Consider the following 41,161-nt stretch of genomic DNA (forward strand, 5'->3'; position numbering starts at 1 on the left):
ATTCAGAAATCAATTTAGAGGAGTGAGAAAAGTAGATTTCTTCCTGTTTAGGTTAACTAAGTTATTTGCCTAATCCCCAAGTTTTGTTCTTGATCCCTTTATATCGACTTTTTAAATATTTCTGAAAAACAAAGGCATAAAAAAACTCCATTATTTCTAATGGAGTTAGTCTTGTGGGCGATGAGGGGTTCGAACCCCCGACCCCCTCGGTGTAAACGAGGTGCTCTGAACCAGCTGAGCTAATCGCCCTTATACAATTTAGTAACTTTCGTTTCCGTCATTGCGTGTGCAAATATACACTTAGAATCCATATCTGCAAACACTTTTTTAAAATAAATTATTAAAATTTTCGATAAATCTTCTTTGTTACTCTTTAACAGCATTTTAAATAAAAGATGAAACTGAATGATTTTTTTGTATTGACTTCGTATAGTCTTACATTTGTCCCATAAATAATAAATAATGGCAAGATTCAAAGAAAACGATTTACCAAAATCAAAAATTACCGCAACTTCTCTCAGTAAAGCAATCATTATATTTAAGTATGCTGGAAATCATAAATGGAAATTTTATGTAGGTTTGGTTTTCCTTTTATTTACTGGCGCAACTGCTTTGGCTTTTCCTAAATTAATGGGAATGCTTATCGATTGCGTAAAAAACAAAGATAATTCTCAGGCTAATTATATTGCTTTGGGTTTGCTTGTTATTTTATTTATGCAATCTATTTTTTCTTTTTTTAGATTGTATTTATTCGTCAATTTTACGGAACATACATTAGCGAATCTTAGATTAGCTTTGTATAGCAATTTGGTAAAACTACCAATGTCCTTCTTTTCACAAAAACGGGTTGGAGAATTAAATAGCCGAATCAGTTCTGATATCACCCAAATACAAGATACCTTAACCTCTACAATTGCCGAATTTTTAAGACAATTTATTCTAATTATTGGTGGTGTATTGTTATTGGCAAATGAAAGTATCAAATTAACATTGCTGATGCTATCTGTGGTTCCACTTGTTGCTGTGGCAGCTGTTATTTTTGGTAGATTTATCCGTAAGTATTCCAAAAGTGTTCAGGATAAAGTAGCCGAAAGTCAAGTAATTGTTGAAGAAACCATGCAAGGAATTTCGATAGTTAAGGCTTTTGCCAATGAATGGTATGAAATTGCACGATACAATGGCAAAATTAAAGAAGTGGTTAAAATAGCGATCAAAGGCGGAAAATACAGAGGATACTTTGCTTCATTTATTATCTTCTGTCTTTTTGGAGCTATTGTTGCCGTAGTTTGGTTTGGTGTTCGATTGAGCATTAGTGGCGAAATGAGTGTCGGACAATTAATCTCTTTTGTCCTGTATTCTACGTTTGTAGGAGCTTCTTTTGGAGGAATTGCAGAACTTTATGCGCAAATTCAAAAAGCAATTGGAGCAACTGAACGCGTTTTTGAATTATTAGACGAAACTCCTGAAAAAATTAATTCAACTCAAAATGAAACAGCACAAAAAATAAAAGGAAACGTTACTTTCAAAAATGTAGCCTTTAGCTATCACTCCAGAAAAGAAATTAAAGTATTAAAAGACGTTAGTTTCACGGCTAATTTTGGACAAAAAATAGCGATTGTGGGACCAAGCGGAACGGGAAAATCAACTATCGCTTCGCTCCTATTGCGTTTTTATAACGTTGATAACGGAGAAATATTAATTGACGGAAAAAATATTTATGATTATGATTTAGAAAATCTTCGGGGAAATATGAGTATCGTACCCCAAGATGTTATATTATTTGGTGGAACCATTAAAGAAAATATTGCCTACGGAAAACCCAATGCTACTGAAGAAGAAATTATTTTGGCAGCACGACAAGCTAATGCTTTAACTTTCATCGAAAGTTTTCCTGAAAAATTTGAAACCATTGTGGGTGAAAGAGGAATTAAATTGTCTGGTGGACAAAGACAACGCATTGCAATTGCTAGAGCGTTATTAAAAAATCCAAGTATTTTAATTTTAGATGAAGCCACATCATCATTAGACAGTGAAAGCGAAAAACAGGTTCAGCAAGCTTTAGAAATTTTGATGCAAGGAAGAACCAGTATCATTATAGCGCATCGTTTGTCAACCATTCGAAGTGCTGATCAAATTTTAGTTTTAGATAATGGTAAAATTACAGAGCAAGGCACGCATCAGGAATTAATTGCCTTAGAAAATGGAATCTATAAAAATTTAAGTAATCTGCAGTTTAGTAATTCTTAATTTTCCCCCCAACCCTCTCCATACGAGAGAATGGTAATAGATATTTATACAAAAAGCTCCAATTGTTAAATTGGAGCTTTTTGTATAAAAGAGATTTAAGAACTACTTCCCTTTTCTTCTTTTTCTTTCTTCTTTTATCATCTCTAATTCACGGCTCGTTTGACCCGCTACTGAAGTATTTTCTTCAGCGCGACGAATCAAGTAGGGCATCACATCTTTTACAGGACCAAACGGCAAATATTTGGCTACATTGTAACCATTGGTAGCTAAATTGTAACTAATATTATCACTCATACCATATAATTGGCCAAACCATATTCGGTCATCATTGGTTTTAATGCCTTTTTCCTGCATCAATTCCATCAGTTTGTAGGTGCTCAATTCATTGTGCGTTCCTGCAAAAATGGACATGATATCCAGATGATCTGCCATATAACGTACGGTAATGTCATAATTTTCATCTGTAGCTGCTTTTGTCTTACAAATTGGCGATGGATACCCATTTTCCACTGCCCGTGCAATTTCCTTTTCCATGTAAGCGCCACGAACTAATTTCATACCAATAAAAAAGCCTTCATCTTTAGCTTGTTCGTGCAATTTTTTCAAATAATCCAACCGATCCCAGCGGTACATTTGCAACGTATTGAAAACAATTGATTTTTCTTTATTGTATTTACGCATCATATCAGTAACCAAATCATCAGCGGCATCTTGCATCCAACTTTCTTCTCCATCGATGAGCAAGGCCACATTTTTAGAATGAGCATCTTTGCAAACTAAATCAAAACGCTCCACCACTCTATTCCATTCGGCTTGTTCTTCAGAAGTCAGCGTTTGTTTGTCTCCTATTTTTTCATATAATTCAAAACGTCCAAAACCAGTTGGCTTAAAAACGGCAAAAGGAATTGCTTTGCGCTCTTTGGCAAAATCAATCGTTTTTAAAGTCATTTCAAGAGCCGCATCAAATTGATCTTCTTCTTCTTTTCCTTCTACTGAATAATCTAAAACAGAGGAAACCCCTTTTGTAAACATTTTATCCACTACAGAAAGGCAATCGACTTCATTAATTCCACCACAAAAATGATCAAAAACAGTAGCGCGAATTAAACCCTCAACCGGAAGGTTCGCTTTTAATGCAAAATTTGTAACTGCGGTTCCAATGCGGACTAGCGGCTGATTCGCAATCATTTTGAAAAGAAAATAAGCTCTATCAAGTTCTGTATCACTTTTTAATGAAAAGGCAACTTGTGTATTATTGAATATTTTTTCCATTATTTGTTAAATTTTTCTACAAATATAGACAGAGTTTTGAATATTATTTAGCAAAAATTGCCTTATTTTGCGGTTCCAATAAACACATAAAAATGCAGTCAATTCAAGCCAACAGTTATCCAATTCATTTCAACGAAAAAGGATATGAAGCGTTAAACCTTCATTTAAAAGAAAACAAATATTCCAATCTATTTATTATTGTAGACAGCAATACTAATGAATTTTGTTTACCAAAATTGCTTCCTTTTTTAGCAACTGACCTTACTATTGAAATTATCGAATTTGAATCAGGGGAAGAAAATAAGAATATCGAAACCTGTGTCCAAATTTGGAATGTATTAACGGAACTTGGTGCTGATAGAAAAAGTCTTGTGCTCAATCTAGGCGGTGGTGTTGTCACTGATTTAGGTGGTTTTGTAGCATCAACTTTTAAACGTGGGGTTGATTTTATCCACATTCCCACCACTTTATTATCCATGGTGGATGCTTCTGTAGGTGGTAAAAATGGAGTTGATTTAGGCAATTTAAAAAACCAAATTGGCGTAATCAATGTTCCTAAAATGGTACTCATAGATACGCAATATCTTGAAACGGTGCCACAACATGAAATGCGTTCCGGTCTCGCTGAAATGCTGAAACACGGTTTAATTTATGACAAGCACTATTGGGAACAGTTTTTAGATTTAAAAGCCATCGATTTTGCAGATTTTGATACCTTAATTTACCGTTCCGTTGAAATAAAAAATGAAATTGTATTACAAGATCCAACAGAAAAAAATATTCGTAAGTCATTGAATTTTGGTCATACTTTAGGTCATGCCATTGAGAGTTATTTTTTGGAAAATGAAAATAAAACTACGTTGTTACACGGCGAAGCCATTGCTGTGGGGATGATATTAGAAAGTTTCATCTCATTGCATAAAAAACTGATCAATAAAAACGAATATGCTGAGATAAAATCCTGTATCAAGTCCATCTTTGACGACATCATTTTTGAAGAAAAAGATATAGAGCCTATTTTAGAATTGCTGATACACGACAAAAAAAATGAGTATGGAAACATACAGTTTGCATTGATTGAAGGTATCGGAAAAATAAAAATCAATCAATCGGTTGAAAATGAATTAATTCTTAAGGCGTTTCTAGATTATAAATCTTAATTATTTTTTATAAAAAGGATTGCATTACGTATATAATATTTTTTACATTTGCACCAATGAAAAAAAGTCAAAACAAACAAAATTATAGTTCGAATAAAACCCAAAAAAAGATGTCTTTTCTAAAGATATTAAAACGGTTTTATTCTATTAAAGGCAACTTTAGTTTTGATGTTTTCCAATATTTAAAAGCAGACCACGAAAAGCTTCAGATCATTTATGCAAATATTCGGGTTTGAATTATCGGTTACTTTATTTTTACAATATTTTAATCTATAATTACGACATCCAATGAACACAAAATATTCTGATTTAATAAATCAAACGTATTATTTCCCTCAAGAAGAGTTTACTTTAAACAAAGATAACCTGCAGTTTCACAATATCGATTTGATGAAATTGGTGGAACAATATGGCACTCCTTTAAAATTTACCTATTTACCTCAAATTTCAAATAACATCAACAAAGCCAAAAGCTGGTTTCGTAAGTCGATGGAAAAAAATAAATATGAGGCAAAATACTATTACTGCTACTGTACAAAGAGTTCTCATTTTGAGTATATCATGAACGAGGCGTTCAAAAATAATATTCACATTGAAACTTCCTCTGCCTTTGATATTAATATTGTTGAAAATTTATTGGCAAACGGAAAAATCAATAAAAGTACCTATGTGATTTGTAATGGTTTCAAAAGGGACCAATACATTGATAATATTGCACGTCTTATCAATAATGGTCATAAAAATACGATTCCGATTATTGACAATTTCGAAGAGTTAGATTTACTACAAGGACAGATAAAAAATAAATTCAAAATTGGAATTCGTATTGCTGCCGAAGAAGAGCCAAAATTTGAATTTTATACCTCACGATTAGGAATTGGATACAAAAATATTGTTCCCTTCTACAAAAGAGAGATCAAAGAAAATAAAAAATTGGAACTGAAAATGTTACACTTTTTTATCAATACCGGTATCAATGACAATGCCTATTATTGGAATGAATTAGTAAAATGTATCAAAGTATACGTGGCATTAAAGAAAGAATGTCCCACTCTTGATGGATTAAATATTGGTGGTGGTTTTCCAATAAAAAACTCGCTTGCATTTGAGTATGATTATCAATATATGATTGATGAAATTATCAATCAGATAAAAATTGCTTGTGATGAAGCTGAAGTAGATGTACCAAATATTTTTACTGAATTCGGTTCTTTTACAGTGGGAGAAAGCGGCGGTGCTATTTATCAAGTTTTATATCAAAAACAACAAAATGATAGAGAGAAATGGAACATGATTGACTCCTCTTTTATCACCACTTTACCAGATACTTGGGCTATTAACAAACGTTTCATTATGTTAGCAGTCAATCGCTGGAATGAAACCTATGAAAGAGTACTGCTGGGCGGAATGACCTGTGATAGCGATGATTATTACAACTCCGAGCAAAACATGAATGCTATTTACTTGCCAAAATACAATAAGGAAAAACCACTGTATATTGGTTTTTTTAACACCGGTGCTTATCAGGAAACTATAGGTGGATACGGAGGATTACACCATTGTTTGATTCCACAACCCAAACATATATTAATAGACAGAGACGAAAACGGAATTTTAGCCACTGAAGTTTTCTCAGAACAACAAACCTCAGAGGACGTTTTAAAAATATTGGGCTACGACCGAAAATAAATTAACAAGCATTCAATTATTCAGTTTAAAAAATCGTTAAATTTGAAATACTATTTTTAACGTAATGATTATTAGGTATTTAAATTAAAAAAAATGAGCAAAGGACCAATCAGTCAGTTTATTGAGAAGCACTATCTGCATTTCAACGCTGCATCTTTAGTTGACGCAGCTAAGGCATACGAAGAACAATTAGCCAATGGTGCAAAAATGATGGTGAGTATGGCCGGTGCTATGAGTACGGCCGAGATTGGAAAAATATTTTCTGAAATTATTCGTCAGGACAAAGTGCATATTATTTCTTGTACAGGTGCAAATCTAGAAGAAGATATCATGAATTTAGTAGCTCATTCTCATTATGAAAGAGTACCGAATTACCGTGATTTGACTCCTCAGGACGAATGGGACTTACTAGAAAGAGGTTTAAACCGTGTTACTGATACTTGTATTCCTGAGCACGAAGCCTTTCGTCGTTTGCAAAAGCATATTTACAAAATCTGGAAAGATGCTGATGACAAAGGAGAACGCTATTTTCCACATGAATTCATGTATAAAATGCTACTTTCAGGAGTACTTGAGGAATATTACGAAATAGACTTAAAAGACAGCTGGATGTATGCAGCTGCCGAGAAAAATTTACCTATCATTGTACCAGGATGGGAAGATAGTACCATGGGAAATATATTCGCATCGTACGTAATAAAAGGAGATTTAAAAGCATCTACCATGAAATCCGGTATTGAATACATGGTTTTCTTATCTGATTGGTATCCAAAAAACAGCACTAAAGGTGTAGGTTTTTTCCAAATTGGTGGTGGAATTGCAGGCGATTTTCCAATATGCGTGGTGCCAATGTTGTATCAAGATATGGAAATGCATGACATTCCTTTCTGGAGTTATTTCTGTCAGATTTCAGACTCGACAACCAGTTATGGTTCATATTCTGGAGCAGTACCAAATGAAAAAATTACTTGGGGTAAGTTGGATATTAAAACGCCTAAGTTTATTATTGAGTCAGATGCTACCATTGTAGCACCTTTAATTTTCGCTTATTTATTAGATCTATAGAATTATTTATGAAAAGAGTAATAGTTGATTACGCAAAACTTACCAATGAAATTTTGAATCTTTTGGTTGATAAATTTCCAGATGGTTATGATGATTCAAACATTATTAGTTTTAGAAACGCTAAAAATGAATTGATTGAAGCAGTTGAAGTACGAACTGAAGACACTATTTATTTAGTTAAAGTAAGTACTAAACTTGCCGATAGAATTGAGAATTATGATGAAGATGACGAAATTATGATTGATGAAGTTGTTGAGCCAATTAAAGGATTGGATTTAGACGATGACATCGAAGATGATGACGATGACGATGATGCCATTGACAAACCAGATGCTGATTCAGGCGATGATGACGATGACGATGATGTTGATGAAAAAGATTTTGCAGAGGAAGAGGATGACGATGATGAAGATTAAATAATTCCATTTCAAATATAGTACTAAAAAGGAACTCACTACGAGTTCCTTTTTTTTATAACTTTAGACTTCTAAATATACGCCTTAATGACCCAAACCATTTTACACGCCAAGCTCAAAGACCACTTTGGCTTTGAAAAATTCAGACCCAACCAAGAGGAAATAATAAATTGTGTTCTTTCTGGACAAGACACCTTGGCAATTATGCCTACAGGTGGTGGAAAATCAATTTGTTTTCAACTGCCTGCATTAGTATTTCCCGGAATTACACTTGTAATCTCGCCACTTATTGCGCTTATGAAAGACCAAGTGGATAGTTTGAAAGCAAACGGAATTCAAGCCTGCTTTATCAATAGTAGTCAATCTGAAGAGGAACGTCAATTTTATATTGAAAGCCTACAATCAAACATCATAAAACTAGTTTATATAGCGCCGGAGAGCTTGTCATTTTTAGACAATCTTTTCAATAGTTTAACAATAAGTCTCATTGCAATAGATGAAGCGCATTGCATATCAGCTTGGGGACATGATTTCCGACCTGCCTATACCAATTTAGGATATTTAAAAAAACGCTTTCCTTCTACTCCTATCTTAGCTTTAACTGCGACTGCTGATAAGGCTACACGTAAAGACATTAGCGAACAATTAAACTTAATAAATCCTAAAATATTCATCGCTTCTTTCGATCGAAAAAATCTGAGTTTAGAGGTTCGTCCCGCTTTGGACAGAGTAAAACAAATTATAGATTTCATACAAGAAAAGCCAAACGAATCAGGTATCGTTTACTGTTTAAGCAGAAAAACTACGGAAGAACTTGCTGAAAAATTGCAAAAAATTGGAATCAATGCAAAGGCCTATCATGCTGGTTTAGACAATAAAATTCGCTCTACTACACAAGATGAATTTATTAGTGATGATTGCCAAGTCGTTTGCGCCACTATCGCTTTTGGTATGGGTATCGATAAATCAAATGTGCGTTGGGTAATTCATTATAATTTACCTAAAAATATTGAAGGGTATTATCAGGAAATTGGACGTGCCGGTCGCGATGGTTTGCCATCAGAAACGGTGTTATTTGAAAGTTACGGAGATGTAATTCAACTACAAAAATTTGCCTCTCAAGGTTTAAATGCCGAAGTTCAATTGGCTAAACTAGAAAGAATGAAACAATATGCTGACGCTCTAAGTTGTCGCAGAAAAATATTGCTTTCTTATTTTGGAGAACTTGTAACAGAGAACTGTGGGAATTGTGATATATGTAAAAATCCTCCCTTATTTTTTGATGGAACCGTGATTGCTCAAAAAGCACTATCTGCAATTACGCGATTGCAAGAAACCGAACCATTACCAGTAATCATCGACTTTCTGCGGGGTTCTAAAAATGCATATATTTATGAAAAAGGATACCAAAACTTAAAAACGTATGGTATCGGTACTGACCTTTCTTGGTTTGACTGGAACCAATATTTAATTCAACTAATTAATCTGGGGTATTGCGAAATTGCGTTTCATCAACAAAATAAAATCCGAGTAACGGCTTTCGCCAAAAAAGTTTTATTCGAAGGCGAAAAAGTACAGTTGACAACAGTTCAAAAAATTACTATTGATAAGCAAGAGATAAAGGAAGGAAAAACTAAAACGGTTACAAATTCACTTTTTGAAATCTTACGAAAATTACGTTATGAAATTTCAAAAGAAGAATCTGTCCCGGCTTATGTGATTTTTAGTGATGCGGCTTTACGCCAAATGGAAACGGAAAGACCCATGAGTGATCAGGATTTACTAGCTATTGATGGTGTTGGAAAAGCAAAATTAGAGAAATATGGCGATGCTTTTATTAAAACTATTATAGACTTTCATAAATCAAAAGTAGTTAAACGAAAAAAAGAAGCTACTACTTACAAAGAAACATTAGAATTGTATCAAAATGGATTTTCAGTTGAAGATATTGCGCAAAAAAGAAAATTAGGATTAAGTACCATTATGTCGCATTTAGCCAAATTGTATGTTGATGGAGCAGCTATTGACCTAAGTCAGTTTATAACTAACCAAGAAGTATCTAAAATTGCTGAGGCGCAAATAAAATTGGAATCCCCAAACACGCTGAAACCCTATTTTGACTATTTTGAAGAAAAGATAGATTACGGGAAAATCCGATTGGCATTAGCCATACTAGAGAAAGAAAACGCAGTAATTTAAAAATTAACATGATACATTCCTTTCCTCCTTTTGTAAACGCTCAAACAGAAATTCTGATTTTAGGTACAATGCCTGGAATTACGTCCTTAGAAAAACAGCAATATTATGCGCACCAACGAAATCTTTTTTGGAAAATTATGTACACCATTTTGAAAAAAGTACCTATATCCGAAATTTTTGAAGAAAAGATAGCCTTACTCCAACAACATAAAATTGGATTGTGGGATGTTTTGGAAAATTGTGAAAGACAAGGAAGTTTAGATGTTAACATCAAAAATCACAAAGAGAATGATTTTGAAATGCTTTTCAAGGAATTTCCTTCCATCTCCAAAATTATTTTTAACGGGAAAGAAAGTCATAAATACTTTTTTAAAAAATTTGGACAAATAGAAGACATCACCTATTATGTAATGCCTTCCACCAGTCCTGCTCATACAATGACTTTTGAAAACAAGCTACAACTATGGTCAGCCTGTTTCCACTAAACTATAAATACCTCTCTTGAAAAATCTTTTGGTGGTGTTTTTGATGTCCAATCATAATAAAACCAATCGCACGAACAGAAACATCCGCATTTGAAGCAATTCCCATTCTTTCTAACTGAAATGCTGAAAAACTTTTAAAAAGAAATATATTCGAATGTCTAACTGCTGAAAATTCAGTTAATAAATCCTGAATACTTCTGCTGTTAGCACTTGTATTGTCTATATAATTATTTTCATCAAACCCGGGTAAGGGCGTTTGATCATCTCTCGAAATTCGCAATGCCCGATAAGCAAAAATCCGTTCCGTATCAATTACATGCTGAATAATTTCTTTAATGGTCCATTTTCCTTCTGCATACCGATAATCAAATTTATCCATTGGGATGTTTTGTACAAAATGAATAAAATCGTGTAATGAAATTTCTAATTCATCCATCAATGTGATTTCTCCCAAAGCGTTTAAGTAGGGAGTATAAAAAGGGGCATATTCGTTTACAGGTAATTGTGTTGATTTCATTTTATGTTATTTAAGCTGAATTTCTGCTAGCATTTGTATTTCCAAAAAGAGAACGAGTCACTATTTTCTCATACACTTTTATAAGCGATTCATCAGGAGTATTTTCTTTATTCAATTCGTTAATTCGTAATAAAGCATATTGTTGTATCGTTAACAATGGCAGTACAATACGTTCTCTTATTTGTATGGATGCTTTACCATCTGGGTAATTTTCCATAAGCTCTTTATGGCCTGCTATTTTTAAAAGCAATCGTTTTGTTTCTAAAAATTCATCATAAATTATTTGCCAAAAATCCCCAAACTGCGGATCTTTTTTCATGTAAGCTGTCAAAGGAAAAAATGACTTAGCCAACGACATCATACTATTTTCTAACAAGGTTTTAAAGAACAAAGAATTATCATATAAATCTTGAACTTTATTCCACTGATTTGTATCTTCAAAATGTTTTAAAGCGGTACCTACCCCAAAAAAACCAGGAACATTTTGCTTCAGTTGACTCCAAGAACCCACAAAAGGAATTGCTCTTAAATCAGCAAAATCTAAATGTTCTGATTTACTCCTTTTCGAGGGCCTACTTCCAATATTCGTTTTAGCATAGTACTTTAGTGTACTCATTTGTTCTAAATAGGGAATGAATTTGGGATGATTTTTGAAACTTAAATACTTTTCATATCCTAAACCTGCCAATTGATCTAATATACTTTTTTCCTCTAAAGTCAATTCATTATCTCCTTTACCAAAAACTTGATTCGTCACACCAGCACTCAGTAAGTTTTCCAAGTTATATCGACAAGAATCTAATGTTCCAAAATTAGAGCTAATAGTCTGCCCCTGCACCGTAACCTGAATTTCATTATTCTCAATATTCGGCCCTAAAGAAGCATAAAACTTATGCGTTTTTCCACCACCACGAGCTGGCGGACCACCACGACCATCAAAGAAAATAACCTTAATACCATACTTTCTAGATATTGTCGTAAGTTCTTCTTTGGCTTTGTAGATACTCCAGTTTGCCATAAGATAGCCTCCATCCTTTGTACCATCAGAGAAACCAAGCATGATGGTTTGCTTATTATTTCTATTAATTAAATGTCTTGCATAAGCAGGATTAGTATATAACTTTTCCATAATAGCATGCGCATTTTGCAAATCATCCACAGATTCAAATAGAGGTATAATATCAACTGTAGGATCCTCCCAATTACTCAAACGAAATAACGCAAAGGTTTCCATTACATTAAGCGCACTTTCATTATTACTAATGATATAGCGATTAGCGCCAAATTCTCCGTTATTTTGTTGAATTGTTTTAATAGCTTGAATGGATTCAATAGTTAAGCGTGTCAATTCATTTTCAAAAACAGCGGGATCAAGATTTCCACTTGTAGTTGACAAGACCTTAAATTTTTCTTCTTCTGTTAATTCAAAATAATTTTTTGGAAAAACAGATTCATCGGTTTTTAAATAATATGCGACGATATCATTAAACACTGCGTCATGTATTTTACTGTTTTGACGAATATCCAAAGAGGCAAAATGAAATCCAAACAAATTAACTTTTATCAAAAGTGCATCTAATTCATCCAAATATAAGGATTGATGTTGATCAATAATAATCTGTTTTATTTTACTAAGTTCTGCTTTAAATTCATCTAAAGTGATAAAAATTTCTCCTTTAGAATAAAAAACAGATCTATAAAGCTTTTGTTCAAGCTGATTAACTAAAGCGCCTACGCCTGAGAAAGTTAATTTTCTTTTTAAGCCTCTCATTTCAATATAATAACATTTCAAAATGGAAGTTCGCAAACGCTCTGCTACATTCAAAGTAATCTCTGTTGTTACAAATGGATTCCCATCACGGTCTCCGCCAGGCCAAAACCCAAGCTTAATTAACGGGTTTTTTATGGAGTTCCCATCAAAAATATTTTTTTGAAGATAATGAACCATTTCTCCGGAAGTTTCGTAGAATACATTTTCAAGATACCAAATCAAGCTTACCGCTTCATCAAAAGGATTTGGTTTTTCATTTTGAATGAAAGGAGTTTTACCTAATTGCGCTAATAATTGCTTGATATCTAATAAATTATTCTTGCGGATTGCCTCTGTTAAATCATTGATAATCCCAAGAACTGCTCCAGGATAAAACTGTGTAGGATGAGCTGTTAAAACCGTCCTCACATTGAAATCTTCCAAGAAATCAATTAATTCCTCTTGTTTGTTTTTTGCATCAGACTTCTCTTTTATATCTCGGAGAGATCCTCTGCCTTCCATATTGTTGATAATCGGAAAAGCAGCATCTTCAATAGCATCAAATAATACGATTTGGCGCTCTATATACTGAATGAAGCGAAACATGATGTCAATTTTATCAGCCTCCGATGCATCATGTAAATAACGTTTAACAAAAAAATCAACTATTTCTTTAGGTGTTTCTTGTTTTTTGAAGCCTGTATCACAAATATCTGTAAATAAAGGAAGTAAAGCTCCGGTATTATCTATAGAATGAAACGGTAGCGTAATAAAAACACTATTGTAAATATTATATTTCGATAGAACGTCTTGATTGAAACGTTCAATTTTAGGTAGTGTGTACATAGTTGTTCGGTTGTAGTTGGTTTAGTTAGTTCATTTGTCATAAAAAAACCCCAAGAATTACCTTGAGGTTATATTTATTATATAGCGCATTCAAGAGTAATTACATATTTTTGAAAATAGTATGCATCAAGCGCTTCTTATCATTAATACTTTCTTCTAGCGAAATCATAGTTTCAGTTCTATAAACACCATCTATATCGTCAATCATAAAGATAACATCCTTTGCATGCTTAGTATCTTTAGCTCTAATTTTGCAGAAGATATTAAATTTTCCTGTGGTAACAGAAGCAACTGTAACGTACGGAATTTCATTAATTCGCTCCAACACAAATTTTGTTTGAGAAGTATTGTTTAAAAAAACACCAACATACGCGATAAATGAATATCCCAATTTATCATAATCAAGAACTAATGAAGATCCCATTATAATACCTGCATCTTCCATTTTCTTAACTCTAACATGCACAGTACCTGCAGAAATTAATAATTTTTTTGCAATATCCGTAAATGGAACTCTTGTATTGTCTATCAACATATCCAAAATCTGGTGATCTACTTCATCTAAACGAAATTTACTCATAATTCTTAAATTAATATTATTAATTGCTATAACAAAGTATAAAAATATACATAAAAACAACAAAAAGACATAAATATTATATTTTTATCATTCCGTTAACAACTTTTATGTTATTATTTAAATAAAAATCAGCTTTTTGATTTAATTTAGGAATATCTTCAAGATCATCTCTATATAATGCTCCTTCGGCATCGTATTCAAAATGACCAAAATAGTTTTCTAAATCTCCTATGTGCACGACATAGGCGTTAAAACAAATCTGATTTTCAATTAATTCTTCTTTGTATTGTGCTGCAAAATTGGTGATTATTTCGATACCATCATAATTTATTTTGATGTTTTTATACATAAAATCATAAAAAACGACTTTATTTTGAGGAATATTCAAATATTTGTTAATTCCGTTGCTAACTATAACGTTTTCGCTCAGTGTATTAAAACTTAGAATTAGTGCCATAAAAACATATTTACGAGTTACCTCTCTTTCATAATCATCTTGAAAATGTCCCGCTTCAAACAAGACAGTAGGTACTCCCAAATTTTGAAAAGTATCTCCAATACAGTTGATATTGAACGAATCATCAAAACGAGCAATTTGATTGGGCAAATACTGCTGTAACAATTCATTTACGCTAGCAATCAAATGAATAGCCTTCAATCGAGATTCATTAACTTCTCGCTCTTTATTATAAGAAGGGGCTAAAAAGGACAAAGTAGCTGGTTTTCCCGTGTCGCTAACACCAAAAATAGTACGCTGATCATGAAGGTTGAAGCAATAATCCGGTTTAAAAAGCTCAAAAGTTTCTCTTAAGAGCTTACTTTCTGGCTGCGTCAACTCTAGCGAATCGCGATTTAAATCCACTTTATTGGCATTTTCTCTTGTATATAATGTGGCACCATCTGGATTTAACATTGGAATACTACAAAAAGTAAATGTATTTAGTAATTGGTGCGCCAATTCTGAACCGCTGTGCAACACATTTAAAAAATCAAACAAGGCTTTGGTAGTTGTACCTTCATTTCCATGCATTTGCGACCAAAGAAAAATTTTAGTTTTACCTTCTCCAATTTGATACGAATAAATCGACTTTCCTAAAACTGATTTTCCAATAATCTGTAGTTGATTATCGGTATTTAATTTTTGCAATAACGGTTCAATCGAATCCAAAGTGATGTACCGACCGTGAATAGATTTTTCTTCATATTGTCTAAATAATAATTCTAAATTCATGCTGTTTTATTTGATTTACAAAAGTAAACATCTTTATATTTACAATTGTAAACAGTCAAAAGTCAAAAAATATTATTAATGTAAACAGTATTCTAGTGTTAATAGGGACAAACAATCGGTTCTTAATACATAAATTTTATTAATTATTTTAATAATACCTAAATAATACATTATCAATATTTTAAGCTATTATACATAATTAAAAACTTTAATAAAAAATGGGGAAATGACACGACTTATACTTGTAATCTTGCTATTTCAAGCTGTTTTAATTACATTTGTAACTAGTTAATATTTAATAGTGATTTACAATGGTAAACATCGAGGATTTTATAAAAAGATTAGAATTTATACTAGATTATTATAGCTTGAATGCCTCTTCTTTTGCTGATAAAATTGGGGTGCAGCGTTCCAGTTTGTCCCACCTCCTTTCAGGCAGAAACAAACCCAGCTTGGATTTTATTCTTAAAATATTAGCCGTGTTTCCTGATGTTGATTTGTATTGGATTTTGAATGGAAAAGGAACCTTTCCCAAAATTTCGGAGCAGTTTGATAAAAAAGAAAATACGGTTGAGCCAGTGGTGAACTTTAATAATCTGGCTCCTATAACAACGGAAACAATTCCAGAGAATTTATTTTCGGAAATCAATATCCCAAATCCGAGGCCATCCTTAGAATCACAAAAAATAGAAAATCCAAACGGAAATAAAGAACCTGATTCTGGTGCAATTGATAAAATCGTGATTTTTTATAAAAATGGGACCTTTAAAAGTTACATTCCTTAGTAGGTAAAATCCCAATGCAACTTTTATTTTATTCGAACAGGTAAAGGCTGCTCCCGCAATTGCGCTCACACTTGACTCAGCATTTTCAGTCGATAATATGAGGATTTGTTAATAGCAGCAGTACGCTATAAGAGAGCCTTCCTTTTCGCCATTATAATAAACAATGATCTGCTCTGTAAAAATATTACAAATTATGTAACCGTTTCTGTTGTCATGAACACAGTTCTGTAATTACTTTATTCACAAGTATCCCATAAGGTTACAAAATTAAATTGTATCGTTGTCTGTTGCAAATCAGTGTTTTTAAAATAAGTAAAAATTTAATTAATTGGTTTTAACTTTAACTTATTTATTTTGACTTGTCTTTACACTGAGTAGCCCTTTTGTGGATTTTTACCTTTAACTCCTATGAAATGTTTTTTTAAAATGGCTATATCATTTTCAATTGCACCTGACGGCGACAAAGGATTCCCTAATTTAACTTCTTTTTTTCCAAAATCGAAAGCTATAGGTACAATGGGAACATTTGCTTTCAATGCGATGTAATAAAATCCCGTTTTTAGTTCGGTTACTTTTTTACGTGTTCCCTCTGGTGCAACGGCTAGTCTAAAAATTTCTTTTCGTTGGAAAATAGCCGCAATGGAATCGACTTTATTTAAACCTCCGGAGCGATCCAAAGGCTCTCCTCCCATGTACCTAAAATAAAATCCAAATGGGAAACGAAATAATTCCTTTTTACCAACCCAATTCATTTCTAATCCGGTAATTCCTCTGATGAAAATACCCAAATAAAAATCATGTGCACTAGTGTGAGGCATTACCATCATAACACATTTTTTGATATCGGTATTAATGCTGCCCAATATTTTCCACCCCATGAGTCTGAAAAATATCCATTTATATAATCGTTTCTTCATTCTTTACTATTTAGCGTAAATTAAATAATTTAAATCTTATTTTTGGGTAAAACAGCGTACAATGATAAAAAAAATATTCAGTTATCTTATTCCCATAAAAATTTACGAGACTAAATCGGTATTGAGTAAATCTATTGAAGTCACTTGGGCCAATGGAGAATTAGTTTTAGACTCGCAAAACGCTAATTATTCTTATGGCAGTTTACAACGCATCTTGAGATTAGGATTAAAAAATATTGGATATGAAAAAATAGTTGCAATGAATCATATTCTTATTTTGGGAGTTGCTGGAGGAAGCGTAATAAAAACATTGGTGGAGGAAATTAAATATAAAGGAAAAATTACCGGAGTTGAAATGGATGCCGAGATCATAAAAATAGCCAATGCCTACTTTAAACTGGACCAAGTAAAAAACCTTGAAATTGTGATTGATGATGCTTTCGAATTTGTTTTAAAAACCCAAAATAAATATGATTTGATACTCATTGATGTTTTTCAAGATACAACAATGCCTAATTTTCTGTTTGAAGATTTTTTTATCAAGCGTACCTGCTTTCTGTTACAACGCAAAGGTTTCATTCTTTTCAATACGATGATTTTGAATGAAACGCAAAACATAAGAAACAAAAAATATGTCTCTGAATTTTACAACCCTCAATTTCAAATTAAAACAATTCCGCGAGTTGAAATTCATAACGAGCTAATTTTAATTGAAAAATTGGAACCCTAAAAAACTAGAAATAAATTATAATCCGATCTAGTAGCATTGCAGCACAATTATTTTGTACTCTTACATCGCCTATTTTAAATGCAAATTGAATGAAAAAAATTATAAAAAAATTGTTTTTAGGGAAACCATCTCAAGGTGCTCAGCCCCAATTCAATCCCCTTCAAAAACGGATACAAAACATACAATCCATTTGGAACAACGACCATCAGGAAGACAATGGAATTGAAAAAATCGTCCGATTACTATTGGCTTCTTCGCAATTGTTTTTTCCTGGAATTTATATAAAGTATTGGGCTGGTAAAAAAGGTGTTGAATACCAAGATTTAGCCTTGGATTTTTATGTGTTGCTTAAAGTAATTTTTCCGATTTTAATTTTAATAAACCACTGGCAAAGCCAACTATGGGTCATTTGGATTCTTGTCTATGTTTTTTTAGAAACCGTTTTTTACATACCAACATTAATTTTTGCCTCTGATTTATTCTCGAAACCACGATCGTACAAAAGGTCAATGCTGCTACTTTTTTTTAATTATTTAGAGATCGCCTTTGCTTATGCTGTATTTTATTCCGTCGACAATTACTTGAATAAGCCATTCTATCATTGGTTTGATGCAGTTTATTTCAGCATTGTAACTTCGTCTTCCATCGGTTATGGCGATTATTATCCAATTACGACAATCGGAAAATTTCTAGTAACTACACAAGCATTATTATTTCTGTTTTTTATTGTGCTTTTCTTGAATTTCTTTTCTACCAAAGTAAAAACCAAAGGCTATTTTGATCATGAAAACCAGAACTAAATTACACCATTTTTCTGGCTCTTTCTAAGTCTTCTGGGGTGTCAATTCCGATTCCTACATGAGAAGTTTCAACCATTTTGATGCGTTTGCCAAATTCCAAATAGCGCAATTGCTCTAGTTTTTCGGATGCTTCCAAGGATTGCATAGGTAAACTGTAAAAATCCAGTAACGCTTGTTTTCTAAACGCATAAATCCCAATGTGTTGCATGTAGCGAACGCCTACATTTTTCTCCCTTGGATACGGAATCACCGAACGTGAAAAGTACAGTGCAAATCCATTTTGATCCACGACCACTTTTACGTTATTCGGATTATTGATATCGGCTTCATTTGTGATTTCTCGCATCAAGGAAGCTAAATCCACTTTTTGATCCAAATCATTTCTAAAAACTTCTATGACTTTTGCCAAAGGTTCTATATCGATAAAAGGTTCGTCACCTTGCACATTCATCACGATGTCAACGTCTAGATTTTCGACTGCTTCCGCAATTCGGTCGCTTCCTGATTCGTGCTCTTTGATACTCTTGATGGCTTTTCCACCATGAGAAACGATTTCGTCATAAATCAAATCAGAATCCGTTACCACAAAAACATCGTCAAACAATTGCGTGCTTGTGGCGGCTTCGTACGTTCTTAAAATCACTGTTTTACCTCCCAAATCCTGCATTAGTTTTGCCGGAAATCGTGTGGAAGCGTACCGTGCGGGAATGACTGCTATTATTTTCATTTTTATATTTTTTATTACCATAAAGGCAAAGAAAGCACTAAGTTTCGTTTTACAAAGGCTTACTGTATTATTTCAGATATGTTAACGAATTCCAAGTTTCTGTTTTTTCGTTTGCTATTGCAAGCATAATAATTTTTATTTTACTTTGTTCATACTCACGTAAACAATTGAAAAAAAATCCGTCTCAAGTGAATCTTTTTGGATGTAATTTATTCTTACTATTTGCTTACATCAATCCACAAAATTATCATCTTTAAAACCTATTAAATACAATTTATTTTTGGCTCGCGTCATGGCCGTATACAACCATCTAATGTAATCTCGATTGATACCATCTGGCAAATAAGGCTGTTCTATAAAAACGGTATTCCATTGACCACCTTGTGACTTATGGCACGTTATCGCATACGAAAATTTAACTTGCAATCCATTGAAATATTCGTTGGCTTTAACTTTTTGGAACTGCTTGAATTTGGTTTCTCCTTCATAATCTTTCAATACTTCCTGATACAAGCGGTTCGATTCTTCATAAGTTAATGAAGGAGACTCACTTTTTATGGTGTCTAATAATAAAACCGTTTCAAACGGAATCTGATTTGGATAATCAATCATTCGAATCTTTACTTTGGCAAAGGTAAAGCCATATAATTCTTTTATATTGAAAATTTCCAATACTTCAATAATATCACCATTGGCAATAAAACCTGCTTCATCCGAATCTTTTAACCAAAAATAATTGTTTTTCACCACCATCAAGAAATCCCCTGTGGAAAGTTCGCTTTCCTTATCGAGTATTTTGGTTCTGATTTGCTCATTATATTGATTTGCTCTTTTATTCGAACGAACAATAAACGCAGTATCTTCGATGCTGTAATTACTGTACGCCGAATTAATCGCATCTTGAATATCGTATCCATCCGTTAGTCGAACGATATCTTTGAATCTCTTGACATCAAATTTGAATTCGTCGATAAAAGAATCTTTTAATAATTCCCGTAGTTCTGTAGCATTATGCAAAATCCCCGAATTTTCCTCCTGACGCATGACTTCATCTAGTTCGATATGTTCCACTTCTTTATTATAATTCATTCCCAAAGTACGAATGTCCAATGCAGGACTAATGTCCAAGTTTACCGGTGGCAATTGCGCTGTATCTCCCAGCAAAATCATCTTACAATTGGTTCCTGAATACACATACGAAATCAAATCATCCAGCAAAGAGCCATTTTCATATAACTTCGAATCGGAATTCGTGTCTGAAATCATCGAAGCTTCATCCACTATAAAAATCGTGTTTGTGTGTTTATTTTGTTGCAGCGTAAATGAAACGCCACCACCTGAAGATTTTTTAGGAAAATAAATTTTTTTATGAATTGTGAAAGCTGGTTTGTTCGAATAATTGGCAATAACTTTTGCCGCACGACCTGTTGGTGCGAGCAAAACATACTTTTTATTAATGTCCAATAAACTATTAACTATGGTGGAAATCACCGTAGTTTTTCCTGTTCCTGCATATCCTTTTAAGACAAAAATGGTATTGTTATCTGCTTCGGTTAAAAATATTGCTATTTTTTGAAAAAAAATATCCTGTTTGTAGGTGGGTTGGAACGGGAATTTTTTTTGTAAAAGACTATAAAACGAGGAGGAATTCATCTGGACATGGTTTAAATGCAAAGTAAGCATTTTCAAAATCAAAAATCAATTTTGATTTGAAATAGTAATTTAAATGTAACTATTAATTGATTCTACTTTTACTATTTTTATTGGGAGATTAATGTTTGCAACTACTTTTTGCAATTGATATTGTTTTTTAAATTTGTAAGTTTGCCAACTCATTTAATTCTTTCTAATTTCTGAAGCAGAGCTGAATTCTAAATCACATTATGTTAACACCAAATCCAAATATAACTGAAAAGGTCTATAAAAAACTTTCCATTCAAGTTTCCTTGACTGGTCTTTCTTTTTGTTGTTTCGATACGTTAAATGATACGGTTAGTTCGTTTAACGATGTACATTTTGATCCTTTTCAAAAAGGGATAAAAATAGAAGATTTGTTTGCTACTGCTTTTCGGGACTATCCAGAATTAAAAGAGTCGTATGATGAAATTTTGGTAATTCACAGCAACAACCTTTCTACTTTTGTTCCTGAATCTTTATTTGACGAGAATTTTTTAGGGAGTTATTTACAATACAATACTAAAGTTTTTGAAACCGATTTTTTTGCTTTTGATGAAATTCCAAACTACCAGATGAATGCGGTGTACATTCCTTACGTAAATATCAACAATTTTTTTATAGACCAATTTGGTACTTTCGATTACAAACACGCCAATAGTATTCTAGTTTCCAAGCTTTTATTGGCCTCCAAAAACAAGGAGGACAAAAAAATGTTCGTACATATTAATAAAGGTCATTTTGAAATCATTGTGATTCAAAACCAAAAATTATTACTTTTCAATTCTTTCGATTATACTACGCCAGAAGATTTTATATATTACATTTTATTTACCGCTGAACAATTAAACTTAAACCCAGAAAATTTTCTACTAGAACTTATTGGGAATATAACCCTCGAAAGTGACTATTTTCAAATCGCTTACAAGTACATTCGCAACGTTTCCCTTATTGATGTGGAAGATTTGCGATGGAACAATTATTTTTCTGAGGCCGAAAACAGAAATCATTTTATACTTTTCAACTCATGAGAATCATTTCAGGAAAATACAAAGGAAGACGCATTTTTCCACCAAAAGGCTTGCCCGTTCGTCCCACAACCGACATGTCTAAAGAAGCATTATTCAATGTTTTGAACAACCATTTCAGTTTTGAAGGCCTTAAAATATTAGATTTATTCGCAGGAACAGGAAACATAAGTTATGAATTTGCGTCCCGCGGAAGTACACCAATCACCTCTGTAGATGGCGATTTTGGTTGTGTGAAATTTATCAAACAAGTTGCAACTGAATATGATTTTAATATTGCTGCTACAAAAAGTGATGTTTTTACCTACTTGGAAAGATGCAAGACATCTTACGATATCATTTTTGCTGATCCACCTTATGCTTTGGACCAAAAAACATTTGAGAAAATCATCCTTTTAGTTTTCGAAAAGGAATTGCTCAATGAAGAGGGAATGATGGTAATTGAACATTCAAAATACACTAAACTAGAGCACATGATTCACTTTTCATTCCAGAAAAGTTACGGTGGTTCTATTTTTAGTTTCTTCGAAATAGGAAAAGACGACGAAGAAGCTGAGGAATCACTAGAAAACGATAGCGAAGAGGAATAATCCCATTTTATCTAATTAGGAAGTTGAAACACTTGACAATTTATCCAAAACCATTTGATACGTTGGTGTTTCAATTTCATACTTAGCGCCTTCATTCACCACAAACTCAGTCAAAGAAGCTAATTCCATTTTTCGTCCTGCCATTAAATCCCGATGCATGGAGGAAGTAGCATCATGAGGTGTTTTTTCTAATTTTAGAATAGTTTGCATAATAATGTCATGTGGTAAATTCAACCCTTTTACGGCAGCAATCATCGTAATTTCGTTTAATAAGGCCACATACACGGAGCGACTCGACTGACTTTCTAAAATTTCGCCAATATTTTGATTCAAGTAAGAAGTAGCTGAAGCCAATGCCGAAATAAAAATGAATTTCTCCCAAACGGTTTCTTCGATGTTTTCCACCAAATAACTTTCCATTTTCGCATTTTCAAAAATAGATTGTAATTTATTTAATGCAGCAATGGGAGCAGTTGCAGATCCAAAAAATAGTTTTTCGAAAGGACCCACTTTTCTAATCACTCCAGGCGAGACAATCATCGAGACAATATAAACGCAGCCTTGTACAACTTCATTGTCAGGAAATAGAGCACTAATGCGTTCTTGTGCATCAACACCATTGTACAACGGCAGAAGTACCGTGTTTTTAGTAATACATTTTTTGATAGAAAGAAGACTCTCTTCAATATCATAGGTTTTGGTCGCGCAAATAAGAAAATCAAGTTTTCCTATTACTGCAGGATCACTAGAAACGACTGTAGGAAAAACGATTGTCTCCTCCTCATCAGTAGTAATTTTGAGTCCGTTTTTTGCAATTATTTTTTGAGTTTCACCCCTAGCAATAAACATTATTTCGATAGAATCAGAATTAGCATAAGCTTTTGCTAACAACCCGCCAAAATAGCCTCCTACTCCACCCATTCCTAAAATTCCAATTCTTGTTTGCATACCCATTTTACTGTATCAGATTTGATCAAAAGTACAAAATCTTTAACATAAACTTCTAAACTGTTGTATCGAAAGAATAAATCAAAATGGTAACTTTGCCTTTTTGCAAAAATTATGTTAGACAAAGACAATACTATTGAAGTTCAGGGCGCTCGCGTTCACAATCTCAAAAACATAGATGTTTCCATTCCTCGTGAAAAACTAGTCGTAATTACTGGACTTTCAGGTTCTGGAAAATCCTCCTTAGCTTTCGATACGATTTATGCCGAAGGGCAACGTCGTTATGTAGAAACATTTTCAGCGTATGCACGCCAATTTTTAGGTGGCTTAGAACGGCCCGATGTGGATAAAATTGACGGACTATCGCCTGTGATTGCTATCGAGCAAAAAACGACCAGTAAAAGTCCGCGTTCTACGGTAGGAACAATTACTGAAATATACGATTTTCTGCGTTTACTTTATGCCCGTGGCGCTGACGCCTACAGTTACAATACGGGCGAAAAAATGGTTTCTTATTCTGATGAGCAAATCAAAAAATTGATCGTAAGTGATTTTACTGGAAAACGCATTAACATTCTAGCTCCTGTAATTCGCGCCCGAAAAGGGCATTATGCGGAACTTTTTCAACAAATTGCCAAACAAGGTTTTTTGAAAGTTCGGGTGAATGGCGAAATACTGGATATTACTTTAGGGATGAAATTAGACCGTTATAAAACCCATGATATCGAAATTGTGGTGGATAGAATGGTAATAGATACAACTGCTGAAAATGAAAAGCGGTTGTCAGAAAGCATCAATACCGCGATGCATCACGGTGAAAATGTATTGATGGTTTTAGATCAAGATACTACCGAAGTGCGTTATTTTAGTAGGAATTTAATGTGTCCTTCAACTGGAATCTCCTATCAGAACCCGGAACCAAATTTATTCTCCTTTAATTCTCCAAAAGGCGCTTGTGATCACTGCAACGGTTTAGGAACAGTAAATGAGATTAATCCAAAAAAGATTATTCCGAATCCAAAATTATCTATAAAAGCTGGGGGATTTGCACCTTTAGGCGAATACAAATCCTCTTGGATTTTTAAACAATTGGAAATTATAGGCGAAAAATACGGCTTTAAATTAACGGATGCCGTCGAAAAAATTCCAGCAGAAGCGATGGAAATGATTCTGAATGGCGGTAAAGAAAAATTTACCGTTAATTCAAAAGACTTGGGTGTTGCTCGAGACTACAAAATTGATTTTGAAGGAATTTCGCATTTTATCAAAAATCAATATGATGAAAGCGGTTCAACAAGCATTAAACGTTGGGCAAAAGAATTCATGGACGAAATAAAATGTCCCGTTTGTGAAGGTTCCCGTTTGAAAAAAGAAGCGCTATTTTTTAAAATAAATGATAAGAATATAGCCGAATTATGCGATATGGATATTTCGGATTTAACGGCGTGGTTTAATGATTTAGACAGCCATTTGTCTGACAAGCAGAAACGTATCGCCACTGAAGTAATCAAAGAGATTAAGGACAGACTGAACTTCTTGATGAATGTAGGTTTGGATTATTTGGCTTTAAGCCGAAGTTCCAAATCACTTTCGGGTGGTGAAGCGCAACGCATCCGTCTCGCAACACAAATTGGTTCTCAGCTAGTTGGTGTTTTGTATATTTTGGATGAGCCGAGTATTGGTTTACACCAAAGAGACAATGATAAATTAATACATTCGTTGGAACAATTACGAGATATTGGCAACTCGGTAATTGTCGTTGAACACGACAAGGACATGATCGAACGTGCTGATTATGTTATTGATATTGGTCCAAAAGCAGGAAAATATGGTGGAGAAATCATCAGTAAAGGGACGCCAGCCGAAATACTAAAACACCATACCATTACAGCAATGTATATGAATGGGGAAATGAAAATTGAAGTTCCGGAAAAACGCCGTGAAGGCAACGGGAAATTCTTGAAACTTACAGGAGCAACAGGAAATAACCTGAAAAATGTGACGATTGAATTGCCATTAGGAAAAATGATTTGTGTTACTGGAGTTTCGGGAAGTGGAAAATCGACTTTGATTAATGAAACTTTGTATCCAATATTGAATGCTTATTATTTTAATGGAGTAAAAAAGCCAAAACCCTATAAAAAAATTGAAGGATTGGAACATATCGATAAAGTAATTGATATCGACCAAAGCCCAATTGGGAGAACACCACGTTCCAATCCGGCCACGTACACTGAAGTTTTTACCGAAATTAGAAATCTGTTTACCATGACATCCGAAAGTATGATTCGGGGATATAAAGCAGGACGTTTTAGTTTCAATGTAAAAGGCGGACGCTGCGAAACCTGTGAAGGTTCTGGTGTGCGAACTATTGAAATGAACTTTCTGCCGGATGTTTATGTAGAATGTGAAACTTGTCAGGGGAAACGATTTAACAGAGAAACATTAGAAATCCGATACAAAGGGAAGTCCATCTCGGATGTATTAAACATGACCGTGGATGAAGCGGTTCCGTTTTTTGAAATGATCCCAAAGATTTACCGAAAAGTAAAAACGATTCAAGATGTAGGTTTGGGCTACATTACGCTTGGACAGCAAAGTACCACACTTTCTGGCGGTGAAGCACAACGCATCAAACTGGCAGGAGAGTTGTCTAAAAAAGATACTGGAAATACTTTTTATATACTAGACGAACCCACCACAGGACTGCATTTTGAAGATATTCGGGTTTTGATGGAAGTGATTAACAAACTGGTAAACAAAGGCAATACAATCTTGATTATCGAACACAATATGGATGTGATTAAACTGGCTGATTATATTATAGACATTGGCCCTGAAGGAGGAAAAGGAGGCGGTCAACTCGTTGCCAAAGGAACTCCCGAAGAAATAATAAAAAATAAAAAAAGTTATACCGCTCAGTTTTTGAAAAAGGAGTTACAATAGCTTTTTATAAATTAGTGCACTTAATTGGATTTATACCACCATCCAATTAAGTGCTAATTTTTACAATAGACACAACTATTTAGCTTTTCCTCTTTTCACAAATGCAACTATTATAACATCTCTTTTTGCAACCTATCCCATTCTTAAAAGCATCTTAAGCAATCAATTATTCCTTAGCTTTTTAGTTGATTTACTCTTTTTTGTTCTTTTGAGTGTCAATTACGGACTGTTCCTCTATCCTGAAAGCTGATTTAAATATCTATTTTTATTTTGTACTTCTTAAGCCCGAGTATGCTAACGAGTGCGTGAGTGATGGAAGCGGCATCCTTTCCTTTTTTCTTTAAAAAGGAAAGATACAGCGTACAGCACGACCCAGACGGAGTTTATGGAGGATGGGTCACGCCCAAAAGCAAACGCTAAACGACCTAAAACTACAGTGTAATTTATGATTTGAAATTGTAGAATCTTTAAAAATTATCATAATATTAGTAGATAGGAGTTGCAAAAAAATGTAATTTGGCACTTTGAATTACTACTTTACAACACTTGTTTATAGAACTTATGGATAAAATAAAAATACTTTGGGTGGATGATGAAATCGACCTTTTGAAACCACATATATTGTTTTTGGAAAAAAAAAATTACGAGGTAACCACGTGTAATAACGGGCTTGATGCTATTACTATTTTTGAGGAAAACAATTTTGATATTGTGTTCTTGGACGAAAATATGCCTGGAATGAGCGGTTTAGAAACGTTATCAGAGATGAAGGAGAAAAAATCTTCGGTTCCTATGATAATGATTACTAAAAGTGAGGAAGAATATATTATGGAGGAAGCCATAGGTTCTAAAATTGCTGATTATTTGATCAAACCCGTGAACCCGAACCAAATTTTGTTGAGTTTGAAGAAAAATCTGGATCATTCCCGACTCATTTCGCAAAAAACAACTTTGGATTATCAAAAGGAATTTAGAAAAATCACCATGGAAATGGCGATGGTGAATTCGTATGAAGACTGGATCGAATTGTATAAGAAATTAATTTTTTGGGAACTGGAATTAGAGAATATCAATGATCAGAGTATGGTTCACATTTTGGAATCTCAAAAAACCGAAGCTAATTCCCAATTTGGTAAATTCATTGAGCGTAATTACGAGGATTGGTTTGCACCAAAAGCAGAAAAGCCCATTCAATCGCATACTTTATTCAAAGAATTAGTCGTTCCTGAACTCAAGAAAAAAGACAAACCAATTTTATTTGTAGTAATTGATAACTTGCGCTATGACCAATGGAAGACATTTGAAAGTGTGGTGGGCAATTACTACAAGCTGGAAAAAGAAGTGCCTTACTACTCTATTCTTCCTACGGCGACACAATATGCGAGAAACGCTATTTTCTCTGGTTTGACCCCGTTGGAAATGGAAAAACAGTTTCCGCAATATTGGAAAAATGATCCAGAAGAAGGCGGAAAGAATCTTTTTGAAGCAGAATTTTTAACAGCTCAATTGAAACGATTGGGCCTCAATATTAAAGAGGATTATTTTAAAATAACAAATCTTGCCGCCGGTAAAAAGCTAGTCGAAGGATTTAAAGCGCTAAAAAACAATGATTTAGTGACTGTTGTCTATAATTTTGTAGATATGCTTTCTCACGCAAAAACAGAGATGGATGTCGTAAAAGAACTAGCCTCAGACGATAAAGCCTATCGATCACTTACCCTAAGCTGGTTTAAAAATTCCCCTTTGCTAGAAATTATCCAACAAGCGCAAAAAATGGGATTCAAATTGATTTTAACTACCGATCATGGGACTATCAATGTAAAAAACCCATCCAAAGTCGTGGGTGATAAAAACACCAGCTTGAATTTACGTTATAAAACAGGCCGCAGTTTAACCTACGAACACAAAGATGTGTATGCGGTTAAAGAACCAAAAAATATTGGATTACCTACTATAAATATGAGTAGTTCTTATATTTTTGCAAAAAATGATTTGTTTTTAGCCTACGTCAACAACTATAATCATTACGTGAGTTATTATAAAAACACCTATCAGCATGGGGGAATTTCATTAGAGGAAATGATCATCCCGTTTTTAGTTTTTAACCCGAAATAGAAAAAAGCAGTCCGTATCCGTTTTCAGTTTTTGGTGCCTCCCAGAACTTTAAACTCTAAATAATTTTAAAAGCATGAATATCATTTTTTCTATCGACCAACTCGAGGAAGTTGCTCAGCAAATTATAGCCAGTAATCCTAAAAAAGTAATCCTTTTTCATGGAGAAATGGGCGTTGGAAAAACGACTTTAATCAAGCAGTTGTGCAAAACGCTTGGGGTAACCGGAGCAACAAGCAGTCCAACTTTTTCTTTAGTTAATGAGTACGAAACGATTGTAAATCAACTTATTTATCATTTTGATTTTTACCGACTGAATGAGGAAGTAGAAGCATTAGATATGGGGATTGATGATTACTTGTATTCCGGGAATTGGTGTTTTATTGAATGGGCAGAAAAGATTCCAAATTTGATTCCTGAGGCACATTCAGTACTTACCATTTCATCGCTTGCTGATGGAAAACGTTATTTACAATTAAGTTAAAAATGGCCTCATGAATGTAGAAAACAAAGTTGTAATTATTCCATTTTCAGTAGATTTAAAAGAGCCAATAAAAACATTAAATCTGGAATGGCTGAAAAAATATTTTAGGGTCGAACCCAAAGATGAAATTGTACTTTCAGATCCCCAAGGCCAAATTATAGACAAAGGTGGAATGATTTTTTATGCGCAATATAATGAAGTTATTGTAGGCACCGTTTCTTTGCTAAGAATTGAAAATACGACTTTTGAATTGAGCAAAATGGCGGTTCAAGATGGTGTACAAGGTTTGGGCATCGGAAAAAAATTAATACTTCACTGCCTTGCTATTGCTAAAGAAAAAGGAATTGAAAAACTGATTTTATATTCGAATAGGAAATTACTACCAGCCATTCATTTATACGAGAAATACGGTTTTTTAGAAGTGCCATTGGAAGGTGGTGTTTATGAAAGAGCCGACATAAAAATGGAACGAACCATCCACTACTAATTTTATCAGGTACTAATGCGTTTTTCAAAAATGCGATAAGTGCCTTTTATAAAACTTTTTGCGTAAATTGTACCCTTAATTTAACAACATCAATGTCAATAACTATAACACCATTCACAAAACAACAACTATTACCGCAGGAGGAAAAATTGGAGATTGCAAGACAAAAAAGCGAACTCTTTATTGGTATTCCAAAGGAAACGAGTCACCAAGAACGCCGTATTTGCCTTACTCCTGATGCGGTAAACTCGCTTACTTATCATGGACATCGGGTGATGATAGAAGCAGGAGCGGGATTGAGTTCTAGTTATACTGATAAGGAATACAGTGATGCGGGTGCTGAAATGACTAATGACGCTAAAAAGGTATTTGGTTGTCCAATGATTTTGAAAGTAGAACCTGCAACTCTTGCAGAAATCGCCATGATGAATCCACAGACGATTCTTTTGTCAGCCATTCAGTTAAAAACCCGAAAAAAAACCTATTTTGAGGCTTTAAGCAAAAAGAAAATTACTGCATTAGCTTTTGAATATATTAAGGATGAAGACGGAACCTATCCTGCGGTTAAATCGTTAAGCGAAATTGCCGGAACTGCCTCCATACTAATTGCAGCCGAGCTAATGATTACCAATGAATTTGGAAAAGGGTTATTATTTGGTAATATTACTGGTGTCCCTCCTACAGATGTGGTAATTCTAGGAGCAGGAACTGTAGGTGAATTTGCTGCCAAAACGGCTATTGGATTAGGAGCTTCTGTAAAAGTTTTTGACAATTCCATCACTAAATTGCGAAGACTACAAAACAATTTAAACCAAAGAATTTTTACTTCAACCATTCAACCAAAAGCATTACTAAAAGCACTCAGAAGGTGTGACGTCGCTATAGGTGCCATGCGTGGCAAGGATCGTTGTCCTGTAATAGTAACAGAAACGATGGTCGAACACATGAAAAACGGAGCCGTAATTGTAGATGTGAGTATTGATACCGGCGGTTGCTTTGAAACTTCAGAAGTGACCTCGCACGAAAAACCAACCTTCATCAAAAACAATGTTTTGCATTACTGCGTGCCCAATATTCCTTCCCGATATTCTAAAACTGCTTCGTTGTCCATAAGCAATATTATTTCCCCTTACTTAATGAAAATTGCAGAAGATGGTGGTATAGAAAGTGCCATCCGCTGTGATAAAGGATTAAAAAACGGAGTCTATATGTATCACGGAATCTTGACAAATAGTGCCATCGGTGATTGGTTCGATTTACCTTATAACGATATCAATTTAATTGTTTTTTAAGGAAACTTTCAGCTACCTTTGCCAAAAATATAATCCATGAAGTTTATACACCGTTTTGCCTATTATTTGGTAGGTTTAGTAATAGGACTTTTCTTTGTTGCTTTGGTTTTTAGTGGCAAAGATACCCGATGTAATTATTTTCCAAACGCCAGAGTGCTAAATGATTTAAGGAACAAACCGTTTTACTATTCTGATCAGGCTTCTTTGATTTTAGCTGAAAAATGGATTGACACTGCCGATATAAAGAATACATTACAATTTGGAGATATCGATTTTGACAAAAGTAATGTAGTACTAAAAAATGGAAAACTATACGTCATTGAAGGCAAGACGATTAAGAATCAAGAGGTGACTTTAAAAGTGATTAATTATGCTGACAAAGCCGTTTTAGAGGAAATTATTAAAAAGTAAATCCAGAAATCAGTCCTAATTATAAGCTGATCTTTCTAGTACTCCCCTGAGAATTTGGGCGTGCCCCTGCGTAAAAACTTCGGGTCCTGCTGTCCGCTCCCGCTTTTTTTTCGAGGCAAAAAAGCCTCTCAAAAAAGAGGTCCACTGCCATCACTCCCGCAGGACGGTGCACAACAAGAACGTCATTCTAAACTAAATCTATGAAGGCTTAAAGTTATCAGATTTAGTTTAATAACCAAAATTCTGCCCTACTCAATACGTACCATCAATTAAGTGGTGTAAATTGACTCATTTTGCTGTAAAATATCTTTTTTGGTAGCTAAAGCAAAAGGAACGAACAGCAGAAAGGTTTAGGCTAGGATGATGAACCATTAAAGAATCACTCTGCTGAAATCCAGTCGATTAATACTTTATTATGCTGTTTTAAATAAGCATTTGTTTTACTAAAATGCTTGTTTCCAAACCATTTTCCCTGATTCGCACTCAATGGCGATGGATGTCCGGACTCCAGCACTAAATGTTTATTTCGGTCTATTTTAAGTCCCTTTTTGTGGGCAAAATTCCCCCATAACAAGAAAACTACTTGCTCGGTTTCCTCAGAAATTTTCTGGATAACGGCGTCGGTAAAAAGATTCCATTTTAAATGTTTATGACTGTTTGCACTGTCTTCCCTAACCGTTAGCGACGCATTTAGTAATAAGACACCTTGTTTTGCCCAAGATTCCAAATTTCCAGTACTAGGCAGGAAAATCGTTCCATAATCATCGTTTAACTCTCTAAAAACATTGCGTAAAGAAGGCGGAATTCGGACATCATTGTTTACTGAAAAGCACAAACCATTGGCTTCGCCCTTTCCATGATAAGGATCCTGACCAATGATAACTACTTTTAGATCATTAAAATTACAATAATTAAAAGCGGCAAAAATCAAGTCTTGAGGCGGATAACAGGTATAACTTTTATATTCTTCTGCCACAGATTCCGTTAAATCACGAAAATAAGGCTGCTGGATTTCGTCTGACAAAACACTTTGCCATTCGGTATTGAGATTGATTTGCATAGATACTTATTATTTTACAAAGATACACAGACTAATAAAAGACACACGTTGGGATTGTGTTTTTTAATTCGTAAAAAAGGATACTAAACATTCATTAATTCTTTGTGAATGACGGTTAAATAGTCTCAACTATTAACTATTTTTGTCTGGAAAAGAATTTACAGATAAATGATATCCATCACCGAGAAAACATTACAAGATTTACAATTTCCAACTGTTCTAGAAACGATTTCGGCAATTTGCAATACTGATATTGGCAAACAGAAAGCGCTTGAAATAACACCGTTTAAAGATAAAGAAACCTTGATGCAAGCATTAATGCAAACATCAGAATATGTTTCCTCATTTCAAAACAACAATGCGATTCCCAATCATGGTTTCGATGCTATTACGCACGAAATTAGATTTCTCGCCATTGAGGATAGTTTCCTTGAGGTGGGAAGCTTTAGAAAAATAGCGACTTTATCCTCAACAGTTAATTTTTTATTGACCTATTTCAAAAAATTTGAGGATTATTATCCAAATCTAAACACCAGAGCTTTACAAGTTGAATTTACCAAAGATATTATCGTAATGGTGGATGAAATTGTTGATAAATATGGCGAAATAAAAGACAACGCTTCTCCGGATTTATTGAACACTCGCAGAAGTATGAATGCGGTGCGAGGCAAAGTAAATCAAAGTTTTGGAACGGCATTAACGCAATACAATGCCTTAGGATATCTAGACGACATCAAAGAGAGCTTTGTTCAAAACCGCAGAGTATTAGCGGTATTAGCGATGTATCGACGCAAAGTAAAAGGATCGATTTTAGGCAGCTCTAAAACAGGAAGTATTGCTTACATCGAACCGGAAGCCACACTGAATTATTCCAGAGAACTAAGCAATTTAGAATATGAGGAAAAGGAAGAAATTACAAGGATTTTAAAGCAATTAACCAACCAAATTCGGCCATTTTTACCATTGCTTATTCAGTATCAGGATTTTTTGAGTGATATAGATGTAATTGCTGCCAAAGCCAAATATGCAAATCGAATCAATGGAATTTTGCCTGCAATTACAGAGAACAGAAGGTTGTATTTTAGAGATGCTTTCCATCCTATTTTATATTTGAACAACAAGCAGAAAAACGAAATTACACATTCACAAACGATTGAATTAAGTCAAGAAAACAGAATCATTGTGATTTCGGGACCTAATGCTGGTGGAAAAACCATATCGTTAAAAACCGTAGGACTACTACAATTAATGTTGCAATCTGGTATGTTAATTCCAGTTCACGAACGCAGTGAAACATTCTTATTTGATCGAATACTTACAGACATTGGAGACAATCAATCTATTGAAAATCATCTAAGCACATACAGTTACCGACTAAAGAACATGAACTACTTTTTAAAGAAGTGTAATAAAAAAACAATGTTCTTAATTGATGAGTTTGGTACCGGCTCTGATCCTGAATTAGGTGGCGCATTAGCAGAAATTTTCTTGGAAGAATTCTACCATCGGGAAGCTTTTGGAATTATTACAACTCATTATTCCAATTTAAAAATATTGGCAAACGAACTGCCTTTTGCTACCAACGCAAACATGCTTTTTGATGAAAAGTCATTAGAGCCTATGTACAAACTAGCTTTGGGACAAGCAGGAAGTTCATTTACATTTGAAGTAGCCTTAAAAAATGGAATTCCATTCGGATTAATTAATCGAGCCAAAAAGAAGATTGAAGTTGGAAAAGTTCGTTTCGATAAAACAATTGCGACGCTACAAAAAGAACGATCAAAAATGGAGAAAACTTCTCAGACGCTTAAAGAAGAAGAAACAAAAGCGCGGGAAGAAGGCAAGAAAATGGAAACCATAAATGTAAAAATCAAACAAAAACTAGAAAGCTATCAGGAATTATATGATAGCAATCAGAAAACGATTTATATAGGTACTAAAATAGAGGATATTGCAGAGAAATATTTCAACAACAAGAACAAGAAGGAACTGCTTGGCGAATTTTTAAAAATAATTGAAATAGAAAATTCAAAACGCAAAAAAGCCTCAACTAAAGAGAGCAAAGCATTAATAGAAAAGAAGAAAGAAGTCATTCAAGAAGTGACTATTCAAGTTGAAGAAATTAGAAAAGAGAAGAAAGAAAAGAAACTGAAAGTAGTGGTTGAAAAACCCAAACACATTCTCAAAGTAGGTGATCGTGTCCGGATGTTTGATGGAAAAGCAGTAGGTACTCTTGATGCGATAGAAAAAAATAAAGCAACGGTAAACTATGGCGTATTCACTTCAAAAGTAAGTCTTGAAGCACTGGAATTTGTTGAGGCCGGTAAAAGTAAATAAGGCCAACGCAGGAACGAAGCGATCGCACTAACAAGAGTTATGATAGGAATAATTAAATTAAAAATACCATTCCTTGGGCACTCCAACTTAAAAAGAAATGGATAAAATACCAAAAGACAAAAAAATAATCCTGTTTGATGGACTATGCAATCTGTGCGATTCGGCGGTGCAATTTATAATTAGGCATGACCAAAAAGATATTTTTAGATTTGTATCCTTGCAATCTGATTTAGGAGAGGAAATTATTAAACATTTAGGAATTGACAGACATAAAACAGACAGTATTATTTTGTATCAGCCTGGTTTTGCGTATTATTATAAATCGGAAGCTGCACTGGAAATTGCTAAAAATTTAGGTGGAATGTTTTATTTTGCCAACCTCTTTTCAATAGTACCGGTGTCATTTAATAACTATATTTATGATTACATTGCAAAAAACCGCTACAAATGGTATGGTAAAAAAGCCAGTTGTATGATACCCACAAAAGAGCTGCAAGCCAAGTTTTTATACTAAATTACCACTTATGATATTTATCATGACTTTTAATTAGTAAGAATATTATATTTGGTCCAACTTAAAACAAATAAATTATGAAAGACACTACACTTTTTTCATGGGATAACGGGACTTTTATAATGATTGTCGTATTCGGTTTAGTAATCGTTGGAATCGTTTCTGCCGTTTTTATTATGATGAATTCTGATAAAAAAATAAAAAAATAGCAAAAAAAGAGGATGACCAATTTTGGACATCCTCTTGCTATTGCTGTTCTAAATGAATAACTTAACTTCTAATTAGTTTTCTGTATTTCAATCGTTTTGGCGTTAAATCACCACCTAAACGCTTCTTCTTATTCTCTTCATATTCAGAGAAACCACCTTCAAAATAATACACTTCAGAGTTGCCTTCAAAAGCTAGAATGTGCGTACAAATTCGGTCTAAAAACCACCTGTCGTGCGAAATTACTACTGCGCAACCTGCAAAATTTTCTAAACCTTCTTCCAGAGCACGAAGCGTATTGATATCCAAATCATTCGTTGGTTCATCTAGTAACAAAACGTTTCCTTCTTCTTTTAAAGTCATCGCAAGATGCAAACGGTTCCTTTCTCCTCCAGAAAGCATCGAAACTTTCTTGTTTTGCTCCCCACCACCAAAATTAAAGCGTGATAAGTATGCTCTTGAATTCACTTGCTTTCCTCCCATCATAATCAATTCTTGACCATCAGCGAAGTTTTCCCAAATTGATTTTTCAGGATTAATATTTGAGTGTGCTTGATCAACATAAGCAATCTTTACGGTGTCACCTATCAAAAACTCACCTGAATCTGGTTTTTCTTCTCCCATTATCATTTTGAAAATAGTTGATTTACCCGCACCATTTGGCCCAATAATCCCAACAATTCCTGCTTGTGGTAATGTAAAGTTTAAATTGTCATACAGTAATTTATCTCCAAATGCTTTAGACACATTCTTAGCCTCAATTACGTTAGTTCCTAAACGTGGACCATTTGGAATGTAAATTTCCAAATTTTCGTCTAATTGTTTTTGATCTTCGTTTAATAATTTATCATAGTTCTGTAAACGTGCTTTTTGTTTGGTTTGACGACCTTTAGCACCTTGGCGAACCCAATCCAACTCGCGCTCTAAATTTTTTCTACGTTTGGAGGCTGTTTTTTCTTCTAATGCCATTCTACTCGATTTTTGGTCTAGCCAAGACGAATAATTCCCTTTCCAAGGAATTCCCTCTCCTCTATCCAACTCCAAAATCCAGCCTGCTACATTATCCAAGAAATACCTATCGTGTGTTACAGCAATTACTGTTCCTGCATATTGTGCTAAATGTTGCTCTAACCAAAGTACACTTTCAGCATCCAAGTGATTCGTAGGCTCATCTAAAAGCAACACATCCGGTTGTTGCAACAACAAACGACATAATGCTACGCGTCGACGTTCCCCGCCTGATAAATTCTTGATTGGAGTATCACCTTCAGGCGTGCGCAAGGCATCCATGGCAATTTCTAATTTAGTGTCAATTTCCCAAGCACCTAATGCATCAATTTTATCTTGTAAAAGCGCTTGACGATCCATCAATTGCTCCATTTTATCAGCATTTTCATAGACTTCAGGCAAACCAAAACTGTCATTGATTTTATTGAATTCGTCTAAAACAGCCATTGTCTCAGCTACTCCTTCTCTTACAATTTCAATTACTGTTTTACTATCATCTAAAATAGGCTCTTGTTCTAAATAACCTACTGTGTACCCTGGTGCAAAAACTACGTCACCTTGATAATTTTTATCAACACCAGCAATTATCTTTAACAAAGAGGATTTTCCAGATCCATTTAAACCCAAAATACCAATTTTAGCTCCATAGAAGAAACTCAAATAAATATTTTTAAGGACTGGTTTATCCGCTCCTTGATAAGTTTTACTCAATTTGGACATTGAGAAGATTACTTTTTTATCGTCTGCCATTTTTTTTAATTTAAAATTTAAAGTTCAACATTTAAAATAACTACTAAAGTCTGCCCTTGAGCGAACTGAAAACCCATGCGTTAGCCAAAAAACCAACTCCTACGGCGGCAAAGCCCCAACCTGCAACGTCATCATACCTAAAAGCGCCTAGAGCAATAAGTAATAAACCCATGATAATCATTATTAGAGTGGCCCAACCTAGGATCGTATTTTTATTCATTGCCATATTTATGGTATTTCGTTTTTAATCCCAATTCTGAAACCTCATAAAGGGTTTGCAAATATCGGGATTTTTTACCCTTTAATTAAATATTTTATAAAGCATTTCTCTTAATAAGTCGGATTGTGACAATGCATTAGCACCAACACCTTTGCTTTTGACGTCAATATCGCGTAGAGCTGCTACAATTTGACTGACTTTTTTCATGGGATAATTCTTTAAAGCCACATCATATTCTTTTAAAAAGAAAGGATTTACCCCTAGTACTGCCGCAACATTTTTGGGATTCCTATCTTTCAACCCATGGTATTTTAGCAATTGGATAAAAAATCCAAAAACCAAACTTGTAGTGACTACAAGGGGGTTGTCTTTGGGGTTTTGCGCAAAATTCTCCGCAATAGTATAGGCTTTGAGTTGATTTCTTTCACCAAGCGCTTTACGCAATTCAAACACATTAAAATCTTTACTAAAACCTATATTCTCTTCAATATGCTTAGGAGTGATGGTACTTCCAGCAGGCAGAATAATTTGTAATTTTTCCAGTTCATTATTTATTTTGCTCAAGTCTGTTCCCAAAAATTCCACAAGCATGGCTGTAGCTTTGGGCTCAATAGCATATTTTTTGCCTCCTAAAACACGTTTAATCCAGTCTGCAACTTGATTTTCGTATAATTTTTTGCTTTCATAAACCACGCCTGACTTAGCCAATAGTTTGGTCAATTTTTTTCGCTTGTCCAAAGTTTTGTATTTATAACAAAAAACTAAAACTGTAGTCGCCATTGGGTTTTCGGCATAGCTTTCCAGTTTGTCAATGGTTCGAATCAAATCTTGTGCTTCCTTAACAATTACAACTTGACGCTCTGCCATCATAGGATAGCGTTTAGCGGTAGAAATAATATCTTCTATTGTAACATCTCTGCCGTACAAAACCGTTTGATTGAATCCTTTTTCCTCTTCCGTGAGGACTTTCCCTTCAATATAGTCCGATAATTTATCGATGTAATACGGCTCTTCACCCATCAAAAAATAAAGCGGTTTAATGTTGCCCCCTTTTATATCATTTACAATTTTTAATACTTCGTCCATTTTATAATTTGTTTAAAGTTTGCCGTTTAAAGTGTTTTGAATCGCATGAAACTTTAAACTTAAAACTTTCAACTAAATAACTATTTTTGCTTCATGCAGCAATTAAATTTTTCTACCTATCATTTCCGATTCAAAAATAGCGAAAATAAAGTGTCCATTTTTGATGAAATCAGGAAAAAATTTATCATTCTTACACCTGAAGAATGGGTTCGCCAGCACGTAGTTCAGTTTTTATTGGAAGAAAAGAAATATCCAAAATCATTAATTAATGTAGAAAAGGTTTTAAAAGTGAATGGCTTACGCAAAAGATACGACGTCGTCGTTTATAATTCTGATGGGTCTATTTTCATTTTAATCGAATGTAAAGCGCCCGAAATTAAAATTGCGCAAGCGACTTTCGACCAAATTGCGCGCTATAATATGACAATGAAAGCCCAATATTTGATGGTGACTAACGGATTGAATCATTACTTTTGCCAAATGGATTTCGAAAATGAGAAATATCAATTTCTAACTGAATTGCCCCTTTATCAAATCCGATAATCAAAATTTAAAGATGAAAATAGCTGTTGTAATACTGAATTGGAATGGAATTTTATTGTTAGAAAAATTTTTGCCTTCCCTATTGAAATATTCTGCTGAAGCCACAATTTATGTCGCTGATAATGCATCTACAGATGATTCTATTTCCTTCGTCAAAGCTTTTTGCCCTTCGGTACAAATAGTAAAAAATGAAAGCAATTTAGGATTTGCAGATGGCTATAATCAAGCTTTAAAACACATTGATGCAGAAATATATGCCCTAGTAAACTCTGATATTGAAGTAACCGAAAATTGGTTGCAACCCATTATCAAAACGTTTGAAAGTGAACCAGACACGGCTATAATTCAGCCTAAAATATTGGATTTTAAACGCAAAGAATATTTTGAATATGCAGGAGCAGCTGGAGGATTCATTGACCAATACGGCTACCCCTATTGTCGGGGTCGAATTTTTGATACCTTAGAGAAAGATCATGGACAGTATAACGATCATTGCGAGATCTTTTGGGCTTCAGGAGCTTGTTTTTTTATTAGAAGTCAAGTTTATAAAGATCTCAATGGTTTTGATGGAGAATTTTTTGCGCATCAGGAAGAAATTGATTTGTGCTGGCGTGCTTTCAATAAAGGGTACAAAATAAAATACATTTCGGAATCCGTTGTGTATCATGTTGGAGGAGCAACTTTGCAACAGGGCAACCCAAAAAAAACCTTCTTGAACTTCAGAAATTCATTATTAATGTTGACTAAAAATCTTCCGAAAGATAAATTGTATAAAATTCTTTTGGGTCGAATGGTTCTGGATGGAATTGCTGGATTACAATTTTTAACGCAAAGAAAACCCAAGCATTTTTGGGCAGTATTGAAGGCTCATTGGTCCTTTTATGGCCTTTTTATAGCTTATTATAAAAGAAGAAATAAATTTCAATATCAGGAATACTATAATGTAAAAAGCATCGTTTACCAATATTACGTAATTTGCGGCAAGGTCTTTGATAAATAATTTTTAACATTTAATTATATTTTTCAATGCCTTTTATTAACACTTTAAAACTATTTTTGTAACTAACTAAACACCCAATTTATGAAAAAAATCGTAATTGCCTTATCAGTAATGGCCCTTTTAACTTCTTGTGTTTCTAAAAAGAAATACACTGACTTAGAAGCTAGAAACAAAGAAACTCAAGATTTATTAAATACTGCGACTGTCAAATTAAATTCTTGCTTAGAAGAAAAAGCAGGTCTTGCAGCAACTGCCGCTACTTTAAAAGAACAAAATCAAGGTTTAATTAGTGTTTCCAAAGACATGACTGTATTGTCAACTAAGGGTGCTCAAAATATTGAAAAAGCTTTAGAATCTATTAAAGAGAAAGATTTAAAAATAAGCAGAATGCAAGATGCGTTAACTAAAAAAGATAGCGTAACATTAGCATTAGTGACGAGTCTAAAAAGTTCAGTAGGAATATCTGATCCAGATATTGAAATAAATGTTGAAAAAGGAGTTGTTTTTATCTCTATTGCTGACAAATTATTGTTTAAAAGCGGAAGTTACGAAGTAACAGATAGAGCTAAAATGGTTTTAGCTAAAGTAGCCAAAGTTGTTAACGACAAACCTGATTTTGAATGTATGGTTGAAGGTCATACAGACAATATTCCTTATAACGGTACGGGTGTGTTATTAGACAATTGGGATTTAAGCGTGAAACGTTCTACTTCTATTATCCGTGTATTAACAAATCAATTAGGTGTTAAACCAGAGCAATTAATTGCTGCCGGAAGAAGCTCTTACATTCCTTTAGTTGCCAATGATTCTGCTGAAAACAGATCTCGCAACAGAAGAACTCGTATTGTAGTTTTACCAAAAATTGATCAATTTTACGAAATGATCGAAAAAGAAATGAAAAAACAAAGACCGTAATTTCATTCCAATATCAAAAAACAAGCGCCTCAAATTTGGAGGGCACTGAAAAAGTCATTTTATAATTATTATCATAAAAACGAGGCAGAAAAACTTTATTTTCTGCCTCGTTTTTTGTATTTTTAAATGTAAT

Annotated in this window: 37 protein-coding genes and 1 tRNA gene; 24 read left to right on the forward strand and 14 right to left on the reverse strand. The window is 33.9% G+C overall.

From position 1 onward, the window contains the following. Positions 1-174: 174 nt before the first annotated feature. Positions 175-249 (reverse strand) — tRNA-Val (locus BUA03_RS15450). Between the two features lie 213 nt (positions 250-462). Here BUA03_RS15450 and BUA03_RS15455 point away from each other — a divergent pair. Then, on the forward strand, positions 463-2,247 hold the full coding sequence (locus BUA03_RS15455) for an ABC transporter ATP-binding protein (protein ID WP_066082029.1): 1,785 nt from the start codon (positions 463-465) through the stop codon (positions 2,245-2,247). 102 nt (positions 2,248-2,349) lie between these two features. Here the strand turns inward: BUA03_RS15455 and BUA03_RS15460 are convergent, their stop codons facing one another. Beyond that, a complete protein-coding gene (locus tag BUA03_RS15460) occupies positions 2,350-3,519 on the reverse strand; it encodes a proline dehydrogenase family protein (protein WP_066082027.1) in 1,170 nt (389 codons plus the stop codon). 92 nt (positions 3,520-3,611) lie between these two features. On the opposite strand from BUA03_RS15460, the gene aroB reads away from it, so the two are divergent. From aroB to BUA03_RS15495, 6 genes are all read left to right on the forward strand, one after another. After that, entirely contained in the window at positions 3,612-4,679 is a 1,068-nt protein-coding gene (aroB, locus tag BUA03_RS15465) for a 3-dehydroquinate synthase (RefSeq protein WP_066082025.1), read from the forward strand. 288 nt (positions 4,680-4,967) lie between these two features. After that, entirely contained in the window at positions 4,968-6,368 is a 1,401-nt protein-coding gene (locus tag BUA03_RS15475; protein WP_066082020.1) for a type III PLP-dependent enzyme domain-containing protein, read from the forward strand. Between the two features lie 93 nt (positions 6,369-6,461). Further along, positions 6,462-7,433, forward strand: coding sequence for a deoxyhypusine synthase family protein (locus tag BUA03_RS15480; RefSeq protein WP_066082017.1), 972 nt, complete (start codon positions 6,462-6,464; stop codon positions 7,431-7,433). An 8-nt stretch (positions 7,434-7,441) separates the two neighbouring features. After that, positions 7,442-7,849 (forward strand): DNA primase, encoded by a 408-nt coding sequence (locus tag BUA03_RS15485; RefSeq protein WP_066082015.1) that lies wholly within the window; start codon positions 7,442-7,444, stop codon positions 7,847-7,849. An 87-nt stretch (positions 7,850-7,936) separates the two neighbouring features. Next, positions 7,937-10,048, forward strand: a complete 2,112-nt coding sequence (gene recQ / locus BUA03_RS15490) for a DNA helicase RecQ (protein ID WP_066082013.1) — start codon at positions 7,937-7,939, stop codon at positions 10,046-10,048. A gap of 8 nt (positions 10,049-10,056) precedes the next feature. Then, positions 10,057-10,533: a DNA-deoxyinosine glycosylase gene (locus BUA03_RS15495; RefSeq protein ID WP_066082011.1), complete on the forward strand. Its 477-nt coding sequence runs from the start codon at positions 10,057-10,059 to the stop codon at positions 10,531-10,533. 1 nt (position 10,534) lies between these two features. On the opposite strand, the gene BUA03_RS15500 is transcribed toward BUA03_RS15495, so the two are convergent. The 4 genes from BUA03_RS15500 to BUA03_RS15515 all read right to left on the reverse strand — a co-directional run bounded on the left by BUA03_RS15500 (position 10,535) and on the right by BUA03_RS15515 (position 15,457). Beyond that, the gene (locus BUA03_RS15500) at positions 10,535-11,050 is read right to left on the reverse strand and encodes a DinB family protein (RefSeq protein WP_066082009.1); all 516 of its coding nucleotides are present in this window, start codon (positions 11,048-11,050) and stop codon (positions 10,535-10,537) included. Between the two features lie 10 nt (positions 11,051-11,060). Then, positions 11,061-13,646 carry a phosphoenolpyruvate carboxylase gene (locus BUA03_RS15505; protein WP_066082006.1) on the reverse strand — a complete coding sequence of 862 codons (2,586 nt, stop codon included), beginning with the start codon at positions 13,644-13,646 and terminating at the stop codon, positions 11,061-11,063. Between the two features lie 100 nt (positions 13,647-13,746). Beyond that, positions 13,747-14,226 (reverse strand): Lrp/AsnC family transcriptional regulator, encoded by a 480-nt coding sequence (locus BUA03_RS15510; protein WP_066082003.1) that lies wholly within the window; start codon positions 14,224-14,226, stop codon positions 13,747-13,749. A gap of 76 nt (positions 14,227-14,302) precedes the next feature. Then, a complete protein-coding gene (locus tag BUA03_RS15515; RefSeq protein WP_066082001.1) occupies positions 14,303-15,457 on the reverse strand; it encodes a M14 family metallopeptidase in 1,155 nt (384 codons plus the stop codon). Between the two features lie 311 nt (positions 15,458-15,768). Between BUA03_RS15515 and BUA03_RS15520 the strand changes: the two genes are divergently transcribed. Beyond that, the gene (locus BUA03_RS15520) at positions 15,769-16,242 is read left to right on the forward strand and encodes a helix-turn-helix domain-containing protein (protein WP_066081999.1); all 474 of its coding nucleotides are present in this window, start codon (positions 15,769-15,771) and stop codon (positions 16,240-16,242) included. Positions 16,243-16,607: 365 nt separating this feature from the next. Here the strand turns inward: BUA03_RS15520 and BUA03_RS15525 are convergent, their stop codons facing one another. Further along, entirely contained in the window at positions 16,608-17,159 is a 552-nt protein-coding gene (locus tag BUA03_RS15525; RefSeq protein ID WP_066081997.1) for a 1-acyl-sn-glycerol-3-phosphate acyltransferase, read from the reverse strand. Positions 17,160-17,220: 61 nt separating this feature from the next. Here BUA03_RS15525 and BUA03_RS15530 point away from each other — a divergent pair, with 61 nt between their 5' ends. Together BUA03_RS15530 and BUA03_RS15535 are read left to right on the forward strand one after the other, a co-directional pair. Continuing rightward, positions 17,221-17,889: a spermidine synthase gene (locus BUA03_RS15530; protein ID WP_066081995.1), complete on the forward strand. Its 669-nt coding sequence runs from the start codon at positions 17,221-17,223 to the stop codon at positions 17,887-17,889. Between the two features lie 89 nt (positions 17,890-17,978). Beyond that, positions 17,979-18,689: a potassium channel family protein gene (locus BUA03_RS15535; RefSeq protein ID WP_066081992.1), complete on the forward strand. Its 711-nt coding sequence runs from the start codon at positions 17,979-17,981 to the stop codon at positions 18,687-18,689. 1 nt (position 18,690) lies between these two features. Here BUA03_RS15535 and kdsB read toward each other — a convergent pair whose 3' ends face one another. After that, a complete protein-coding gene (gene kdsB / locus BUA03_RS15540; RefSeq protein ID WP_066082035.1) occupies positions 18,691-19,416 on the reverse strand; it encodes a 3-deoxy-manno-octulosonate cytidylyltransferase in 726 nt (241 codons plus the stop codon). A gap of 231 nt (positions 19,417-19,647) precedes the next feature. Then, positions 19,648-21,069: an ATP-dependent DNA helicase gene (locus BUA03_RS15545; protein WP_066081990.1), complete on the reverse strand. Its 1,422-nt coding sequence runs from the start codon at positions 21,067-21,069 to the stop codon at positions 19,648-19,650. 230 nt (positions 21,070-21,299) lie between these two features. Between BUA03_RS15545 and BUA03_RS15550 the strand changes: the two genes are divergently transcribed. After that, entirely contained in the window at positions 21,300-22,121 is an 822-nt protein-coding gene (locus BUA03_RS15550) for a DUF3822 family protein (protein ID WP_066081988.1), read from the forward strand. Then, positions 22,118-22,708 carry an RsmD family RNA methyltransferase gene (locus BUA03_RS15555; RefSeq protein ID WP_066081986.1) on the forward strand — a complete coding sequence of 197 codons (591 nt, stop codon included), beginning with the start codon at positions 22,118-22,120 and terminating at the stop codon, positions 22,706-22,708. Before BUA03_RS15550 ends, BUA03_RS15555 begins: the two co-directional genes overlap by 4 nt. Positions 22,709-22,723: 15 nt before the next feature. On the opposite strand, the gene BUA03_RS15560 is transcribed toward BUA03_RS15555, so the two are convergent. Then, on the reverse strand, positions 22,724-23,656 hold the full coding sequence (locus tag BUA03_RS15560) for a ketopantoate reductase family protein (RefSeq protein ID WP_066082033.1): 933 nt from the start codon (positions 23,654-23,656) through the stop codon (positions 22,724-22,726). Between the two features lie 114 nt (positions 23,657-23,770). Here BUA03_RS15560 and uvrA point away from each other — a divergent pair, with 114 nt between their 5' ends. From uvrA to BUA03_RS15590, 6 genes are all read left to right on the forward strand, one after another. Further along, positions 23,771-26,602, forward strand: a complete 2,832-nt coding sequence (gene uvrA, locus BUA03_RS15565; RefSeq protein ID WP_066081983.1) for an excinuclease ABC subunit UvrA — start codon at positions 23,771-23,773, stop codon at positions 26,600-26,602. Positions 26,603-27,163: 561 nt separating this feature from the next. Further along, entirely contained in the window at positions 27,164-28,717 is a 1,554-nt protein-coding gene (gene porX, locus BUA03_RS15570) for a T9SS response regulator signal transducer PorX (RefSeq protein WP_066081981.1), read from the forward strand. 73 nt (positions 28,718-28,790) lie between these two features. After that, positions 28,791-29,198 (forward strand): tRNA (adenosine(37)-N6)-threonylcarbamoyltransferase complex ATPase subunit type 1 TsaE, encoded by a 408-nt coding sequence (tsaE, locus tag BUA03_RS15575; protein WP_066081978.1) that lies wholly within the window; start codon positions 28,791-28,793, stop codon positions 29,196-29,198. A 10-nt stretch (positions 29,199-29,208) separates the two neighbouring features. Next, positions 29,209-29,685: a GNAT family N-acetyltransferase gene (locus BUA03_RS15580; RefSeq protein WP_066081975.1), complete on the forward strand. Its 477-nt coding sequence runs from the start codon at positions 29,209-29,211 to the stop codon at positions 29,683-29,685. A 92-nt stretch (positions 29,686-29,777) separates the two neighbouring features. Further along, complete coding sequence (locus BUA03_RS15585) at positions 29,778-30,977, forward strand: alanine dehydrogenase (RefSeq protein WP_066081973.1); 1,200 nt, start codon at positions 29,778-29,780, stop codon at positions 30,975-30,977. A 36-nt stretch (positions 30,978-31,013) separates the two neighbouring features. Next, positions 31,014-31,388, forward strand: coding sequence for a DUF4258 domain-containing protein (locus tag BUA03_RS15590; RefSeq protein ID WP_066081971.1), 375 nt, complete (start codon positions 31,014-31,016; stop codon positions 31,386-31,388). Positions 31,389-31,767: 379 nt separating this feature from the next. On the opposite strand, the gene ung is transcribed toward BUA03_RS15590, so the two are convergent. Beyond that, the gene (gene ung / locus BUA03_RS15595) at positions 31,768-32,448 is read right to left on the reverse strand and encodes a uracil-DNA glycosylase (RefSeq protein WP_066081969.1); all 681 of its coding nucleotides are present in this window, start codon (positions 32,446-32,448) and stop codon (positions 31,768-31,770) included. Between the two features lie 168 nt (positions 32,449-32,616). Here ung and BUA03_RS15600 point away from each other — a divergent pair, with 168 nt between their 5' ends. The 3 genes from BUA03_RS15600 (at position 32,617) to BUA03_RS17110 (ending at position 35,508) form a co-directional block, all read left to right on the forward strand. Next, positions 32,617-34,785 carry an endonuclease MutS2 gene (locus BUA03_RS15600; protein WP_066081967.1) on the forward strand — a complete coding sequence of 723 codons (2,169 nt, stop codon included), beginning with the start codon at positions 32,617-32,619 and terminating at the stop codon, positions 34,783-34,785. Positions 34,786-34,882: 97 nt separating this feature from the next. Next, positions 34,883-35,299, forward strand: coding sequence for a thiol-disulfide oxidoreductase DCC family protein (locus BUA03_RS15605; RefSeq protein WP_066081965.1), 417 nt, complete (start codon positions 34,883-34,885; stop codon positions 35,297-35,299). 77 nt (positions 35,300-35,376) lie between these two features. Next, positions 35,377-35,508 (forward strand): hypothetical protein, encoded by a 132-nt coding sequence (locus BUA03_RS17110; RefSeq protein ID WP_262489231.1) that lies wholly within the window; start codon positions 35,377-35,379, stop codon positions 35,506-35,508. Positions 35,509-35,569: 61 nt separating this feature from the next. On the opposite strand, the gene ettA is transcribed toward BUA03_RS17110, so the two are convergent. The 3 genes from ettA to holA form a co-directional block, all read right to left on the reverse strand. Continuing rightward, positions 35,570-37,264 (reverse strand): energy-dependent translational throttle protein EttA, encoded by a 1,695-nt coding sequence (gene ettA, locus BUA03_RS15610; protein ID WP_066081963.1) that lies wholly within the window; start codon positions 37,262-37,264, stop codon positions 35,570-35,572. 43 nt (positions 37,265-37,307) lie between these two features. Continuing rightward, a complete protein-coding gene (locus tag BUA03_RS17020; protein WP_066081961.1) occupies positions 37,308-37,490 on the reverse strand; it encodes a CAL67264 family membrane protein in 183 nt (60 codons plus the stop codon). A gap of 75 nt (positions 37,491-37,565) precedes the next feature. Continuing rightward, a complete protein-coding gene (holA, locus tag BUA03_RS15620) occupies positions 37,566-38,570 on the reverse strand; it encodes a DNA polymerase III subunit delta (protein WP_066081959.1) in 1,005 nt (334 codons plus the stop codon). 93 nt (positions 38,571-38,663) lie between these two features. On the opposite strand from holA, the gene BUA03_RS15625 reads away from it, so the two are divergent. From BUA03_RS15625 to BUA03_RS15635, 3 genes are all read left to right on the forward strand, one after another. Next, entirely contained in the window at positions 38,664-39,113 is a 450-nt protein-coding gene (locus BUA03_RS15625; protein ID WP_066081958.1) for a type I restriction enzyme HsdR N-terminal domain-containing protein, read from the forward strand. Positions 39,114-39,126: 13 nt separating this feature from the next. Then, entirely contained in the window at positions 39,127-40,113 is a 987-nt protein-coding gene (locus BUA03_RS15630; RefSeq protein ID WP_066081956.1) for a glycosyltransferase family 2 protein, read from the forward strand. An 81-nt stretch (positions 40,114-40,194) separates the two neighbouring features. Beyond that, positions 40,195-41,028, forward strand: a complete 834-nt coding sequence (locus tag BUA03_RS15635; RefSeq protein ID WP_066081954.1) for an OmpA/MotB family protein — start codon at positions 40,195-40,197, stop codon at positions 41,026-41,028. Positions 41,029-41,161 lie beyond the last annotated feature (133 nt).

Origin of the sequence: Flavobacterium fryxellicola, from assembly GCF_900143245.1 — a bacterium.
In the GTDB taxonomy this organism is placed as follows: domain Bacteria; phylum Bacteroidota; class Bacteroidia; order Flavobacteriales; family Flavobacteriaceae; genus Flavobacterium; species Flavobacterium fryxellicola.

Excerpts from the sequence above, each read along its gene's own strand:
- BUA03_RS15535 (WP_066081992.1), top strand. The coding sequence starts at position 17,979 with ATGAAAAAAATTATAAAAAAATTGTTTTTAGGGAAACCATCTCAAGGT.
- uvrA (WP_066081983.1), top strand. The coding sequence starts at position 23,771 with ATGTTAGACAAAGACAATACTATTGAAGTTCAGGGCGCTCGCGTTCAC.
- BUA03_RS15605 (WP_066081965.1), top strand. The coding sequence starts at position 34,883 with ATGGATAAAATACCAAAAGACAAAAAAATAATCCTGTTTGATGGACTA.
- recQ (WP_066082013.1), top strand. The coding sequence starts at position 7,937 with ATGACCCAAACCATTTTACACGCCAAGCTCAAAGACCACTTTGGCTTT.
- BUA03_RS15480 (WP_066082017.1), top strand. The coding sequence starts at position 6,462 with ATGAGCAAAGGACCAATCAGTCAGTTTATTGAGAAGCACTATCTGCAT.
- BUA03_RS15505 (WP_066082006.1), bottom strand. The coding sequence starts at position 13,646 with ATGTACACACTACCTAAAATTGAACGTTTCAATCAAGACGTTCTATCG.
- BUA03_RS15560 (WP_066082033.1), bottom strand. The coding sequence starts at position 23,656 with ATGCAAACAAGAATTGGAATTTTAGGAATGGGTGGAGTAGGAGGCTAT.
- BUA03_RS15510 (WP_066082003.1), bottom strand. The coding sequence starts at position 14,226 with ATGAGTAAATTTCGTTTAGATGAAGTAGATCACCAGATTTTGGATATG.
- BUA03_RS15600 (WP_066081967.1), top strand. The coding sequence starts at position 32,617 with ATGATATCCATCACCGAGAAAACATTACAAGATTTACAATTTCCAACT.
- BUA03_RS15590 (WP_066081971.1), top strand. The coding sequence starts at position 31,014 with ATGAAGTTTATACACCGTTTTGCCTATTATTTGGTAGGTTTAGTAATA.
- BUA03_RS15455 (WP_066082029.1), top strand. The coding sequence starts at position 463 with ATGGCAAGATTCAAAGAAAACGATTTACCAAAATCAAAAATTACCGCA.
- BUA03_RS15500 (WP_066082009.1), bottom strand. The coding sequence starts at position 11,050 with ATGAAATCAACACAATTACCTGTAAACGAATATGCCCCTTTTTATACT.
- BUA03_RS15485 (WP_066082015.1), top strand. The coding sequence starts at position 7,442 with ATGAAAAGAGTAATAGTTGATTACGCAAAACTTACCAATGAAATTTTG.
- aroB (WP_066082025.1), top strand. The coding sequence starts at position 3,612 with ATGCAGTCAATTCAAGCCAACAGTTATCCAATTCATTTCAACGAAAAA.
- BUA03_RS15545 (WP_066081990.1), bottom strand. The coding sequence starts at position 21,069 with ATGAATTCCTCCTCGTTTTATAGTCTTTTACAAAAAAAATTCCCGTTC.
- BUA03_RS15520 (WP_066081999.1), top strand. The coding sequence starts at position 15,769 with ATGGTAAACATCGAGGATTTTATAAAAAGATTAGAATTTATACTAGAT.
- BUA03_RS15515 (WP_066082001.1), bottom strand. The coding sequence starts at position 15,457 with ATGAATTTAGAATTATTATTTAGACAATATGAAGAAAAATCTATTCAC.
- ettA (WP_066081963.1), bottom strand. The coding sequence starts at position 37,264 with ATGGCAGACGATAAAAAAGTAATCTTCTCAATGTCCAAATTGAGTAAA.
- BUA03_RS15585 (WP_066081973.1), top strand. The coding sequence starts at position 29,778 with ATGTCAATAACTATAACACCATTCACAAAACAACAACTATTACCGCAG.
- BUA03_RS15580 (WP_066081975.1), top strand. The coding sequence starts at position 29,209 with ATGAATGTAGAAAACAAAGTTGTAATTATTCCATTTTCAGTAGATTTA.
- BUA03_RS15460 (WP_066082027.1), bottom strand. The coding sequence starts at position 3,519 with ATGGAAAAAATATTCAATAATACACAAGTTGCCTTTTCATTAAAAAGT.
- tsaE (WP_066081978.1), top strand. The coding sequence starts at position 28,791 with ATGAATATCATTTTTTCTATCGACCAACTCGAGGAAGTTGCTCAGCAA.
- porX (WP_066081981.1), top strand. The coding sequence starts at position 27,164 with ATGGATAAAATAAAAATACTTTGGGTGGATGATGAAATCGACCTTTTG.
- BUA03_RS15555 (WP_066081986.1), top strand. The coding sequence starts at position 22,118 with ATGAGAATCATTTCAGGAAAATACAAAGGAAGACGCATTTTTCCACCA.
- BUA03_RS15625 (WP_066081958.1), top strand. The coding sequence starts at position 38,664 with ATGCAGCAATTAAATTTTTCTACCTATCATTTCCGATTCAAAAATAGC.
- BUA03_RS15530 (WP_066081995.1), top strand. The coding sequence starts at position 17,221 with ATGATAAAAAAAATATTCAGTTATCTTATTCCCATAAAAATTTACGAG.
- BUA03_RS17020 (WP_066081961.1), bottom strand. The coding sequence starts at position 37,490 with ATGGCAATGAATAAAAATACGATCCTAGGTTGGGCCACTCTAATAATG.
- BUA03_RS15475 (WP_066082020.1), top strand. The coding sequence starts at position 4,968 with ATGAACACAAAATATTCTGATTTAATAAATCAAACGTATTATTTCCCT.
- BUA03_RS15525 (WP_066081997.1), bottom strand. The coding sequence starts at position 17,159 with ATGAAGAAACGATTATATAAATGGATATTTTTCAGACTCATGGGGTGG.
- ung (WP_066081969.1), bottom strand. The coding sequence starts at position 32,448 with ATGCAAATCAATCTCAATACCGAATGGCAAAGTGTTTTGTCAGACGAA.
- BUA03_RS15550 (WP_066081988.1), top strand. The coding sequence starts at position 21,300 with ATGTTAACACCAAATCCAAATATAACTGAAAAGGTCTATAAAAAACTT.
- BUA03_RS17110 (WP_262489231.1), top strand. The coding sequence starts at position 35,377 with ATGAAAGACACTACACTTTTTTCATGGGATAACGGGACTTTTATAATG.
- BUA03_RS15635 (WP_066081954.1), top strand. The coding sequence starts at position 40,195 with ATGAAAAAAATCGTAATTGCCTTATCAGTAATGGCCCTTTTAACTTCT.
- BUA03_RS15630 (WP_066081956.1), top strand. The coding sequence starts at position 39,127 with ATGAAAATAGCTGTTGTAATACTGAATTGGAATGGAATTTTATTGTTA.
- holA (WP_066081959.1), bottom strand. The coding sequence starts at position 38,570 with ATGGACGAAGTATTAAAAATTGTAAATGATATAAAAGGGGGCAACATT.
- kdsB (WP_066082035.1), bottom strand. The coding sequence starts at position 19,416 with ATGAAAATAATAGCAGTCATTCCCGCACGGTACGCTTCCACACGATTT.
- BUA03_RS15495 (WP_066082011.1), top strand. The coding sequence starts at position 10,057 with ATGATACATTCCTTTCCTCCTTTTGTAAACGCTCAAACAGAAATTCTG.